This window comes from Salinispora goodfellowii, assembly GCF_059570675.1.
On the sequence record NZ_JCANTD010000002.1, the window covers coordinates 49,341 to 107,011 of the forward strand.

General features: G+C 70.4%; 48 protein-coding genes and 5 pseudogenes (1 of these 53 only partly in view). 23 read left to right on the top strand and 30 right to left on the bottom strand.

What is annotated here, in order from left to right; translation table 11 throughout:
* Both T398_RS02705 and T398_RS02710 read left to right on the top strand, forming a co-directional pair.
* Positions 1 to 462 (top strand): thioesterase II family protein (locus T398_RS02705; protein WP_496444190.1); only part of this gene is annotated, 462 nt, incomplete at its 5' end.
* A 148-nt stretch (positions 463 to 610) separates the two neighbouring features.
* On the top strand, positions 611 to 976 hold the full coding sequence (locus T398_RS02710; protein ID WP_496444192.1) for a hypothetical protein: 366 nt from the start codon (positions 611 to 613) through the stop codon (positions 974 to 976).
* A gap of 103 nt (positions 977 to 1,079) precedes the next feature.
* Here T398_RS02710 and T398_RS02715 read toward each other — a convergent pair whose 3' ends face one another.
* From T398_RS02715 to T398_RS02730, 4 genes and pseudogenes are all read right to left on the bottom strand, one after another.
* Positions 1,080 to 1,445, bottom strand: coding sequence for an integrase core domain-containing protein (locus T398_RS02715; protein ID WP_496444194.1), 366 nt, complete (start codon positions 1,443 to 1,445; stop codon positions 1,080 to 1,082).
* A complete protein-coding gene (locus T398_RS02720; RefSeq protein ID WP_496444196.1) occupies positions 1,429 to 2,508 on the bottom strand; it encodes an IS110 family RNA-guided transposase in 1,080 nt (359 codons plus the stop codon). Before T398_RS02720 ends, T398_RS02715 begins: the two co-directional genes overlap by 17 nt.
* Positions 2,509 to 2,765: 257 nt before the next feature.
* Positions 2,766 to 3,308 (bottom strand): annotated as a pseudogene (locus T398_RS02725) (transposase); the annotation flags it as partial.
* Between the two features lie 101 nt (positions 3,309 to 3,409).
* On the bottom strand, positions 3,410 to 3,742 hold the full coding sequence (locus tag T398_RS02730) for a hypothetical protein (protein WP_496444198.1): 333 nt from the start codon (positions 3,740 to 3,742) through the stop codon (positions 3,410 to 3,412).
* Positions 3,743 to 5,075: 1,333 nt separating this feature from the next.
* On the opposite strand from T398_RS02730, the gene T398_RS02735 reads away from it, so the two are divergent.
* Positions 5,076 to 5,441, top strand: coding sequence for a thioesterase domain-containing protein (locus T398_RS02735; protein ID WP_496444912.1), 366 nt, complete (start codon positions 5,076 to 5,078; stop codon positions 5,439 to 5,441).
* Here T398_RS02735 and T398_RS02740 read toward each other — a convergent pair.
* Positions 5,372 to 6,403: an agmatinase family protein gene (locus T398_RS02740; RefSeq protein ID WP_496444201.1), complete on the bottom strand. Its 1,032-nt coding sequence runs from the start codon at positions 6,401 to 6,403 to the stop codon at positions 5,372 to 5,374. The genes T398_RS02735 and T398_RS02740 overlap by 70 nt on opposite strands.
* A 1,572-nt stretch (positions 6,404 to 7,975) precedes the next feature.
* Here T398_RS02740 and T398_RS02745 point away from each other — a divergent pair.
* Together T398_RS02745 and T398_RS02750 are read left to right on the top strand one after the other, a co-directional pair.
* Positions 7,976 to 8,116: pseudogene (locus tag T398_RS02745) on the top strand (IS110 family transposase); the annotation flags it as partial.
* A 42-nt stretch (positions 8,117 to 8,158) separates the two neighbouring features.
* Positions 8,159 to 8,458 (top strand): annotated as a pseudogene (locus T398_RS02750) (transposase); the annotation flags it as partial.
* Between the two features lie 105 nt (positions 8,459 to 8,563).
* Here T398_RS02750 and T398_RS02755 read toward each other — a convergent pair.
* The 15 genes and pseudogenes from T398_RS02755 to T398_RS02825 form a co-directional block, all read right to left on the bottom strand.
* Positions 8,564 to 9,248 (bottom strand): annotated as a pseudogene (locus tag T398_RS02755) (tyrosine-type recombinase/integrase); the annotation flags it as partial.
* 199 nt (positions 9,249 to 9,447) lie between these two features.
* Complete coding sequence (locus T398_RS02760) at positions 9,448 to 10,065, bottom strand: PIG-L deacetylase family protein (protein ID WP_496444203.1); 618 nt, start codon at positions 10,063 to 10,065, stop codon at positions 9,448 to 9,450.
* Entirely contained in the window at positions 10,062 to 10,928 is an 867-nt protein-coding gene (locus tag T398_RS02765) for a 5'-3' exonuclease (protein ID WP_496444205.1), read from the bottom strand. Before T398_RS02765 ends, T398_RS02760 begins: the two co-directional genes overlap by 4 nt.
* A complete protein-coding gene (locus T398_RS02770) occupies positions 10,928 to 12,031 on the bottom strand; it encodes a glycosyltransferase family 4 protein (RefSeq protein WP_496444207.1) in 1,104 nt (367 codons plus the stop codon). Before T398_RS02770 ends, T398_RS02765 begins: the two co-directional genes overlap by 1 nt.
* Positions 12,028 to 12,591: a phosphoribosyltransferase gene (locus T398_RS02775; RefSeq protein WP_496444209.1), complete on the bottom strand. Its 564-nt coding sequence runs from the start codon at positions 12,589 to 12,591 to the stop codon at positions 12,028 to 12,030. Before T398_RS02775 ends, T398_RS02770 begins: the two co-directional genes overlap by 4 nt.
* Positions 12,588 to 13,523, bottom strand: coding sequence for a radical SAM protein (locus tag T398_RS02780; protein WP_496444211.1), 936 nt, complete (start codon positions 13,521 to 13,523; stop codon positions 12,588 to 12,590). Before T398_RS02780 ends, T398_RS02775 begins: the two co-directional genes overlap by 4 nt.
* Complete coding sequence (locus T398_RS02785; protein WP_496444213.1) at positions 13,520 to 14,590, bottom strand: glycosyltransferase; 1,071 nt, start codon at positions 14,588 to 14,590, stop codon at positions 13,520 to 13,522. The genes T398_RS02780 and T398_RS02785 overlap by 4 nt, the downstream gene beginning before the upstream one ends.
* Positions 14,575 to 15,057 carry a DUF6884 domain-containing protein gene (locus tag T398_RS02790; RefSeq protein ID WP_496444215.1) on the bottom strand — a complete coding sequence of 161 codons (483 nt, stop codon included), beginning with the start codon at positions 15,055 to 15,057 and terminating at the stop codon, positions 14,575 to 14,577. Before T398_RS02790 ends, T398_RS02785 begins: the two co-directional genes overlap by 16 nt.
* A complete protein-coding gene (locus T398_RS02795) occupies positions 15,054 to 15,608 on the bottom strand; it encodes a formylglycine-generating enzyme family protein (protein ID WP_496444217.1) in 555 nt (184 codons plus the stop codon). The genes T398_RS02790 and T398_RS02795 overlap by 4 nt, the downstream gene beginning before the upstream one ends.
* A 2-nt stretch (positions 15,609 to 15,610) precedes the next feature.
* Entirely contained in the window at positions 15,611 to 16,477 is an 867-nt protein-coding gene (locus T398_RS02800; RefSeq protein ID WP_496444219.1) for an RNA-directed DNA polymerase (Reverse transcriptase), read from the bottom strand.
* Positions 16,478 to 16,535: 58 nt separating this feature from the next.
* Positions 16,536 to 17,252: a 7-carboxy-7-deazaguanine synthase QueE gene (locus T398_RS02805; RefSeq protein WP_496444221.1), complete on the bottom strand. Its 717-nt coding sequence runs from the start codon at positions 17,250 to 17,252 to the stop codon at positions 16,536 to 16,538.
* The gene (locus T398_RS02810) at positions 17,249 to 17,974 is read right to left on the bottom strand and encodes a 6-pyruvoyl trahydropterin synthase family protein (RefSeq protein WP_496444223.1); all 726 of its coding nucleotides are present in this window, start codon (positions 17,972 to 17,974) and stop codon (positions 17,249 to 17,251) included. The genes T398_RS02805 and T398_RS02810 overlap by 4 nt, the downstream gene beginning before the upstream one ends.
* Positions 17,974 to 18,747, bottom strand: a complete 774-nt coding sequence (gene queC / locus T398_RS02815; RefSeq protein ID WP_496444225.1) for a 7-cyano-7-deazaguanine synthase QueC — start codon at positions 18,745 to 18,747, stop codon at positions 17,974 to 17,976. The genes T398_RS02810 and queC overlap by 1 nt, the downstream gene beginning before the upstream one ends.
* Positions 18,748 to 18,865: 118 nt before the next feature.
* Entirely contained in the window at positions 18,866 to 19,291 is a 426-nt protein-coding gene (locus T398_RS02820; protein ID WP_496444227.1) for a hypothetical protein, read from the bottom strand.
* 244 nt (positions 19,292 to 19,535) lie between these two features.
* The gene (locus T398_RS02825) at positions 19,536 to 19,673 is read right to left on the bottom strand and encodes a hypothetical protein (protein ID WP_496444229.1); all 138 of its coding nucleotides are present in this window, start codon (positions 19,671 to 19,673) and stop codon (positions 19,536 to 19,538) included.
* A gap of 479 nt (positions 19,674 to 20,152) precedes the next feature.
* On the opposite strand from T398_RS02825, the gene T398_RS02830 reads away from it, so the two are divergent.
* Positions 20,153 to 21,688, top strand: a complete 1,536-nt coding sequence (locus T398_RS02830) for an NsdA family TPR-like regulatory protein (RefSeq protein WP_496444231.1) — start codon at positions 20,153 to 20,155, stop codon at positions 21,686 to 21,688.
* Between the two features lie 624 nt (positions 21,689 to 22,312).
* On the opposite strand, the pseudogene T398_RS02835 reads toward T398_RS02830, so the two are convergent.
* Positions 22,313 to 22,684: pseudogene (locus T398_RS02835) on the bottom strand (transposase); the annotation flags it as partial.
* A 189-nt stretch (positions 22,685 to 22,873) separates the two neighbouring features.
* On the opposite strand from T398_RS02835, the gene T398_RS02840 reads away from it, so the two are divergent.
* The 14 genes from T398_RS02840 to T398_RS02905 all read left to right on the top strand — a co-directional run bounded on the left by T398_RS02840 (position 22,874) and on the right by T398_RS02905 (position 43,202).
* Complete coding sequence (locus T398_RS02840; RefSeq protein WP_496444233.1) at positions 22,874 to 23,896, top strand: hypothetical protein; 1,023 nt, start codon at positions 22,874 to 22,876, stop codon at positions 23,894 to 23,896.
* Between the two features lie 99 nt (positions 23,897 to 23,995).
* Entirely contained in the window at positions 23,996 to 24,814 is an 819-nt protein-coding gene (locus T398_RS02845; RefSeq protein ID WP_496444235.1) for a TIGR03084 family metal-binding protein, read from the top strand.
* 46 nt (positions 24,815 to 24,860) lie between these two features.
* Complete coding sequence (locus tag T398_RS02850; RefSeq protein WP_496444237.1) at positions 24,861 to 25,928, top strand: glucose-1-phosphate thymidylyltransferase; 1,068 nt, start codon at positions 24,861 to 24,863, stop codon at positions 25,926 to 25,928.
* Between the two features lie 273 nt (positions 25,929 to 26,201).
* Positions 26,202 to 26,837, top strand: a complete 636-nt coding sequence (locus T398_RS02855; protein ID WP_496444239.1) for a MerR family transcriptional regulator — start codon at positions 26,202 to 26,204, stop codon at positions 26,835 to 26,837.
* A 230-nt stretch (positions 26,838 to 27,067) separates the two neighbouring features.
* Positions 27,068 to 27,886 (top strand): helix-turn-helix domain-containing protein, encoded by an 819-nt coding sequence (locus tag T398_RS02860; RefSeq protein ID WP_496444241.1) that lies wholly within the window; start codon positions 27,068 to 27,070, stop codon positions 27,884 to 27,886.
* 378 nt (positions 27,887 to 28,264) lie between these two features.
* Positions 28,265 to 29,233 (top strand): DUF1702 family protein, encoded by a 969-nt coding sequence (locus T398_RS02865; protein WP_496444243.1) that lies wholly within the window; start codon positions 28,265 to 28,267, stop codon positions 29,231 to 29,233.
* A gap of 104 nt (positions 29,234 to 29,337) precedes the next feature.
* The gene (locus tag T398_RS02870; protein WP_496444245.1) at positions 29,338 to 30,312 is read left to right on the top strand and encodes a DUF1702 family protein; all 975 of its coding nucleotides are present in this window, start codon (positions 29,338 to 29,340) and stop codon (positions 30,310 to 30,312) included.
* A 92-nt stretch (positions 30,313 to 30,404) separates the two neighbouring features.
* Positions 30,405 to 36,179, top strand: a complete 5,775-nt coding sequence (locus tag T398_RS02875; RefSeq protein WP_496444247.1) for a type I polyketide synthase — start codon at positions 30,405 to 30,407, stop codon at positions 36,177 to 36,179.
* Between the two features lie 2 nt (positions 36,180 to 36,181).
* Positions 36,182 to 36,622: an acyl-CoA thioesterase gene (locus T398_RS02880; protein ID WP_496444249.1), complete on the top strand. Its 441-nt coding sequence runs from the start codon at positions 36,182 to 36,184 to the stop codon at positions 36,620 to 36,622.
* Positions 36,623 to 36,632: 10 nt separating this feature from the next.
* Positions 36,633 to 37,163: a flavin reductase family protein gene (locus tag T398_RS02885; RefSeq protein ID WP_496444251.1), complete on the top strand. Its 531-nt coding sequence runs from the start codon at positions 36,633 to 36,635 to the stop codon at positions 37,161 to 37,163.
* A gap of 23 nt (positions 37,164 to 37,186) precedes the next feature.
* Positions 37,187 to 38,542: a cytochrome P450 gene (locus T398_RS02890; protein ID WP_496444253.1), complete on the top strand. Its 1,356-nt coding sequence runs from the start codon at positions 37,187 to 37,189 to the stop codon at positions 38,540 to 38,542.
* A gap of 236 nt (positions 38,543 to 38,778) precedes the next feature.
* The gene (locus tag T398_RS02895) at positions 38,779 to 40,680 is read left to right on the top strand and encodes a CRTAC1 family protein (RefSeq protein WP_496444914.1); all 1,902 of its coding nucleotides are present in this window, start codon (positions 38,779 to 38,781) and stop codon (positions 40,678 to 40,680) included.
* Positions 40,677 to 41,684, top strand: coding sequence for an enediyne biosynthesis protein (locus T398_RS02900; RefSeq protein ID WP_496444255.1), 1,008 nt, complete (start codon positions 40,677 to 40,679; stop codon positions 41,682 to 41,684). The genes T398_RS02895 and T398_RS02900 overlap by 4 nt, the downstream gene beginning before the upstream one ends.
* Before the next feature lie 162 nt (positions 41,685 to 41,846).
* Positions 41,847 to 43,202 carry an alpha/beta fold hydrolase gene (locus T398_RS02905; protein WP_496444257.1) on the top strand — a complete coding sequence of 452 codons (1,356 nt, stop codon included), beginning with the start codon at positions 41,847 to 41,849 and terminating at the stop codon, positions 43,200 to 43,202.
* Positions 43,203 to 43,247: 45 nt separating this feature from the next.
* Here T398_RS02905 and T398_RS02910 read toward each other — a convergent pair whose 3' ends face one another.
* Genes T398_RS02910 through T398_RS02920 form a run of 3 tightly spaced genes read right to left on the bottom strand, consistent with a single transcriptional unit; the run spans position 43,248 to position 46,554 of the window.
* Positions 43,248 to 44,321 (bottom strand): carboxymuconolactone decarboxylase family protein, encoded by a 1,074-nt coding sequence (locus T398_RS02910; protein WP_496444259.1) that lies wholly within the window; start codon positions 44,319 to 44,321, stop codon positions 43,248 to 43,250.
* A 17-nt stretch (positions 44,322 to 44,338) separates the two neighbouring features.
* Positions 44,339 to 45,979 (bottom strand): GMC family oxidoreductase N-terminal domain-containing protein, encoded by a 1,641-nt coding sequence (locus T398_RS02915; protein ID WP_496444263.1) that lies wholly within the window; start codon positions 45,977 to 45,979, stop codon positions 44,339 to 44,341.
* A complete protein-coding gene (locus T398_RS02920; RefSeq protein WP_496444272.1) occupies positions 45,976 to 46,554 on the bottom strand; it encodes a DUF5987 family protein in 579 nt (192 codons plus the stop codon). The genes T398_RS02915 and T398_RS02920 overlap by 4 nt, the downstream gene beginning before the upstream one ends.
* 307 nt (positions 46,555 to 46,861) lie before the next feature.
* Here T398_RS02920 and T398_RS02925 point away from each other — a divergent pair, with 307 nt between their 5' ends.
* The 3 genes from T398_RS02925 to T398_RS02935 are packed head-to-tail and all read left to right on the top strand — an operon-like array spanning position 46,862 to position 51,635.
* Positions 46,862 to 48,412 (top strand): class I SAM-dependent methyltransferase, encoded by a 1,551-nt coding sequence (locus tag T398_RS02925; protein WP_496444274.1) that lies wholly within the window; start codon positions 46,862 to 46,864, stop codon positions 48,410 to 48,412.
* 16 nt (positions 48,413 to 48,428) lie between these two features.
* Positions 48,429 to 50,306, top strand: coding sequence for a KedN5 family methylcobalamin-dependent radical SAM C-methyltransferase (locus T398_RS02930; protein ID WP_496444276.1), 1,878 nt, complete (start codon positions 48,429 to 48,431; stop codon positions 50,304 to 50,306).
* A 30-nt stretch (positions 50,307 to 50,336) separates the two neighbouring features.
* Positions 50,337 to 51,635, top strand: coding sequence for an extracellular solute-binding protein (locus T398_RS02935; protein WP_496444278.1), 1,299 nt, complete (start codon positions 50,337 to 50,339; stop codon positions 51,633 to 51,635).
* A 186-nt stretch (positions 51,636 to 51,821) separates the two neighbouring features.
* Here T398_RS02935 and T398_RS02940 read toward each other — a convergent pair whose 3' ends face one another.
* The 6 genes from T398_RS02940 to T398_RS02965 form a co-directional block, all read right to left on the bottom strand.
* A complete protein-coding gene (locus tag T398_RS02940) occupies positions 51,822 to 53,369 on the bottom strand; it encodes an FAD-binding protein (protein WP_496444279.1) in 1,548 nt (515 codons plus the stop codon).
* Positions 53,370 to 53,396: 27 nt separating this feature from the next.
* The gene (locus T398_RS02945) at positions 53,397 to 54,101 is read right to left on the bottom strand and encodes a DUF2306 domain-containing protein (protein ID WP_496444281.1); all 705 of its coding nucleotides are present in this window, start codon (positions 54,099 to 54,101) and stop codon (positions 53,397 to 53,399) included.
* A gap of 64 nt (positions 54,102 to 54,165) precedes the next feature.
* The gene (locus T398_RS02950) at positions 54,166 to 54,591 is read right to left on the bottom strand and encodes an SgcJ/EcaC family oxidoreductase (RefSeq protein ID WP_496444284.1); all 426 of its coding nucleotides are present in this window, start codon (positions 54,589 to 54,591) and stop codon (positions 54,166 to 54,168) included.
* Between the two features lie 28 nt (positions 54,592 to 54,619).
* On the bottom strand, positions 54,620 to 55,801 hold the full coding sequence (locus T398_RS02955) for an acyl-CoA dehydrogenase family protein (RefSeq protein WP_496444286.1): 1,182 nt from the start codon (positions 55,799 to 55,801) through the stop codon (positions 54,620 to 54,622).
* 29 nt (positions 55,802 to 55,830) lie between these two features.
* The gene (locus T398_RS02960) at positions 55,831 to 56,733 is read right to left on the bottom strand and encodes a TIGR03560 family F420-dependent LLM class oxidoreductase (RefSeq protein ID WP_496444288.1); all 903 of its coding nucleotides are present in this window, start codon (positions 56,731 to 56,733) and stop codon (positions 55,831 to 55,833) included.
* 100 nt (positions 56,734 to 56,833) lie between these two features.
* Positions 56,834 to 57,671: the 3' portion of a cytochrome P450 family protein gene (locus T398_RS02965; protein ID WP_496444290.1), read on the bottom strand. It continues 407 nt past the right edge of the window; the window shows 838 of its 1,245 coding nt (coding positions 408–1,245); the start codon falls outside the window, past its right edge; it ends in the stop codon at positions 56,834 to 56,836.

Below are 57,671 nucleotides of genomic sequence, written 5' to 3' on the forward strand. Positions count from 1 at the left end.
TGGGAGGTGACGCGGCGGCTCGAGGCGGGCGCCGGCCCGGTGCCGGACCGGCTCGTGGTCTCCGGTCGGCCGGGTCCGGCCCGCACACCGACGGTTTGGCCGGCGGTCCGGACCGACACGGAGATCCGCGCCGCGGTCCGCCGGCACGGCGGTACGGCCGAGGCGGTGCTGGACGACCCCGACCTGTGGGACATGATGCTGGGGATACTTCGCGAGGACTACCGCCTCGTGGACACGTACGTGCCGGATCGGGCGGCGCGGGTCGGCGTACCCGTCTCGGCGATCGGCGGGGACCGCGACCTCGAGGTCGGCGCTGCCGATCTGCGGGCCTGGGGGGCCGCGACCACCGGGCCGTTCGACTGGCGGATGTATCCCGGTGGGCACTTCTACCTGCTCGCGGCCCGCCGAGCCGTGGTCGACCTTCTCGTGGAGAAGATGTCGGGCGTTCGGGAGAGCGCATGAGCGAGACAGCCTCCACCGACCGCCCCGCCCAACTCCCGGACGCGGAGGTGATCGCACGTACGTCGGCCGGGTCGTCACCGCCGGCACCGGATCCGGCTGTCTGTCCTGCCTCGACCTCCCCGACCAGCAGCAAATCCGTCGAGTCGCCATGACAGACGAGGAACGCGCTGCCGACGCCGCGATCTACGGCGTGCCCGCCGCCGCTCTCGACGACGCCGGTCCCTCCGTCGTCACCATCAACGGCGTCGTCGCCTCGCTCGCCACCACCGAAGCGATGGTCCATCTCACCGGGCTGCGAACGCCCAAGAAACAGCTCACCTACCGAGCCGACCACGGCGGCGTCCGCATCAACCTCGACCCACCGGCCCGGACGACATGCCCGTACTGCCTGCGCACGATGGAGCCTCTCCTGAGCTTGTTCTCGCACGGGCGTACGAGAACAAACTCAGCGCAGGCAAAAGCAAGCCACGCCATAAACGGGGCTTATCGGGAGAATCAAGACCGGATTTGGTAACGCCTCTGTGGTTGGGGGCAGGGCGTGGCCCAGCTATCCCAGGCGGAACACCGCATCAACGCGCCGTCCGGAGCCTGTCAAGTCAAGTGAGACGTTTTCGTGGTCAGGTGTTCTGTAGTTCGGTGGGTTGAGCTGCTGGTTTGTTGATCCACACGGTGGTCGGTAGGGCGGGTGGTCGGGGTCGGCGGGTGAACCGGTCGGGGTGGGCCCGCCAGGCGGCGTCGAGGGTGGCCTGCCGTTGGTCGTGGACGTCGCCTGCCGTGTCGTAGTGCACCGAGGCGGGGGTGTGTAGGCCGATGCCCGAGTGGCGGTGTTCGTGGTTGTAGTAGGTGAAGAACTCGGCGCAGAACTCGCGGGCGTGGTGCAGGGTGTCGAACTGGTTGGGGAACGCGGGGCAGTACTTCAAGGTCTTGAACTGCGCTTCGGAGTACGGGTTGATGCTCCTATAGATGTCAAGCGGCCAGCGCAAGGTCCTTTTCGATGGCATCGTTGCGCGGTGGGGGGCACAGGACCTGGTAGATCTCGCGGGCGATGTAGCGCTTGAGGCAGCGCATGATCTCGGCCTTGCTCTTGCCTTCGGTCAGACGGCGGGCCATGTACTTCTGGGTGGGCTCGTGCCAGCGCAGGCGCACGACGGCGATGCGGTGCAGGGTGGCGTTGGCTTGGCGGTCTCCACTGCGGTTGAGCCGATGACGGTTGGTCTTGCCGGACGAGGCGGGGATCGGGTTCGAGCCGCACAGCGCAGCGAAGGCGGCCTCGGAGCGTAGCCGCTGTGGGTTGTCGCCGGCGGTGACCAGGAACTGCGCGGCGCCGTCGGGTCCGACGCCGAAGACGTCGAGAAGTGCGGGGGCGGCACGCGTGGCCAGGCGTGCGATGTCGGCCTGCAGTGCACTGACCTCGGCCCGCAGGTCGAGGTTGCGTCGGGCCAGCAGCCGCAGCGTGTGCTGGGCGACTGCGGTCGGCGTGGTCAACTCACCCGGCTCGAACGCGGCGCAGCGGTCGAGCAGCTTGCCGACCGCGAGGCCGGCCAGCGACTCGCGTAGCTGCGCTGGTGCGGTCACCAGGATCGCCTTGATCTGGTTGAGGGCCTGCGTGCGGGTCTTGACCGCGGAGTCCTTGGCCATCTTGAGCATGCGGACCATCTCGGCGTCGCCGTCTGCGTGCTTGGGCGTACCCGCGGCGACTCCGGACAGCACCGCCCGAGCGGCCATCTCGGCGTCGATCGGGTCGCTCTTGCCGCGGCGGCGGCGGGTGGCCCGGTCGGGCCGGTTGACCTCGATGACGCGGTGGCCGCGTCGACGCAGCACGCGGGCGAGCTCAGCGCCGTAGGAACCGGTACCTTCCACGCCGAACGCGTCGACCGGGCCGAGTGAGATGGCCCAGCGTTCGAGCTGGTCGTAGCCAGATTGCGTGGTGGGGATGGGTAGCTCGTCGAGGCGAGCCCCGAGCTGGTCCAGGGCGACTGCGACGTGTGCGCTGGCGTGGGTGTCCACGCCGACCGTGATTCGCCGGCAGGTCTCGGGGCGCGGCATGCTGGTGATGGCTGTCTCCTCCGTCGCGATCGGTGGTGGTGGCCACCGTCGGACGGGCGGGTGGACAGGACTGCGACGGTGCCTCTAGGCCAGGCTCCTATCAGGTCACTACCCGCCTGGCCGACGGGCCAGACGCCACCCCGGACACGAGCCGACAGATCAACCCGAAGGCACCAAAGCCGGTCGTTGCGAAGGGTCAGACCCGGCCCGGGGAGGCGTAAGAAATCATCGCAGTCGTTGGATACGCGGGGGCGGGAGTAGGAGCGGGTGACGTCGAGGTCGGCGAGGAGCTCAGCGACGGGTTTGGAGGTCATCGACGAGCCGCGGTCGGCGTGCAGGATCTCGGGCCGGACACGGTTGCGGGTGATGGCGTCGTCGATGAGTTCGCGGGCCAGTAGCGAGTCCTCGCCGGTGGCGACGTGCCAGCCGACGACGTAGCGGGAGTACACGTCGATGATCACGTATAGGTGGTAGAACACGCCGCGCTGCGTGGTCTTGAGGCGGGTGATGTCCCACGACCACACCTGCGACGGCCCGGTCGCCACCAGTTGGGGGATGGTGCGGGCGGGGTGGGTGGCCTGCCGGCGACGTTCGGTGCTTTCACCGGCTTCTCGCAGGATCCGGTACATGGTGGACTGTGAGCACCAGTAGCGGCCCTGGTCGAGTTCGCGGGCCCAGACCTGCGCCACGGACATCTCCGCGTACTCGTCGCGGTGCAACAGGTCCAGCACCGCGCGGCGTTCACCGGTGGACAGGGTCGACGGTGGGGGTGTCTTCGGCCGCAGCGGATGCGACACCATGGGCGGCTGCCGCAGCCGGTAATGCGTGGCGCGGGACCGACCGGTCAACCGGCATGCCCCGGCGACCCCGACCAGCGGCACGAGGTTGTCGAACGCCGTGTTCAGCGCCTCCTGGCCGGCCGTGGCGTGTCGTGCGCGCTCTCGGACAGCGTTTCCAAGAGCGCGTGCGCTTTTCCCATAATCTCCAACGCGGTCTTCGTCCGCGCCAGGTCCGCTTCCAGACGCTCGTTGCGCCGCCGCAGCCGCTCGATCTCTGCCGCCTCGCCGCTGCGGCGCCGACTCTCGGACACCGAGCTCTTGCGGCTGCCCAGGGCGGTCAACGCCCCGGCGTCACGGGCGGCCCGCCACTCCAGGATGTGCGAGTGATACAGGCCCTCCCGACGCAGAATTGCCCCACCCTCACCAGCGGCCTTCGCCGCCTCGTACTCCGCCACGATGCGTAGTTTGTACTCCGCCGTGAACGTTCGCCGTGTCGGCCGTCCGCCCTGCTCACTAGGCGTGCTCGGTAGCGTCACGATGATCCTCTCCTATCTCCCGGCAAGCCTAACGCTTCCGGAACAGCTGCCTCATCTCAGCCTGACAGACAGGGGTCGCCGACCATCACGCTGCGATTTGCAGATCAACAGTGCGCCCCGGCAAGGCGCCAACCTACGATAGCCACCGCCGCCGGACGGCCCCGGGCACCGGCATGCCCCCCCGTTTACCCCCCCGAAAACCCCTGCAAAGCGGTGAATGTTGGTGACAGGCGTTGACAAGTGGTGGGCCAGGTTTGAGCAGCTCAGTGACCATTTTTGCTGATCAACGACAGGGTCAGTAATGTGACTTTCGGTAAGAGGGGGTCAGGGGTTCAAATCCCCTCAGCTCCACCACAAAAACGGCCCTGACCAGCAAGAACGCCGGTCGGGGCCTTAGTGTTTGTCTATGCGATTTTGAATCACCCCCCGGAACCCCCCCCACAAACGGCTGGGCGCGACCACGTTCGTCGGCGGGGTGGCTTCGCGACGGGCTACGGGTATGACCAGCCCCGTGGCGAAGCCAACTCGCAGCAGCCGTCACTGCCCTGTGGCTCCTCGACAAACTCAACATTCTCATCGACGACACCGAGTAGTCGCAACGGCGGTGCCGCGCGCCGGGGTGGGGTCGCGCGGCCGGGGTCCGGCTCCCGGGGCTGGCGCCCGGGAGCCACGGCGCGGTGTAGACGCTGTCGTCTGGCTCGCTCAGGTCGGTCCGCAGACGATCCACGCGGCCTTACTCCGATGTTGGTCCAACGTGGCGCTGCCCAGCACCTTCGAGCTCGATCTCGAGAAACGGCTCGATAACGACCGCATGGCTGTCGGGCGTGCTCACGCCTGAGGAGGCCGCAGCCGCAGGGTTCAGCGCTGACCCGGCGGTACGGACGGCGGCGATCGTCCGGCTCTTCACCGACCGCGACGCACGCACACACCAGGCCGTCCGGGTCGCCATCACCAGCCAGAGCACGCGCAAGAACACCAGTCCGAAGCTCCTGTTCGAGCTGGCGACATCGCTGGTGCTGCGGTCGGTGCCCGAGGAGGACTCCCGTCGGAGGGAACGAATCCGTAAGTACCTGGCGGAGGCGCTTAGCAACGAGCTGGCGCCCACTGCTGCCGCCCTCGGTCGCGTTCGACATCGTCCACTATCCCGGGCGGGAGACCCGGCTCGGCGAAGCGATGCCCGCCGACGTGGCGGAGATGAGCGCGACGATAGCTGCCGCGCTGATCGCGACCACGGACCCCCGGGGTGCCGCTCGTGTTGTTCGGGCACAGCATGGGCGCGTTCCTGGCCTGGGAGGTGACGCGGCGGCTCGAGGCGGGCGCCGGCCCGGTGCCGGACCGGCTCGTGGTCTCCGGTCGGCCGGGTCCGGCCCGCACACCGACGGTCCGGCCGGCGGTCCGTAATGCCAACCCGCGAATCGGCTACAGACCATCGATCAATCGGATCTCGAAATTTGTATCGACGGACGGATCCGCCGATTCGTTGAGGTGCGGCATAACTCTCTCCGATGTCGTCAAGCCGGCACGCGGGCCAGCAGGGATACGGTGCGGTCAGGCACCGTCCGGCGAGGTATTCCGGAACGTCGTGGGCGGTCCGCCGAGTGAACGGGGGTCGACGTAGTCCGGCGAGGTGAGACCGAGCCGGCGCATAGCCGTCCCGGTCAGCGCCTCCAGGACGCAGCGGCGGGCGAGCTGTGCGGTGATGCCCGGGCCCACGTCGTACGGAGGGCTTAACTCGACGACGTCCATGCCCACCATGCCCACCTCGGCCGCCATGCGGCGCACGGCCCACATCACCTCGGCACTGGTCAGGCCGCCGGGCTCGGGGGTGCCAGTGCCCGGAGCGTACGCCGGATCAGCGACGTCGATGTCGACGGAGATGTAGAGGTGATCCGCCTGGTCGAGTGCCTCGTCGATGGCGCGTTCAAGCACCGTGCCGAAGCCTTCCCGGCGGATCTCGGCCATGTAGTGACTGCGCATCTGCTGCTCACGCATCCAGGCGAGCACCGGCGCCTGCGGGAGGTAGCCGCGCAGGCCGACCTGAACGAAGTTGCGGCCGGGAACCGCGCCGCTCTCGATCAGCCGGCGCATCGGGGTGCCGTGGCCGTGCAGGGCGCCCCGCATGTCGGGAGCAGTATCGGCGTGCGCATCGAAGTGCACGATGCCGACCTTGCCGTACCCGTACGCGTCGGCGACCGCGGTGGCCGAGGGCCAGGTGATGCCGTGGTCCCCGCCGATGATGATCGGGATCGCACCGCCGGCGAGGATGTCCGAGACGAAGGCCCGGATGTTGTCGTAGGTGCCCTCTGGATGGCCGATCAGCACGTCCGCGTCCCCGTAGTCGCATACAGTGAGGATCTCCAGGGGGTCGACCCGGACGTCGAGATGGCTGAGCCTCGGTGAATCGGTGATGTAGTCGCCCTGGCGGAATGCCGTCGGGCCCAGGTGAGTGCCGGTGCGGCCGGTCGCCGTCCCGTCCCAGGGCGCGCCACCGATGGCGACGTCCACGTTGCCCGCCCGCAGGTCCTGCGGGGTTAGCGCGACCGGGAGTTTGAGAAACGTCTGAATACCACTCCAAGGCATTTCACGATCGGCGCGGTTGACGCTGATGAGACCCGGTTCCCGATTAGTGCCTGGCATTAAGCGTAATCCGCCCCGTCATCGGTAAATCACGAACTCGAATGATCAGTATCAATAAAACGAACCAAGGGGGTTGCACGTCCCGCTTTGACCAAAGGCTAAATTTGACGCAGGCGGTTGTCAACCAGTCCTTGTCGGTGATGGGCTGCCCGTTCAGCTCAAGGTTCCGCTTTGGTGGTCACGGTCGGTGATTAACAGCTGTTCGAGGGCGTCGAGGAAGTCGGCAAGCACTGCGAGGATAGGCGACAGTGGAGCTTTGCTGGTCGAAGATCGCGCTCTGCCTGGTTGTTCGTGCGCAGTGCGGCCAGACTGGCTGTGAACCGGAGGGCCTTTTCGCAATGGGCGGCGGGCTGTTCGACCGGCGTGCACGGCCTGTGACGGTTTCCGTGATGACTGGGCGGTTCTGCTCGCGGCCGTAGACGTGCGCCGGCGCAACAGTCCCAAATGTGAAGAACATCACTGTTTGGCCGCACTTCGGCCTACGGCATCGGCCCGCTCTACCACCGTCTTAGTCGCTGCATTGTGCCGGCCCACTGCTGGCCGGCCGGATAGCTGTCATGCAACCCACGAGGTCTCGGATCAAGTGTGCCCACACCGGGCGTGCCTGGCCTCGGTAGGGTGCACGTAGGCGCACTGAAGGCGCTACCCGTCTGGATCACCACCGACCCCGTCCCTGGGGACGGCCGCAAGCTCGCAGTGACGCTCCTGGGCGGACCGATCTGATCGGCGGCGAACCGCTCGATCGCCTTCGACCACTACGACCATGCCCGGCGCAAGCGCGTCCAGCCCGCGTAAGCTAATTAAGGGCAGCGGCCGGTTCACCAGACCGTCTTGTGCACCACACTGGCCTGTCCGGAGTCCAACGTCGACCACGACGGTCAGCGCCAACGACCGGGTCGGACGCTGCGATCGATTCGATCCGCTTGGTGCCGCTGGGATAGAGGCCACCTCGATCTCCCGCGCCGCCGAAACGGCGAATGACAGGTCAGTCTGCCTGCGGACTGCACTAACCTGCGCCAGCATCCCGCTCCCGTACGACGTAGGAGCCCCGGGTTATGCCCCCGTTTACCCCCCGAAAACCCCTCCCAGATGGTGACCATCAGTGACAAGCAACGATTGCCATCTGGCGATGTTCATGCAGCTCAGCGCCGGGAATCGACGACCAATGACAAACTCCAGACGATGACTATCGGTAGGAGGGGGTCAGGGGTTCAAATCCCCTCAGCTCCACCACAAAAGCGGCCCTGACCAGCAAGAACGCCGGTCAGAGCCTTAAGTTTGTCTATGCGATTATGAATCGCCCCCCGTTACCTTTTTGATCGTCCCCAGCCGGGGACCCTCGGTCGCTCGGCCCGGTATGACTGCCTGCCCCTGTCGTTTGGATGATCCGGGGGTGTTGTCGCCGGGTCGGGTGGCGTCGGTGGACCGCTGATAGGGACACGGCCACCCGTGTTGGGGTAGGTCTCTTCGTAACGTGGCTGCCGGCAGTCCGACGTCCTGACTACGGCCGAGGCCATGATCCGATACGTGGAGGCGGGTGCGGTGAACGACGGATACGGCGTCTACCTGGGCTTGGACGTCGGTAAGGGTGATCATCACGCGGTCGGGTTGAGCCCGGACGGCAGACGGCTGCACGACGCGGCGTTGCCGAATACCGAGGCCCGGCTGCGGCAGCTGTTCGACAAGCTGGCCCGCCACGGTCGGGTGCTAGTCTACGCCGGCCTCGCCCCCGTCACCCGACGCTCCGGCAGCAGCATCCGCGGCGAACACCCACCCCGAGGCGGCAACAAGAACCTCAAACGAGCGTTCTTCCTCGCCGCGTTCGCAGCCCTGGCCGACCCCGTCAGCCGCGCCTACTACGACCGTAAACGCGCCGAAGGCAAACGCCACAACGCCGCCCTCATCTGCCTCGCCCGACGCCGCTGCGACGTCCTATTCGCCATGCTCCGCGACAAGATCCCCTACCAACCACGGCCAACAAGCCCCATCCCCGCTTGACCAAACCCATAGGGACACCCCCCCACAAACGCCGGGCGCGGCCACGTTCGTCGGCGGGGCGGATCTGCCCGCGATGCGGGGCCGTCAGGCGTTCATTCGTGCTGCCTAGGCTGTCCGGGACTGCCCATGATCGCGGCGCTCGATGCCAGTTGTCGCCGAGCTGTTCGAGAATGTGGGAGCTGTCCGGGGCGAGGGCGGGTTCGACAACGTAGTGCTTCTTGGTGATCTCCTTGCTGCCGTGCCCGAGCTGGGCAGCAGCCTGGTCGGTGTCGGCCTCTTTGTCGATGAGGGTGGCGACCGTCTTGCGGAACGTGTGTGGGGTGACCCATTCGAGGCCGCTGTCGGCTCGCGCTTGCCGCCACTGCCGGCGCACGTTGTGCGGGGACATCCAGGTGCCGCGCCGGGATGCGAAAATCGCATCGAAGGGGTTGTCGGCGGCGTTGAGTTTGCGGGCCAGCAGCATCCCAACCGCGAATCGGGGCAGGATGACGGTCCGGAAGCCAGCGTCGCTCTTGGTCCACTCCTGTCGGAAGAAGCCCTTGCCCTTGAGGAAGACGATGGTGCCGCAGATCGTCACCGTCGGGTGTTCGGCGGCGAGGTCCACGTATTCCCACCGCACGGCCAGGATCTCACCGATGCGGGCACCGGTGGCGAGCATGAGGTCAACGATGTCGGCCAAGTCGCCGGTGTGCCGAGGCCCCGGCTTGCCAGGCGTGGGCTGTTGCCATTGACGGATCGCCGAGCGGACGCTTGACGCGGCAGCTCGGCCTCGGCGACGTGACCCTCGTAGGAGCGATCACGGTGAGCCTCGCGTGGCTAAGCTGGTACGCCGCGGCCCACGGCCTCATCATCGGACTCACTCTGCAAGGCGTCCTGGGCTTCTTGGCGAGGGCGCGTTCCCGGAGTCGGACTGCACTACCGATGGGACCTGCGCTCCTCGCTGGTTGGTTTGCCGCGATATTGGCCTCGTGATGGCTGCACCCCGGCTGTTACAGCGTTGGCTGGGCGGGCAGTCGGCCGAGGACCGGTACCGGGGCGAATGCCTCGGCGTAGGTGGTGCCGATGCGACTGCCGTGCAGCCGGCCGAGGGTGTGCGCCATCGGCCCGAAGTGGTCCATGATGGGTTGGGAGGCGTGGGCAGCGAGGGCCTGCATCTTGGTGTCCCACATCTCGGTGGCGTCAATGATGACGGGTAGGTGCAGGGGGTGGCCGTCGCGGGCGAGGTTGTTGTAGCTGTCGCAGCTGTATATGCGGCGCGGGTGTCCGGTGGCGATCACCGCCTCGGGAAGGGCGGCGTTGACGGTGCGGGCGATAGCTCGGTGGTCGGGGTGCATGTCGGTGCTCGGGTGGGTGATCAGCACTTCGGGGCGTAGTTCGAGCAGGAACGAGCTGAGGACGGATACGGTCAGGTCATCCACGAGGGTCAGCGTCGCGCCCAGGGTGGCTGCGCTGGTGGCGGCCTCGGTGTCTCGCGGGTCGCCGTGGCGTGGCAGGACGATGGTAAGGGTGGAACCGGCGGCGGCTGCGGCGGCAAGGGTGGCACCAGCCCAGAGTTCGGGGTCGTCGGGGTGGGCCATGACGGCGAGCATGGAGGTTGGTGCGGTCACCACAGCTGGAGGGTTTCGACGATGTCGCGCGGTGCGGGGATCGCCGGGCTGATCCGGCCGTTGGGGCGGACGGGCACGTCGAGGTCGGTGATGAGGCGGATCATGCTCCGCCATTTGAGGGCGTGTTCCCACTGTTCGGTGACCGCACGGCCGCGGCCGTGGTCGAGGCGCCCGGAGGAGGGCAGGTCTTCAAGGGTGAGCCCGCCAGCGAGGAGCTTAACGGCGGTGCCGGCGCCGATCCCGCGCACGCCGGGGATGTTGTCGGCAGGGTCGCCGGTGAGGGCGCGGTAGTCCGGCCACTGGTGGGGGTCGACACCGTGGCGGTCTCGTACCCCGGCGGGATCGACGAGTCTGGCGCCGGCCCGGAACCGGGTGTTGAGGATCCGCACCTGGGAGCTGACGAGTTGGTAGAAGTCCCGGTCCCGGGACATGACAATCACCTCGCGTCCCGCTGGGGTGGTGGTGGTCAGGGCGGCGATCACGTCGTCGGCCTCGGCGTGCGGCAGCTCGACCCACGTGATGCCGACAGCATCAAGGCCGCGCTTGACATGGGGCAGAAACAGCAGCGGAGCGAGCGCGGCGGGGTCGGTGGGCCGCTGGGCTTTGTAGCTGTCGTCGGTGGCGCGGCGGCCGGCGGAGCCGTGCTCGCCGTCGAACACCACGATGATCTCCGACGGTGCGGGGAGTTCGTCGCGGACGGCGACGCGGAGCAGGGCGAAGAACGCGAACAGGCCGGTGAGGTTGCGGGTTTTGTCGCGGGAGCGGACTTCGGCGGGGAAGCCGAACGTGGCGCCCCAGAGCAGGTTGTGGCCGTCGACGAGTAGGAGCGGGGCATTGCCGGGCTGGGACGGGGGGCCGCCCATCAGCTCACCACCTTCAGGAGTTGGTCAGCGACAAGGGCGGGCCGATAGTCCCGTGATCGGTAGTACGCGGCCCGTGAGGTCGCCTCGTACCGTACCGGGTCGTCGAGCAGGGCTCGCGCGGCACGCCACAGGCATGCGGGGCCATCGGCGATGGGAACGAGGTGTCCGCCGTCACCGATGAGGTGGGGCAGGTTGTCCACGGCGTGGGCGATGACGGGGGTGCCGACCGACATGGCTTCTAGTGCTACCAGGCCGAAGCTTTCGCGTCGGGACGGGACGATCACCAGGGAGGCGTCGGCGAGCCAGGCAGGCACCGCCCACCAAGGCAGGCCGCTGCGCAGGGTCAGGTTCGGGATGCGGTCGACGGTAGCGCGGCACTGCTGCCAGAGCTGGTGCTGTTCGCCGGTGGTGTCCTCGAACCCGGCCTCGCCTAGAGCGACTTCGATCGGCCGAGTCCAGGTGGTTGGGACATCGGCGAGCAGGCCGGTGATGCCCTTGACCGGGGACAGACGGGCCAGCACTCGGATCGGGCCGCTGCGGCGCAGTTCCGTCCGTCGCTGAGCTGGGGGTGGTGGGTGGTCGATGAGCAGGGTGTTTGGCACGACCTGCCACCGTCCGGTGGAGTACCCACGGGTGGTGGCCTCGTCGCAGACGGCGGCGGACGGGGTGATGACGGCGTGTGGCGCGCGGTCTAGGGCGGCGTGCAGGTCGGTGTCGTGGCCGACGACGTGGGCGGCCAGGATCCGACGTGCCGGGGCGCCGGTGGGGGCCAGGCGGCCGAGCCCCCACAGCGCGTCCACGTAGACGGCGATGTCGACGCGGTGGCGGTGGTAGTGGCGGCGGAGTTCGGCGCCCACGTGGGTGGCGTGCTCGTCGATGAGGCCGCGCAGGGTGGCGTCGTCGCAGGGGAAGGTGACGGGCAGGGTGGTCAGCGGTTCGACGTGCGCGCCGCCGTAGGCGGTTGCTTCGGCGACAGCCGCGGTGATGATGACGGCGCGGTGGCCGGCGTTGGTGAGGGCGGTGGCGGTCGCGGCGGTCGCGCGCTCCATGCCGGCGGCGGCGTCCGGGGTCCAGGAGACGAGGACGAACGCGACGCTTGTCATGGGGTACGGATCCCGGTCGGAGCGGGCAGGGCAACGGTGGGCCTGGGGGGTAGATCCTCCCAAGGGAAGATCACCCAATCGGAAACGTCCCACACCCATAGGTCAGGGTCGGCGGCGGCTCCGGTGTTGCGGCAGAGCACGGCGGTGACGATGCGGTGCGGCGGGGCGAGGAACGGGCGCAACGTGGGCGCTGCGGCGGCGAGGGTGGCTGCGCTGCCACAGATGTCGTCGACGAGCAGGACCGTGCCGGGCAGCCGTGTTCCGTTAAGAGTTTCGGTGAGGGCGGCGGTGTCGACCTGAACGTGGCCGGTGGCCTGTTCGTAGGGTTCGGAGGTGGGGTTGTGTCGGGCGGCGATCGCGTATTGCGGCAGGCGCAGGATGCCGGCGGTGAGGGTCGCCAGCGGCACGCCGCCGTGGGCGACGCCGACAACCGCGCCGAGGGGCCCGAAGCGGTGCTCGGCGGCAAGGGCAATCATTCGCGCGGCGCGGTGGAACGTCTGGTCGGTGAGCTGCCAGATGAGCTGGTGGTGGAAGATCCGCTGTATGGGGGGAGCGGTCATCGGGCACCGTCGCAGGTGAGTTCGGCGGCGGTGGTCAATGGTCCCAGCCTGGTGATGCCCTGGCCGTGGGGGTCGTTGCGCCAGACCCGCCCGTCAGCGCGGATGACCGTGAAGCCGCCGGCGTCAGCGGCGCGGCGGCGTAGCCGCAGCCGGAACCCGGGCGGGGTGGTAAGCGCGTCAACGCGCTGTTGCGCGGTGTCGTCGGTGAGCATCTGTGTGTCGGCTAGGACGGCGCCAGTGCCTATGGGCAGCATTTGCAGCACGGTGAGGCCGCCGGCTTCCAGCCCGGCGGCGAGGTCGATCATCGCGGGCAGGTGATGCTGGTTGGCGGACATCAACACGAACTGGAGTTGCACCGGCAGGCCGGCGGCGACGGCGGCGCGGATGCCGTAGCAGGCACGGCGGAAGCTGTCGGGGCCGCGGTGGGCATCGTGGGCGGTGGCGGTGGGGCCGTCCATGCTGACGCGGACCGCGTCGATGGCGCCCGTGAGCCGGTCGACCTGCCGGGCCAGGTGCCAGCCGTTGGTGGTGACGCTGACCGCCGTGGTGCCGCCAGCGGTGATGCGGCGGGCTAGGTCGGGCAGGTCACGTAGTAGAAGCGGCTCCCCGCCCGAGATGTCGACACCGAGGACGCCGGAGGCGGCGAGGGTGGCGGCGATCGTAGCCCGGTCGGCTGCGCCGCGTTCGGTGACGGTGGTGTCGTCGAGGCAGTGTGGGCAGGACAGGTTGCAGCGCACCAGCGGCGACCAGCACAGCGACACCGGTGTCGAGCGAGAGATGTCGGCGGAGCCGACGGTGGGCCACTGGTGCAGGTTGGTGTCGTCGAGGACCTGGCGGCCCGCCCCGGGTCGCCAGGGTGGACGGTGGTGGAAGCCGGTGGCGGGGTCATGAATGATGCCGGCGGCATCATCGGCGGCGAAGGTGCGGATCACTTGAGGCGTTTCCCTTCAGCGAGCAGTCGGCCGGTAGCGGGGTCGTTGCGCAGGGACCGCGCGGGTAGGGGCTGGTCGAGCAGGGTCCAGTAGCGGGTGACATTGGCGGCGGCGGTGGCGAACTTCGCCCGCCACATGGCGGCGGCGTTGGGCGGGTCGATGTGCCAGCCGGTTGCCGGGCGGACCGGGGCGACTTTGTAGCCGGCGGCGATGAGCCGTGCCCCGAGATAGGTGTCATCGCATCCCCACCCGGCGGCGAACGACGGCTCGAACCCGCCGACCTGCATGACAGCCTCGTACGGGACGGCGACCAGCGCGGTAACGACCATGCGGGGGAGGTCCCAGTCGTGGTAGCGGTGGCCGTAGCCCAACGTGCGGAACTCGTTGGTGTCGTCGAGCGGGCGCCCGATCAACGGGTCGTTGAGAACTAGGCCGGTGTAGAACAGTCGTTTGCCGGCCGGTGGTCGCCAGAGCACCCGATGGTCCTCGGTCAGGCTCGGTTCTGCGCCGGGCAGCACCGGCCGCCCGTCCGGGTCCGGCTGGTAGGGCACACCGTGGCGAAACCCGACGAGTACGAGCCGCGGGTGGTAGCGGGCGGCAAGGTCGGCCAGGACGTGCGGGGGCAGCACCATGTCGGCGTCGAGGTAGACGATCTGGTTGACGTGGGGTCTGGCGAGCAGGGTGCCGACGTTGCGGGCCGCCCCGGATCCTGCTTTTTCGGGGAGGCGTAGCACGATGTCGGTGGCGGGGTGGTCTGCAGCGATGGCGGCGCTGTTGTCGGTGGAGGCATCATCGATCACAGTGATCTGAACGTCGGCGGCGGTGCGTTGCGCGTCGAGCGCGTCGAGCACGCTTGGCAGGCTGTAGGCGGCGTTGCGGACGGGTACGACGACTGCGACGCGCCGGCCGGCGCCGACATCGGCGGGGGTGGGGTCGTGCCAGCCGATACCGCGCTCGTCGAGGCCGCTGTCGGTGAGGGCCTGGTGGATGAACGGGTCGTAGAGGTTGTCGCGGCGGGTGAGGAGTTGGCGCAGCGTCAGGGCGTCGGGGCTCACGGCCATCCCCATTCGTCGAGCGTGGCTTCGGCTTCCGGCCAGCGGTGGTGGGTCGGGATCCAGGTCAGCCCTGGGCGTAGCGAGATGTTGTCGAGCAGGTCGCCGAGCAGGTGTAGGTACAGCGGCTCGGCTACGACAAGCAGCCGGCGCGGCATTCCGGCCGTGGCGGCCTCGGCGAGCAGGGTGGCACCGACTACGGGGCGCAGGTCAACCGCCCGCGCGTGGTCGAGCGGGCGGTTGTAGGGCCGCAGTGCGGTGTCGGCGGTGAGTACGCCGTGCTCGGCTGACAGGATGCGGACCTGGGCGCGGTGCGCCGGGTGAGAGCCGAGGCGGGCGCGTAGCTGGGGCACGCAGCCGCCGAGGTAGAGATCGAGGGCCGGCGCAGGCTGGGCACGCTTACGGCGGGAGCAGCCCACGATGACGAGCCGGTCGGAGACCGGATCCGGGGTAGCCCACCGCAGGGGCGGCGTGGTGGTCATGCCGGTCTCACCACCCGCAGCCCGATCCCCGGCGACCGCAACACCTCCGGCGCGATGTTGAGGAACGTGCATCGAGCGTAGAGCGGTGCGGAGGCGTAGGAGCCGCCTCGGATGATCCGCCCGTGGCCCATCGTTGGTGTGGAGGTCCATTCCCAGACGCAGCCGGCCACATCGTTCACACCGTCTGGGGTGGCACCCGCCGGGTGTGTCCCGACTGGTCCGGGCCGGTGGTGACCGGCGGGTCCGAGTCGGGCGAGCGGCGGCTGCCAGTCGTCGTCACCCCACGGGTACCGACGCCGCTCGGGCCCAGCGGCCATCCACTCCCACTCGACGGAGGTGGGCAGTCGGCCGTCGAGGTCGGCGGCGATGCCGGCGGCATCATCCTGGTTGATGCCGGTGACCGGTAGGTCCGGGTTGATAGTGGGCTCGTCAAGCTGGCCGTAGGTGATCGGGGTGACCGTCCAGTGCAGTGTGCTCACCTCGCGCGGGGTTTCTCGGTCGCCGTAGCGGCACACCCCACCGAGTACGGTCGTCCAGGTCAGCGGCAGCATCGTCAACCTCCGATCAGGAACAGGTCTTCGGGGTTGGTGCTGCCCGGTTGCCGGATGCGGCTCTTGGTCGGGTTTGCGGTCAGGCCGACGGTGGCCAGCGCGCTGCGGATTCGCGCGAGCACGGCCGTAGCGCGGGTCTCGTCACGGGCGAAGGCAACGTAGTTGTCCGCGAAGCGAACCACAGGCAGGTCGGTGAGCTGCCGGTCCACTTGCGTCAGGCGGAGGTTGAACAGCATCGGCCACAGCCCGGTGCCGGGAATCAACGGCGTGGGGAAGCCGTCGATTGCGGTGCGAACGCGGGCGAGAAACGTGCCGTCGTGGACGTAGGTGGCCAGCCAGTTGACGACCTGTGTGGTGGTGCCACCGGCGGAAGCCGACCGCACGTCCACGTCGATGATCCAGTGGTGAGAGGTGAGGTAGGCGGCGGCGTGCCGTACGGCGGTGAGCCGGTTGCGGCTGGGGCGATATCCGGAGACCCACGGCTCGTACGCCATGTGTTCGAGAATTGGGTCGGCAGCGGCGCGGATGGCGCGGTGCACGATGCGGTCCTCAGCGGTTGGCACTCCAGCGACGAACTGCCGCCCAGTGAACGCGTCAATGGTCACCTCACGTAGCGGAGTGGGGCGCCAGGTGCCGTCACGCAGCTGGGCAGCGAGTTCGGCCAGCCGATCACGCAGCCCACGCCGGTACTGCGCCCAGGTCACGCCGTCGATGCCGGGAGCGGAGCAACGGCGCATACACGCGCGGGCAGCTCGGTGCAGGTGGGCCGGTTCGATGAGGTACGGCATGAGGGTGTGCGCGGCCCGCGCCGGTAGGGGTACAGTGGGCAGCACCTGGACGGCAGGAACGATCCCATCGACTGCAGTCATGTTGCCGCTACCCTGCACGCGCGGCTCGGGTTGGTCGGAACGACGGCCCCGTCCAGGCTTATCGACCACGCTGATCACCCCACAGCAGCACGTGAAGCCGGGTCGACAGGTTCCAGCCCCGGCTGATCACGTCGTCGGCTAGGTCGCGTGCTCGCCGCAGTACCTCATCGGGCGTGCGGCCTTCCGGCATCACCCAGATCGGCGTGAGGCTGTAGGTGCGTTCCAGTTCGGCGATCTCGTCAAGGTCTCCCTTGTCGACGACCACGAACTTGAACACGGCCTTCCTGCTGGCGACCATCGCAGCGATCGCGGCCGGGCGGAGCCGCACGTGCTCGGCGACGCCTGAGTTGGCAAGCTTCGGGCTGACGTTGAAAGCCGTAACCGACACCAGCAATCGGCGGCTCGGTGCCACGGTGCCGGAGGTTTCCACCTCGACCCGGATTCCGGACCGGTACAACGGCCCAGCCAGGTTGACGAGGGCGGCCTGTTGCAGCAGCGGCTCCCCGCCGGTGAGTACCACCATGTCGGCGCCACTGGCGCGTACCCACGCGAGGACGTCGGCCACCGAGGCCTGTCGGCGGTGCTCGTCGAGGTTGTAGCGAGTGGTGTCCCAGGTATAGGCGGTGTCGCACCACGAGCACGACAGGTGGCAGCCGGACAATCGGACGAACACGGTGCGTCGCCCGATCGACGGGCCCTCTCCCTGAACGGTGGGGCCGAACATCTCTGTCACCAGCAGGTCGCCCGCTGCACGGGCCTGTGCCATAGCGGTCATGTCGTCTCCTGGTACTCGGCCCAGGTTGACGCGGTTTCGGAAACCCGAGCGGCAGTGATCGTCGTACCGTCCGGAAGCGACAACTCCTTGCACGCCCACTCATAGAGGTGGCGGGCCAGGTTCTCGCTTGTCGGCGGTCCGGCGTGGGGCACGGAGTCGTTGAGGTAGCAGCCATTGAACGCCGTGCTGATGTAGCCGTTCAGCGCTGCCAGGCATGCGTCGGGGAGGCGAGAGGTGCCGTCGAATCCGAGCGCGGCCCGGTAACTGTGACCGTGAATGCGGGCGCACTTGTGCCCGATCGGCAGGCCGGGCAGCCGGTGTGCCGCCTCGAACGTGACCTCGCATTCGGCCAGCGGTCCCTGGCCGGGCTGCGGTGTGGGAGCCTGAATGCTCACCGCGTCAAGCGTCACTCGCCCGGTCGGGGCGACAAGGAATGTTTCCAACCATCGCCGCAGATAGCCGTTGAGCGCCTGATGGGTTGGCGGCTGGTCGAGCACATCGTTAAGCAGCCGGTGATCCAACACCTCGTTAAGGTGCCGGGCGAAAGGGTTGAGAGCGGCGAAGTCGATGACGAAGCCGGGCGGCTCCACCTGCTCGGCCGCTAGGACAACCCCGATGGTGTAGGTGTGACCGTGCAGGCCCGGCGGGCAGTGCCGCTCGTCTGCGGAGGCCGGAACGGCGTGCGCGGCATCGAAGGTGAATTGCTTGCCGATGCGATACATCACGTCACCCGGTCTCGGCCAGCGGCGTATCGGGTCGGGTCCGGCACCCCGGCATGATGAAACGCCTCGCGTCTCTCGGTGCAGGTGCCGCAGGTGCCGCAGTGTGTGCTCTGGCCGCGGTAGCAGGACCAGGTGTCGGCGAACGGCACCTGGAGCTGGGTGCCCAACGCGACAATCTGCGTCTTGGTCATCCGCACGAACGGCGCGCAGACGGTGATCGGCTCCGGTGTGAGTCCTTCCGTGGCGACGCGGGCCATGCTTCGGTAGGCGTCCACGAACTCAGGCCGGCAGTCCGGGTAGATTGGGTGGTCGCCTGCATGGGCGCCGAAAGCGACCGTGTCCGCACCGGTCGACACGGCCAAGCCCACCGCCAGATCCAGCAGGATCGCGTTGCGGTTGGGCACTACGGTGACCTGCATCGAATCATCGGCATAGTGGCCGTCAGGAACCTGCACTTGCGCGTTGGTCAACGCGGAGGCCAGCAGTCGGCCAACGTCGGACAGGTCGATGACATGAGACGGTGCCCCGAGCCGATCGGCGGTGATGCCGGCGAAGCTGAGTTCCACCCGGTGCCGCTGGCCGTAGTCCACTGCCAACACAGTCAGTCGGGAGCCAAGGTGCGCTAGCCAGTGGGCCAAGACACTGCTGTCCAGCCCTCCGGAGCAGACCACCACGGCATGCGCAGGTATGTGCGGTAGGTCTGGGCCGGAGACTGGCAAGTCGGCGGTGATGCCGGCGGCATCACCGCCGGTCGGATCTGGCGTCCTTGTCATATGTCCTCCATACGGTGATTGGAGCCGAGGGGCGGTCTCGTGGTGATGCCGCCGGCATCACCACGAGACCGCCGCCACGCCTCTACGGATGGCCGGCCGGGGGAACTGCTGAACTCCGCTACCGGGTAGGGCTGCTGGGCAGCCGATCCAGGTCGCTGTCGCAGTCGACACTGCGCACGACGGTGTCCGCTCGCAGGTAGCGGAGCACCTGATCGAGTAGGCCCTTCAGGTCGTTTGCCTGTTCGGGGATCGTCACTCGGTTGGCGGCCTCCCAGAATGCTCGGTTGTCCCGAGCCCCCTGGTCGGGTCTGTGCATCGTGAACCCGTCGCGGTGGTCGTAGTGGGGTGGCTCAGCCGGTGGCGGTGATGCCGCCGGCATCGCCGCATGCGGCAAGAGAAGGCCGTGGGCGACCAGCTCGCTGAATGCCTCCGCCCAGGGCCTACACCGTTCCCCGGTGCCGCACTTGGGGCAGCCGCCGTCCATCTGCTGGTGGGCGCTCAAGTCCTGCCACCATCGGTCGATGGTGGCGGCGGCCGGCTTCACCGCCGCTCTCGCGCCCGTTGCGGAGGCGCCCAAGGGGTCCCGCCCCGGTTTCCGAGGGCTGGTCATCGGAGAACAAGCCCGTTGCCTGGCCAGCCGGGTCATTAACGGCCGTGTGTCCAAAATGACCGTCGACTCATCAGCCAGCGGCGGCTGGAAGGCGCCAGCTCGCGCCCCGTAACGAGTTGCGGGACCGGTGGCGTCCAACGGTGCGCGGCGGCGGCGAAATAGCCAGTGAACCATAGGTCTACTCCCCTCTGAGATCGGGCAAAGACGGCCCGCCGCAGCCGGGACACCACCCGCTCACCTTCTTGCCGAGCACGAAGCCCACGATCACGGCTAAGGCCAGCAGCACGATGCCGCCAGCGACCTGTATGAACAGCACGATGGGCCCCCTCGGACGAAGGTTCAACCGGTCGGTGTACGTCGATGCGGTGGTACCGCCGTGGTGGTGCTGGACATCGGTGTTACGCGCCGCCTCGAAGCGGGCAGCAGTACTGGCGCCATCGCGGCGCCACCTCAACACAGTTCGCGCCCAACCAGCGGACGGAACGTCGTTATGCCCGGCCAGGGCGGTCCGCCGGTCTGCCTACGGATAGCAGCAGGGTCGGTGTTGCTCTTCCAGGATCATCTGCGCATTGCACCGGTGGCTACCCGGTGCTATCGGGAGTTTCGGGGCGTTGTTTCCCGTGTCGCGGGGAAGTTCCGTGGTCCGCGTTGGATGCGTATCGTTTGCGCGGTGGACGTCAATGCGTGTCGCTGATTGTGGGTGGTGGAATGGCAGAGGGACGGTCGATGAGCCTGCGTCGGCAGCAGGCACACCTGGCTGCCGAGTTGCGTTCGGCGGCCAAGACCTGGGTTGAGGTGGCCGAGGTCTTCCAGATGCGGTTCCGGCTCAATCCTCGTGTGGCGTTTCGGTCGGTGCGGGGATGGAGCCAGACGCAGGCAGCCGAGGAGTGGAACCGCCGCTGGCCCGACGAGCCCAAGACGTTCAAGTCTTTTTCGTACTGGGAGATCTGGCCGGGCAAGGGCGGATACTCACCGTCACACGATAACCTCGTGCGGCTTGCCGAGATCTACGAATGCAGCGTGGCCGATCTGCTGGCCGATCTGCCGAGCTTCCGTCACCTTGACTCGGCTGCCGGGACTTTGGCAGTGCCTCGGGGTACGACCAGTACTCTTGCGAGTGAAATCATGGTGCCGAGCGAGGCGGAGACCCTGCTTCGCGACCTGCTCGGCCGGCGCGCCGGTGCGGAGGCGACTGTTTCGCCACAAGCGGTCGCCACTGGCCTGTACCGCCTGCCCGAGGAGGTCGACTTCGGAGAATTGGCGCAGGTCATCGTTATGTGGATGCAACGGATACCGCATTACCCGGCCCGCAGGGACATGCTGGGCAAGCTGGCTGCCGCGCTCGTTGCCGCGACGGCAGCGCCGCTGACGGGCTTGGCGGAGTCAGCCAGCGCCACCCCGGCACAGGATCTCGGCAGGTTCGACCCGGCCACACTGGCGCACTGCGAGGCCATGATGCCCAACCTTCGTAAGCAGGGCGACGTGCTCGGCGCGAGCGCGACGCTGCCCAGCGCGTTGGCCTACCGACGCATCGCCGAGCAGCAAGCCAGGGCCGCCGCCAACGGCACGCAGCGTGACCGCGCGATGGCCACGTACGCCGAGCTGACCCAGCTGACCGGCTGGCTGTGTTTCAACATGGGCGATTACGGCTCGGCGCAACGGTTCTACGACGATGCGCGGGCCGCCGCGCACGAGGCGCGCGCCGTGGAGCTGGTGACCTACATCCTGTGCACGATGAGCCACCTGGCCACGTGGCAGGGCAAGCCTCGCGTCGGTATCGACCATGCTGTCGCCGCCGCTGCGTGGGCCGATCAAAGCGGCAGCCCGTACGCTCGCGCCTACGCGGCAGACGTGGCCGTGCGGGCACTGACTGCGGACGGCCAAGCGGATCGGTCGAGAGACGCCCTCGACCGGGAGTACGCCGCACTGCAAGCGGCGCTGACCGACCAAGGCCCGCGCCAGTCGTGGTGGTACTTCTACGACGAGTCGTTCTTCTGGAGTACCAGCGCACAGAACGCGTTGCGGTTCCATGGTGCCGACCAGGTGCTCGTGGCGGCCGACAAGGCTCTGAGGCTCAGCGACCAGGGCAACCTGCACGAACGGTCGTTCCGGCTGTTGTTTCGTGCGGAGGCGTTCGGCCGGCAGCAGAACCTCGGCCTGGCCTGCCAGACCATCACCGAGGTCGTGGAGCTGACGTCAGTGAACTCGACGCGCCGGATCGAGCAGCGGGTGCAGGAGCTGCGCCGCAGCCTCGACCCGTGGAAGCGGACACGGGCGGTGCGGGAGCTCGATCAGGCGATCCGCGCCTACCGGTCAACTCCGGTCGGCTAGCGGAAGCGGGCGCACGAACATGGCATACTCGCGGTAGTAGGCACCGGGCCGTCCGGGGATGGTGCCCACACGCTGCCAGCCCCACCCCGCGTAGAGTGCGTGGGTAGCGGTCGCGGCCGGGTTGGCCGTTAGCGTGGCACGTTCCTCGCGACGGCCGCCGAGGAACGTGTCGTGCAGGCCCCGCCCGATTCCCTTGCCCTGCCATGCTTTGCGTACCTCGATCTCGGCCAGGACCACGGTTCGCTCACCACCACGTTCGTCGGTGAACCCCGGCTCCGGAGCCGGGTCGAGCCCGGCGAACCAGTCGCGCTCCTGCCGCAGGCTGTAGCCGAAGACGAACCCAACCACGTCACCAACCCGAGCCGTGACCAACTCGAAGTTGCGGGCACCCAGCGCACCCGTGGCCCGGTCGCGGAAGGCGTCGGCCTTGACGTTGGTGTCCTCGCCGTAGGCGTCGCCGTAGGCGTCGGCGTAGACCTCGCACAACTGATCCATTAAGAGGGCGGCGGCACCTGCGTTGAGGCGCGAGTAAGTCACGTCGGTCACGCCATGCACCATACGTGCGTTCGGCCGACCGCCATTCCCCGTGGCGCAGGGAAGTACCCTCAGTAGGGCATTTTCGGTACGGTGGCGGAGCAGGGTGAAGCCTGCTCGTCCGTGCATGTGGCGGGCGATTTGTTTGGTTTTGGTGTTGACGCCTTCGGTGGGGCCGTTGCTGTAGGGGACTGTGAGGGCGGCGTTCACGGCGTCGCGGTCGCGCTCCATGCCTCGGGTGAAGGCGTGCAGGTGAGGTAGGTCGGCCGCGCGGACCTGGGCGATCCAGTGTGTGAGCCGGTCGGTGTTCGCGGGCTGAGGCGTCGGGAGTTCGGCGAAGCGTCCGACAGCGGCGGCGAGTTGGGTCATTTCTGGGCAGGCTGCGGTGAGCTGTGCCAGTAGATCTCGGTGCTCGGGTGGGAGGTTGGCGATGTTTGTGCAGCTCGGTGCCAAGAGGCGGCGACGAATGACAAGCCTCAGATCATGACGGCCGGTAAGGGACGCTGCGAAGCTCCGCTTCATCTGACGGAGCCGAGCGTGGAGACCGCACTCTAGGACTGGTCCACGTCGATCCGGTGATCTGAAAATGGCCACGCACCGCCCGCACGCCGGGAGATGCGGTGTCCACGACGGCACTGCGAGCCTGATCGCATGCGCCGAACGTCGACCGCCGACCCGGCCGGGCGCGTTCACCTCCTGGGCCGCTGGGCCGGCACCCTCGATCACCACACGGCAGCGCTGGCGGTGTGGCTCGCCGCCAGGCGCCGTTGCTGGTGGCGGCCGTTGCTGGCCGGGACGCCGGTGCTGGCGGTCACGCCGCAGCCGGACGGCCTGGTGCGCTTCGAACACCATCCGCGGCCACCGCTGGAGGCCCTCGGGCTGGAGCTGCGCTACGCCGACGACTGGGCCACGGCCCGCGGCGCCTATCGGCGGGAACTGGCCGAGAGCGGGGCGCTGGTGATCTGCGGCGACGCGTACAACGTGCCGTGGCAGCGCGGACACCGGCGGTGGCACGCGCCGTACTGGTTCACGGTGCTGCGGGACGGCGCTGATTGGGTGGTCGAGGATCCCCTCTCGACGGAGGCACCGGGGAGGCCGGCCGGCCCGCTGCGGGTTCGGGTTGAACCGGGCCAGCTCCTGCGCTGGTCCCGGGCGCCGCAGCTGTACACCGCCGTCCAGCACCTGCGCGAGCTGAGCGTCGTGGGTCACGGCCCGCCCGGCCTCGGCGTGCGCTACCGGTGGCTGGCCCGGGCGCGGGCGCCACATCCCGGCCGGCCGGAGCCCACCCGGCTGGTCGGTGCGGACGCCGTCAACGGGCTCGCCATCCGGTTCCGGACGGCGCCGCCGGACGACCCGATCCACCGGCAGGTCGACGACGTGCGCCACGTGCTGCGGCAGCGCGAGCTGGTGGTCGCCGCTGGCGGGGTGGACCCCGACCTGGTGCCGCCGCACGTGCGGGAGCATTGGCGGCTTGCGGTGGCCGGCTGGCGTCGGGTCGTGGCCGCGCTGGTGCGGGTCCGGTCGGGTGCGGGCGGCGGATCGCCGGTCGACTCGCGCGAACTGGCCGATGCGACGGGTGCGGTCGCCGGGTTCGAGACCGTCGCGTGGCGGCTCGCGGATGCCGGCGCGTCGCCGTGGCCGCCGGACGCGGCGGTGGCGCAACTCGGTTCGTGAGCTGTTCCGGCCAGCGGAGCGCACCGGGAGAGAAGACACCCGTCGCGCGTCCCCACCAAGCTCGTACTGCCCCGACGACCGCGCTTGAGGAGACAGACGATGACCCCACCACAGGATGTGATCACCGCACTCGTTGCCGAGGGTGACGACGTCGACCGGATGGTCGCGTCGCTCGATCCCGCCGGGTGGTCGGCGCCGACACCGGCCCCCCGCTGGACCGTCGCGCACCAGATCGCCCACCTGGCCGCCACCTTCCGGCTGGCCACGCTGGCCGCCGCCCGGCCGGAGGCGTTCACCCGGATCGCCTCCCAGCTCGGCCCCGACTTCGAGGCCAACGTCGAGCAGGCCCTAGCGGAGTACCTCGCCGAGCCGCCCGAGGTGCTGCTGACCCGGTGGCGGTCGGAGCGGTCAGCCGTGGCGGCCGCGCTGAGGGACCTGCCGCCGGACACGCTCGTGCCCTGGCTGGTCCGGCCCATCCCGGCGGCCGTGCTCGCCGCGGCCGGGCTGACCGAGCTCGTCGGGCACGGGCAGGACATCGCCGACGCGCTAGGGGTGGAGCGCCGGTTCACCGACCGGATCCGGCACGTCGTCGAGTTCGCGATGCGTACTTGGGACTTCGGTTACCTGGCGCGTGGGCTGCAACCGCCCGCCGTCACGTTCCGGTTCGAGCTGACCGCGCCCTCCGGAGAGCGCTGGGACTTCGGACCGCCCGGCAGCGCGGAGCGCATCACCGGCCCGGCTGCGGACTTCTGCCTGCTCGTCACCCGCCGCCGGCACCGCGCGGACCTGTCCCTGACCGCGACCGGCGACGAGGCCGACCGCTGGCTGGACCTCGCCCAGGCGTACCGGGGCTCGCCCGGCCCGGGCCGGCAGCCGGGCCAGTTCGCCGGCCGGGCCACTGTCCCGCCGGAGCGCTGAGCCGGGCCGGCGCGCCGGATCCGAGTCACCTGAGGAAGGGCGGATCGTGAAAGCACTCATTCTGGCGGGCGGAACCGGCATACGTTTACGGCCGTTCACCTATTCGATTCCGAAACAACTCGTCTCGGTCGCGAACCGGCCCGTCCTGGACTATGTGATCCAAAGTGTGCGCGACGCCGGAATCACCGACATCGGCCTGATCGTCGGAACTCGGGAGGACGCCTTCCGGGCCGCCGTCGGCGATGGCGAGCGGCTCGCGGTCCGTCTCACCTATCTGCGGCAGGACCGGCCGCTCGGCCTGGCGCACGCGGTGCGGCTGGCCCACCCGTTCCTCGGCACCAGCGACTTCCTTATGCATCTCGGTGACAACTACCTGTCCGGCGGCGTCGCGGCGGCGGTCCGGGAGTTCCGTGACCGCCGGCCCGTAGCCCAGCTGGTGCTGCACCGGGTGACGGATCCGCGGGCCTTCGGGGTCGCCGAGGTCCGGCCGGACGGGCGCGTCACGCGGGTCGAGGAGAAACCGGCTCGGCCGCGCAGCGACCTGGCGGTCACCGGTGCCTACCTTTTCACCGAGGCGGTGCACAAGGCGGTGGAGGCGATCGAGCCGAGCGCCCGCGCTGAACTGGAGATCACCGACGCCGTCCAGTGGCTCGTCGACAGCGGCGCCGACGTGCGCGGCCGCGAGCACCACGGCTTCTGGCGGGACGTCGGCGGGGTCGACGACCTCCTGGCGGTCAACCGCGAGGTACTGGGCGGCCTGCCACCCGCCGTACGGGGCGACGTCGACGCCGCCAGCGAGTTGCGCGGCCGGGTGGTCGTCGAGCGAGGTGCCCGGGTGATCCGGTCGCGCGTCGAAGGACCGGCGATCATCGGCGCCGGCACCGTGGTCGAGGACAGCCGGATCGACCCGGCCACGTCGATCGGGCGCGACTGCGTGATCCGTACCGCGCAGCTCGCCGACTCGGTGGTGTTCGACGGCGCGAGCATCGAGGCGATCGGTGCCCTGAGCGGGTCGGTGATCGGCCGGCACGCCACGATCCGGACCGCAGAGCCGGACCGGACCGGACATCGCCTGATCGTCGGTGACCACACTTACGTCGGGACCACCCGCTGACCGCCCCAGACGCCCGACTTTTCCAGAATGAGCGACCGACTGTCAACCAGTGACGGCGATCGATGTTGCGGATATGGTGAGTTCGTTCTAACGACTCGGCCCGCCCGGGGGGTACCGGCACCGCGCGATGCCCGACCGGGACCGTCGCGCGTGGCACGAATCGGGGTGACCGGCGACATCGCAGGGGCGGGGCGGCAGCGCGGTGGCCGGTCCCGGGTGCCGCCCGGGCGAGCCCGCTCGCTACCTCTGCGTAGCAGTACCTGGAGGGTGTCCGTGCGGATCTCTGATCTCAGCAAGGCAACCGGCATACCGATCGCGACCATCAAGTTCTATCTGCGCGAGGGGCTGCTGCCGCCGGGCATGCGGACGGGGCGCAACCAGGCGCGCTACGGCGAGACGCACCGTCGCCGGTTGGTGCTGATCCGGGCCCTGACCAGTGTCGGGCAGCTCGATCTGACGTCGGTGCGGGTCCTGCTGGCCGCCGTCGACGACGGCACGGCCGGGTTGTCCGGGCTGCACGACGTGTTGCACGCGGTGCTGTTTCCCGGTGATCCGTCGCCAGTGCAGTCCGACCATCTCGGCTCGTCCACGGCCGACATCGACCGGCTCGTGAATAGGCTGGGCTGGCGCGTCCGGCCCGACGCGCCGGCCCGTGCCCAGCTGGCGGTGGTGCTGGCGACGCTGCGCGACCTCGGCTGCGGCTGCGACATGGATTTCTTCGAGCCGTACGCGGAGGCGGCCGAACGCATCGCGCGGCAGGAACTCGAATTGGTGACCTCCTACGGGCCCGGTGACGGCGCGGCGATGATGGTACGCAGCATTCTGCTCGCGGTCGCCTTCTCCGCCATGCGTGTGCTGGCCGAGCAGCATGTGATCGCCGAGCGGCCGGACGGTGGCAATCGGAAGTAAAAAGCGCCGATATCCATTTTCCTACTTCGATGTTGCCGTGCGCAATGAGGCGACCGCAGGGCGTGTTGCAACTTCCATGAGGGTCGGTTAGCCTTCCTACTATCCGTTAATGGTCGATGAGGTCGGTGCAGTCAACTGTTAGTCGTCTCTGCGCTCGATCATTCGCAGAAATTTGTTTTAGCGCGCTCCGAGATGACGCTTCGCCGCGCCCTGCATTCGAGGAGGGAAACATGAAAGAGGAGCCTGTGGAGGGTGCGGATCCGGCCGAACGGGCGGTCCTGCGGGCGATTCAGGTGATGCGAGAGCGCATGGGAGAACAGCTTACCGTCGACGATCTGGCCCGTGCTGCCATGTTCAGCAAGTTCCACTTCACCCGGGTGTTCCAGCGGGTGACCGGAGTCTCGCCGGGCCGTTTCCTCTCGGCATTGCGCCTGCAGCAGGCGAAGATGTTGCTCGTCTCAACCGGAATGAGTGTCACGGACATCAGCACGTACGTCGGTTACAACAGCGTGGGCACTTTCAGCTCGCGATTCAGTCGGAGTGTAGGGATGTCGCCGACTACGTATCGCCAGCGATCGGGCTTCGCGCCGGTGCTGCCGGTGCGCGGCGGCCGGACCTGCGAGGCCACATTGTCCTGCCGGGTGCGGCTGGCCGAACCGGACGACAAAGCCGTGGTGTTCGTCGGCATCTTCCCCGACCGGATCCCTGAGGGACGGCCGGTGCGCTGCGCGGTCCTGAACGACCGGGAGCAGGTCCGCTGGGCCGCGATCCCGCCCGGGACGTGGTATCTCCTCGCGCAGTCCGCGTCGCCGGACGAGCAGCTCCTGCCGGACGGCCCGGACGACGCCGGCCGGCTGGTGGCGGTCGCGACCCACGGCCCGTTCTCGGTCCACCCGGGATGGTCGGCCAGTCTCGACCTGGTGCTGCGGCCCACCCGCCTGTTCGACCCGCCGGTCCTGCTGGCGCTCCTCGACGCCCGGGAGTACGCGATAGGTGAACTGACCTCGGCCCGGCAGGCCGGGGTGGCGCTGCTGCCCACGGTCGCTTGACGGCGGACCGGCCCGATGATCCCTGCCCGGCTGGCCTCGTCCGTCGTACAACGCCAGGTCCCTTACGTCGGCCATTTCGGGTCCCGGCCGTGGTACCCGGGATGGCCGACGCGCGGGCCTCGACGCCCGGACGGCTTCCCTGCTCCCCGCGCTCGCGTCCTACCAGGTCGGCGAGGCCGACGTCGCGGAGTTCCGCCGGCACCACCCGGGCGACGCGCGCCTCCTCGAGACACCCGCGTGGGCCGGTGCCGCCGCCGCCCGGCTGATCGGCGAGCGTCTGCCGCGCCCCGGCCGGTGGCCGCCGACGGCGCACGACCGAAGTGGCCCGGCCGCCCGGTGGCCGCCCACGATGGCCGCAACGAGTCCCGGGAGAAAGCCATGTCGACTATGTCCGGTTTACTGCGCAGGCTGGCGCTGACACCGTCGCTGCGCTCCGTCAGCTTTGCCGGCCGCGGGTTCCCGGACGCGCTGGACGACGCGGCACGCCGCCTGGAGGCGGTCCCGCAGTCGGTGGTGGTGGGGTTCGAGTGGGGCATAGAGGTGCGGGATCTGTGGGAGATCGAGCGCCGGTTGGAGCTGGTCGAGCCGGAGATGCGCGGGTTCGCGTACGAGGGTGCGGCGATGGCCTTCACGGTGCGCGACAGTATGGCCGGTGGGCGCGGGCACCGCACCCGCGACCTGCTGGCCGGGCCCGGCGTGCCGCACATCTTCCTCACCTACATCGGCATCGGGTTCGCGATGGCCCGGCTCCCGCGTCCGCTGTGGAAGTGGGTGCTGCCCGACCTGACCGGCACGCCTTACTACCCGACGATAAGCTGGTTTGCAGTCGACGGGTACGGGTTCGACCGCGCCTATTTCGACACGGATAGCTGGGTGACCGGGCAGCGGCGGCCGCCCGTGTACCCGTGGCGGGGCCGCCCGGACTACTTCCTTCGGGCTGTCGACCAGGGCGTCGGGCGGGCGCTGTGGTTCATTCACGGTGGCCGGCCCGTGGACGTCGCGGCGTCCGCCGGCGCCTTCGCCGCGCCACGTCAGCCCGACCTGTGGAGCGGAGTGGGCCTGGCCGCCGCGTTCGCCGGCGGGTGCTCCGCCGAGGCACTGCGGGAGATGACCCGCTCGGCCGCGGAGCATCGGCCGCACGTCGCCCAGGGGGCGGTGTTCGCGGCCAAGGCCCGCCACTTCTCCGGGTTCGTGCCGGAGTACACCGAGGTCGCGACCCGGGCCCTCGCCGGGATGTCGGTCGCGGCCGCTGCCGCCCTCGCCGACGACGTGGCGGACGGCGGATTCCCGCCGACCGGCGAACCGGATTACGAGATCTGGCGAAAGCGAATCCGTGACCGCCTGTAGGAAAATAGGTTCGACGGCCGGATCCGACCGCACAGGCCAAGAAGACAATCTCCTCCGAGCGGTACCACAATCAGCTCGAACCAGCACTCGGAAGGTGCCGAGCAATGTCTTTTATGGGAATTCTGCGGCGGCGTGTACTCACGCCGGACATCACCGAGACCACGTTCGAGAAACGCGGATTTCACACCTGCCGGCCAGAAGTGCGCCGACGGATGGAAATGGTGGGCCGGTATTTTCTGGCCGGCTATGCCGCAGCCGCCGAGGTCGCCCGGCCGATCGATGCGGAAACGACCCTAGAGAACGTGCCCGCCGGTTATCGGGGCTTCGCGTACGAGGGCGCCGCGATGGGCTTCGCCGTCCGCGACGCCCTGCCCGTCGGGGGACGCCGGCACGTGATCGAATTCCTGCACGGGCGTGCCGGCAGTCACGTCTACATGGTATATGTCGGTGTCGGCTGGGCGATGGCGCGCATTCCCCGTTTCCGGTGGCCGGCTCTGCACACCGCCGATCCGTTGCTGCGCTGGCTCGCCCTCGACGGGTACGGCTTTCACCAGGCGTACTTCCACACCGCGCGGTACGTGTACGGTCCGCGTCCGCCGGACGATGCCTGCCCGTGGCCGGCTGGGGAACACGCGTGGTACGCCCGGCGGGCCATCGACCAGGGCATCGGGCGGGCCACCTGGTTCGTCGCGGGTGGCGACCCCGAGCGCGTCGCCCGCCTGTTCGGTGACTTCCCGGCAGAGCGCTGCACTGACCTGTTCAGCGGCGTCGGCCTAGCCGCCACGTACGCGGGCGGAGTCGACCGCGCGAGCCTGGAGCGGTTGTGGGAGCTGGCCGGCCGTTACCGGCCACAACTGGCGCAGGGCGCGACGTTCGGGGCGCACGCGCGGGTCCGGGCCAACCTGGTGACGTCGTACAACGAGCAGGCGGCCGAGGTGTTCTGCGGCATGTCGGCGACCGAGGCGGCGAAGTTACCCGACGAGGCGCGGACCGGACTGCCGACCACCGGGCCGGTGCCGGCGTACGCCGTGTGGCGTGACCGGATCAGCGAAACGCTGGCCGCGCGCGGGCGCTGCTGACGTCGGGCCGCCCACCCGAGGTCCGAGGAGTGCCGGGGCAGCGCCGCCGGGCGCCGGTCGGGGTACGTGTGCACAGGAAAGGTTGAGGTGCGATGACGAGGATCGCAGTCATAGGTATGGCATGCCGGTATCCGGACGCGACATCGCCCCGGGAACTCTGGGAGAACGCGATCGCCGGGCGCCGTGCCTTCCGCCGGTTGCCGGACGTCCGGATGCGCCTGGATGACTACTGGGACGCCGACCCGGCGGTGCCGGACAAGTTCTACGCCCGCAACGCGGCGGTGATCGAAGGCTACGAGTTCGACCGGATCGCCTACAAGATAGCCGGTAGCACGTATCGGTCGACCGACCTCACCCACTGGCTGGCCCTGGACGTCGCGGCGCTCGCGCTGACCGACGCCGGCTTCCCGATGGGGGAGGGGCTGCCGCACGAGCGCACCGGTGTATTGGTCGGCAACACGCTGACCGGGGAGTTCTCCCGCGCCAACCAGCTGCGCCTGCGCTGGCCGTACGTCCGACGCATGGTCGCCGGCGCGCTCAAGGAACAGGACTGGGACGACGAGCAGGTCGGCTTGTTCCTGGACGGCTTCGAGGCGACCTTCAAGGGCCCCTTCCCCGCAGTCGACGAGGACACCTTGGCGGGAGGACTGTCGAACACCATCGCGGGCCGAATCTGCAATTACTTCGACCTCAAGGGTGGCGGCTACACGGTGGACGGCGCCTGCTCGTCGTCGCTACTGTCGGTGGTGACCGCCTGCAAGGCGCTGGTGGACGGCGATCTGGACGTCGCGGTGGCGGGCGGTGTCGACCTGTCCATCGACCCGTTCGAACTTGTCGGATTCGCCAAGACGGGTGCGCTGGCCAGCGGCGAGATGAAGGTCTACGACCGCGGCTCGAACGGCTTCTGGCCCGGCGAGGGCTGCGGCATGGTGGTGCTGATGCGCGAGCCCGAGGCGCTGCGGGCCGGGCACCGCGTGTACGCGCGCATCGCGGGCTGGGGCATCTCCTCCGACGGCAAGGGCGGGATGACGCGGCCCGAGGCGGGCGGATACCGACTGGCGCTGCGCCGGGCGTACGAACGGGCCGGCTTCGGCGTGGAGACGGTGGCCATGTTCGAGGGCCACGGCACCGGCACCAAGGTGGGCGACACCACCGAGCTGATGGCGCTGTCGGCCGCGCGCCGGGAGGCGGACCCGTCCGCGCCGCCGGCCGCGATCAGCTCCATCAAGGCGATGATCGGCCACACCAAGGCGGCCGCCGGCGTGGCCGGCCTGATCAAGGCGTCGATGGCGGTTTACGAGGAGGTGATCCCGCCGTCGCTCGGGTGCACCGACCCGCACGACCTCCTGCGCGAGGAATCCGCGCCGCTGCGGGTGCTGGCCAGGGCGGAGCCGTGGCCGGAGACCGAGGAGGTCCGCGCCGGCGTCACCGCGATGGGCTTCGGCGGCATCAACACCCACCTGACGCTGGAGCGTCCGCACGGGCGCCGCCGTCCCGGCTTCCACTCCCGGACCAGCGCACTGGCCGACTCCCGGCAGGACGCCGAGCTGCTGCTGGTTGACGCGGCGTCGCCGGGGGAGTTGCGGGCGCGGCTCGAACGGCTGGCCGGGTTCGTGGCCACCCTGGCCTACGCCGAGGTGACCGACCTGGCCGCGGCGCTGCACGGTGACCTGCGGGACCTGCCCTGGCGGGCGGCGCTGGTGGTGACCACTCCGGACGATGCCGAGCGCCTCGTCCGACGGCTGTGCGCCGCGCTCGAGGCCGGTGAGACCAGCCTGTTCGAGGCCGACGGCCGGTGCCTGCTGGGACAGGTCAGCGGTCCGGGCCGGATCGGGTTCCTGTTCCCCGGGCAGGGCGCCGGCCGGAAGACCGCCGGTGGTGCGCTGCGCCGTCGGTTCGCCGAGGCGGAGGAGGTCTACGCCGCGGCCGCTCTGCCGGAGACCGGCGACGCGGTGGCCACGCAGTTCGCCCAGCCGCGGATCGTGACCGGCTCGCTGGCCGGGCTGCGGGTTTTGTCCGCGCTCGGCATCGATGCGACCGTGGCGGTCGGGCACAGCCTCGGCGAGCTGACCGCCCTGCACTGGGCTGGCGCGCTGGACGCGGACGGCCTGCTGCGAATCTCGGCGATCCGGGGCCGGATCATGGCGGAGCAGAGCGACTCCGGCACGATGGCCGGCCTGGGCGCGGCGCCCGAGGTTGTGGAACGGTTCACCGCCGGGCTGCCGGTGGTCGTCGCCGGGCTCAACGGCCCGGAGCAGACCGTCGTCGCCGGTCCGGTCGAGGCGGTCGAGCAGGTGTGCCGCAACGCCCGCGCCGCCGGCGTGAGCGGCACCCGGTTGCGCGTCTCGCACGCCTTCCACTCGCCCCTGGTTGCCCGGGCGGCCGACGTGTTCGGCGACGCGGTCGCGGGCGAGACGTTCGGGACGGTTCGGCGGCACGTCGTCTCCACGGTCACCGGCGAGAGTCTGCCCGCCGACGCCGACGTGCCGGCGCTGCTGCGCCGCCAGATCACCACGCCGGTGCTGTTCGCGCCGGCCCTGCGCCGAGCGGTCAAGGACGTGGACCTGTTGATCGAGGTAGGCCCCGGACGAGTGCTGAGCGGGCTGGCGGAAGCGGTGACGGACGTGCCCGCGGTGGGGATGGACACCGACGACGAGTCCCTCACCGGCCTGCTGCGGGTAATCGGCGCCGCGTACGTAACGGGCGCCGCCTCGGTGGATCCGGCGCTGTTCTATGGCCGGCTGATCCGCCCGCTGAGGCCCGGGGCCGAGTTCTCCTTCCTGGAGAGCCCCTGCGAGCAGGCTCCGGTGCTGGCGGTCGCCGCCGCTGCGGTGGCCGAGGCCGGGCGGGTACCCGAGCCCGCCGGTGCGTCGGTGGCCGCCGCCGGCCGATCCACCGCCGGGCTGCTGCGTGAGCTGGCTGCCGAGCACGCCGAGCTGCCGGCGGACCTGGTGGACGAGCGCAGCAGGCTGCTCGACGACCTGCACCTGAGTTCGATCACTGTCGGGCGGCTCGTCAACCAGGTCGCGCAGGCGCTGGACATCCCGCCGATGCACTTACCGACCAACTTCGCCACCGCGACGGTGGGTGAGCTGGCCGAGGCGCTGGATCAGCTGCACGGCACGGCCCGGTCGGCCGACCGGTCGGCCGGCGTACCGGTCGCCGGTGCCGGCGACTGGGTCCGGCCGTGGATGGTCTCCCTCGAACCGGTGCCGCTGCCGCCGCCCGGCACGCGCGACGGAAACGGCGCGTGGCGGGTCCACACCGGTGAGCCGCACCCGCTGGCAGAGCCGTTGCGGCAGGCGCTGGAGGCCGGCGGCGTGGGCGGCGGCGTGCTGGTCTGCCTGCCGCCGGACTGCCCGGAGGACGGACTGGAACCGGCCCTGCGCGGGGCGCAGCGGGTATCGCCCGGTGAGCGCTTCGTCCTGGTCGGGCACGGCCGTGGTGCCGCGGGGCTGGCCAGGACGCTGCACCTGGAGTCACCGCAGGTGCCGACCACGGTCGTGCACTGTGCGCCGCCCGTCGAGGCCGGCGACGCGATCCCGCGGATCGTGGCCGAGGTCGCCGCGACGACCGCCTTCAGCGAGGTGCACCTCGGCCCGGACGGGGACCGCCGGGTGCCCACGCTGCACGCCCTGCCGATCCGCGCCGCCGCGCCGGAGGCCCCGCTGGGCTCCGCTGACGTGCTGCTGGTGACTGGCGGCGGCAAGGGCATCACGGCTGAGTGCGCGCTGGCGATCGCTACCGACACGGGCTGCCGGCTCGCCTTGATCGGGCGGTCCGACCCGGCCGGCGACCCGGAACTGCGGGCCAACCTGGACCGGATCGCCGGATCCGGCGTGACGGTCGAATACGCCCGGGCGGACGTGACCGACACGGCACAGGTGCGCCGCGCGGTCGACCACCTGCAGCGGACGCTGGGCAGGGTCACGGCGGTGCTCCACGGGGCCGGCCGCAACGAACCGGCCGCCCTCACCGGGCTGGACATGGACGCGTTCCGGCGCACCCTGGCACCCAAGATCGACGGTCTGCGCGCCGTCCTCGACGCGGTCGACACCGGCGGGCTGCGCCTGCTCGTGACGCTCGGGAGCATCATCGGCCGGTCCGGGCTGCGCGGCGAGGCACACTATGCGGTCGCCAACGACTGGCTGGCCGCCTTCACCGCCGTGTTCGGCCGGACGCACCCCCGGTGCCGCGCCGTCTGCCTGGAGTGGTCGGTCTGGTCCGGGGTCGGCATGGGTGAGCGCCTGTCCGTGGTGGAGGCCCTGGCCCGCGAGGGCATCACCCCGATCACGCCGGACCAGGGTCTACGGATCCTGCGACGGCTGCTCCATGACCCGGACTGCCCGCCTGCCGTGGTGATCAGCGGCCGCACCGAGGGCATCCACACCGTCCGGCACCACCGCCCCGAACTGCCCCTGCGGCGGTTCGTGGAACGCATCCTGGTCTGGTATCCCGGCGTGGAACTGGTCACCGAGGTCGACCTGGGCGCCGCCACCGACCTGTACCTGGCCGACCACCGCCTCGACGGCAATCTGCTCTTCCCGGCCGTGTTCGGCATGGAGGCGATGGCGCAGGTGGCCGGGGCGCTGACCGGTGACGTTCGGGTACCGGTGTTCGAGCGGGTCGAGTTCTCCCGCCCGATCGTGGTGCCGCCGGGCGGCACCACCCGGATCCGGGTCGCCGCGCTGGTCACCGACGTGGACACGGTGGACGTGGTGCTGCACAGCGAGGAGACCGGCTTCGCCGCCCAGCACTTCCGGGCCACCCTGCGATACGGCGACGAACCGGTGCCAGCCGGCCCGCCCGGGCAGACGGCGGACGGGACACCGCCGGTCCCGCTCGACCCGGCGACCGACCTGTACGGCTCGGTGCTCTTCCAGGGCGAACGGTTCCAGCGGCTGCGCCGCTACCACCGGGCGGCCGCCCGGGACGTGGACGCGGATTTGGCGGCGGACGACTCGGTCCGCTGGTTCGCCGGCCACCTGTCCGGCGCCCTGGTGCTCGGCGACCCCGGGGTCCGGGACGCGCTGATGCACGGCAACCAGGTGTGCGTGCCGCACGCCACCCTCCTGCCCGCGGGGATCGACCGGCTGCATCCGGCCGGCCCCGGCGCGGACGCCACGACGGAGCTGCGCTACAGCGCCACTGAGCGTGCCCGCGACGGCGACACGTACACGTACGACATCGCGCTGCGCACCGCGGACGGGCGCGTCGTTGAGCGCTGGGAGGGCCTGCGGTTGCGGGCGGTGCGCAAGACCGGCGGCCGCGGGCCGTGGGCGGCACCGCTGCTCGGGCCCTACCTGGAACGGGCCGTGGGCGACATCCTCGATGCCCGGGTCGCGGTCGCGGTAGAGCCGGACGACCCGGGCACGTTCGGGGACGGGGCGTCCGGCACGCGCACCGAACGGGCCGCCGCCCGAGTGTTCGGCCACCCGGTCGAGGTGCGGTACCGCCCGGACGGCCGCCCCGAGGTGGACGGGGATCTCGACATCTCGGTCGCGCACGGCGCCGGGGTGACCGGCTGCGTCGTGGCCCGCGGAGTGGTGGCCTGCGACGTGGAGCCTGTCGTGCCCCGGTCCGCGGAGACCTGGGAGGGCCTGCTGGGCGCGCACCGGCGGATCACCGGCCTGCTGACCGCCGACGCCGGCGACGACGCGGACACCGCAGCCACCCGGGTCTGGTCGGCGCAGGAGTGCCTGCGCAAGGCGGGCAGCTCGCCGGGCGCGCCGCTGATGTTGCTCTCCGCGGCACCCGACGGCTGGGCGGTGTTCGGCTCCGGGGATCTGCGCGTCGCGGTGCTGGTCAGCACCCTGCACGGCGTGGCGGAGCCGGTCACGTTCGCGATCCTGACGAGTGGGAGCTGATCATGGACGACTACTACGAGATCCGCCACACGGTCGGCTTCGAGGAGACCAACCTGGTGGGCAACGTCTACTACGTGAACTACCTGCGCTGGCAGGGCCGCTGCCGGGAGATGTTCCTCAAGGAGCGCGCCCCCGAGGTGCTCGACGACCTGCGCGGCGAGCTGAAGCTGTTCACGCTGCGCGTGTCCTGCGAGTTCTTCGCCGAGCTCGCCGCCTTCGAGGACATCTCGGTGCGGATGCGCTTGGCCGAACTGGCCCAGACCCAGATCCAGCTCACCTTCGACTACGTGCGGCTGGAGCCGGACAACGGCGAGACGCTGGTGGCCCGCGGGCTGCAGCGGGTCGCCTGCATGCGGGGACCGAACACCAGGACCGTGCCGGCCCGGGTGCCCGAGCCCCTGATCCGGGCCCTGCGGCCGTACGCCGGACTTTTCACGACCTAGCGGAGGGGCCATGCACGTGCAACCCGAACCGGTGGCATTCGATCCGCTCCAGCTGCGGCGCACCCTGGGCGCCTTCGCCACGGGCGTCACCGTGGTCACGGTCGGGGGACTGGAGCCGCACGGGATGACCGCCAACTCGTTCACCGCCGTCTCGCTCGAGCCGCCGCTGATCTTGGTCTGCGTCCAACGGGACGCGATAATGCACCGACAGCTGCTGAACACCAGCACGTTCGGCGTCTCGGTGCTCGCCGCCCACCATGAGGCGGTGGCCCGGCAGTTCGCGCGCCGCCGCCCGCCCGGGCGCGAGCAGTTCGCCGAGACGGCATGGTTCACCGGCGGGTCAAGCGCCGCGCCGTTGTTGGCCGACGCCGCCGCCCGGCTCGAGTGCGCGCTGTGGCACACGTACGACGGCGGGGACCACAGCATCTTCATCGGCCGGCTGCTGTCCTTCGAGCGCGTGCCCGACGCGGACGTCCTGCTTTTCCTCCACGGCCGGTTCGGCCGACTGCAGCGGGAGGCGGCCGTCGATCTGACCACCTGACACCCGCCGGGAGGGCGAACGTCATGACGACCACGAGCAGCAACCGCCAGCGGCCACCCGGTCCGCCCCGTGCCGCCGCCCTCAGCATGCTGCTGACGATGAGCCGCGACCGGCTGGGCATGATGACCGCCGCGGCGGGGGCATACGGGGACGCCGCGTGGCTGCCGGTGGGCCACAAGGCGCTGTACCTCTTCAACCACCCCGACTACGCCAAGCACGTGCTCACCGAGAACAGCGACAACTACACCAAGGGCATCGGCCTGGTGCACGCCCGCCGGGCGCTCGGCGACGGGCTGCTGACCAGTGAGGGCGAGCTGTGGCGCGAGCAGCGCCGGGTGATCCGGCCGTCGTTCCGGAGCGGGCGGGCGCCGGACCAGGCGTCCGTAATCGCCGAGGAGGTCGCCAGGCTGGTGGAGCGGCTGCGAGCCCGAGCCGGCGGCCCTCCGGTGAACGTGGTCACCGAGTTCACCGGACTGACCCTCGGCGTGCTGGGCCGGACGTTGCTGGACGTCGACCTGACCGCGCTGGCGACCGTGGGCGACGCGTTCGCGGCCGTTCAGGACCAGGCGATGTTCGAACTCGTCACGCTCAGCGCCGTGCCCACCTGGATCCCGCTGACGCGGCAGCGGCGGTTTCGGCGGGCCCGCGCGGAACTGGAGCGCATCGTCGACGAACTCGTCGCCCGTCGGGGCGACGTGTCCGGCCGCGACGACGTGCTGTCCCGCCTCATCCGGTCCACCGGCGCCGAACCGGACGCCCGGGTGCGCCGGCAGCGGCTCCGGGACGAACTGGTGACGCTGCTGCTGGCCGGGCACGAGACGACTGCCAGCACCCTGGGCTGGACGCTGTACCTGATCGACCGGCATCCGCCGGTACGTGAACGCCTGCGCGCCGAGGCCGTCGAGGTGCTCGGTGACCGCCTGCCGGCGTACCGGGACCTGCCGGACCTGCGGTTCACCACGATGGTGGTGCAGGAGGCGATGCGCCTGTATCCGCCGGTATGGCTGCTGCCGCGCCGGTCGAGGCGGGCCGACCGGGTCGGCCCGTACCTGGTCCCGGCCGGCTCCGATGTGGTGGTCTCGCCGTACACGATGCACCGGCATCCGGAGTTCTGGCCGGAGCCGGACCGGTTCGACCCGCTGCGGTTCGACCCTCGTAACGCCGCCGACCGCCCGCGGTACGCCTACCTGCCGTTCGGCGCCGGTCCGCGGGTCTGCGTGGGCAGCAACCTAGGCACGATGGAGGCGGTCATCGCGGTGGCCATGCTGTGCCGCGAGTTGCGGCTCGTCCGCGTGCCCACGCACGCCGCGGTACCCGAGCCGATGCTGTCGCTGCGCATCCGCGGCGGGCTGCCGATGTCTGTCCACCTCGCCGACTAGAGGGCACGAATGCCGGCCGCGGTACTCCGCGCGTGCGCGGATCGCCGCGCGCGGGGCCTGCCGCATCCGGTGAGAAGACATCGGGAGGGCACCGCACCCAGGCTGTCTTCGGTCCGCATCGTCGTCACCGTCCTAAGGGGGACCAGTTGCCGACACCATCTGCCGGGCTCGCGCGCAGGGCGCTGCCGGGTGTCTTCGCCATCCTGTTGGCCGGAACGCTGTTCCTCGTCGCCCGCATGCCCGAGGCACCGGCTGACGAGAAGGCGGCCCTGGCCGCAGGCCACCGCTTCACCGAGTTGCCGATCGCACTGCCGCCCGGCCTGCCCGAGCGCACCGTCCGCGAGGTGAATCCGGCCTACCGCGACATCCGCTCGTGGATCTCGTCCGTCGGCGCCGCGGTCGCGGCGAACGACATCGGGGGCACCGGTGTCGCGAACGACCTGTGCCTGGTGGACACCCGCAGCGATGCCGTCGTCGTCACCCCGGCACCGACCGCCGCAGACCGCTACCCGCCGTTCGTGCTCGACCCGGCGCCGCTGCCGATGGGACCGGCGATCGCGCCGATGGGCTGCGTGCCGGGCGACTTCAACCTGGACAGCCGGATGGACCTGCTCGTCTACTACTGGGGCCGCACCCCGGTGCTGTTCCTGCACCGGGCGGACGCGACCAGTCTGCGCCTCGCCTCGTTCCGGCCGACCGAGCTGGTGCCCCAGGCGCCGTCACCAGACGGCACCTACCACGGCCCGCTGTGGAACACGAACGCCGTCGCGGTCGCCGACTTCGACGGCGACGGTCATCCCGACATCTCGGTGCACAACTACTTCCCGGACTCGGCGGTCCTCGACCCGACCGCGCCCGCCAACACCCGCATGAACCACTCCCTGTCGAAGGCGAAGAACGCCGGCGGCGCCCACGTGCTGCGCTGGGTCTCGGCCTCCGGCGGCACCGAGCCGGAGGCCCGTTACCAGGAGGCGCGCGGGGCGATCGACCCGGACGCGGCCAGCGGCTGGACCCTGGGCGTCGGATCGGCCGACCTGGACGGCGATCTGCTGCCGGAGCTGTACCTGGCCAACGACTTCGGCAACGACCACCTGCTGCATAACGTGTCCACACCCGGGCGGATCAAGTTCCGCGAGGTAGCGGGCCGCCGCGGCGCCTTCACCCCGAAGTCGATGGTCCTCGGCCGTGACTCGTTCAAGGGGATGTCGATGGACTTCGGGGACATCGACGCCGACGGCAGCTTCGACATGTTCGTCAGCAATATCACCGTCTCCTGGGGCCTGCAGGAGAGCAACTTCCTGTGGCTGAACAACACCTCGACCACCGCGGAGGCCGCAGCCAAGCTCGATCGCGGCACCGCGCCGTTCGACGAGAGATCGGCCGATCACGACATCGCCTGGACCGGCTGGGGCTGGGACGCCAAGATGGCGGACTTCGACAACAGCGGCCACCTGTCGGTGGTGCAGACCAACGGGTTCATCAAGGGTGACACCAACCGGTGGAGCTGGCTGCAGGAACTGGCCGCCAGCAACGATCTGCTGCTGGAGAACCCGGCGATGTGGCCGAAGCAGGAACCGGGGGACGACATCGCCGGGTCTGACCGGCTGGCGTTCTGGGTCCGCAAGCCGGACGGCAAGTTCGTCAACGTCAATTCCGCCCTCGGGCTGGACGTGCCGACCCCTACGCGTGGGATCGCGGTCGCGGACACCGACGGCGACGGGGCCCAGGACTTCGCGGTCGCGCGCCAGTGGGGGCCGCCGGCGTTCTACCGCAACGAGATGCCCCGCAAGGACGCCTTCCTCGGCCTGCGGCTGTTCCGCCCGGTCGAGGGACAGGACGGCGCCGGGGCGCGAGCAGGTGACCGGGTGGTCGGCTCGCCGGCCTACGGCGCGGTCGTCCGGATCACCCGGGCCGACGGGCATGTGCAGGTCGCCCAGCTCGACGGTGGCAGCGGCCACAGCGGCAAGCGTTCCTTCGACGTCTTCTTCGGGCTGGGCGCGGCCGGTGACCGGCCAGTGCGGGTCGAGCTGTCCTGGCGCGACCTGACCGGCGCCCCGCACCGGCAGACGCTGGATCTGAACAGCGGCTGGCATGACCTCATGCTGACCACGCGAGCTGAGGAGGTGCCGGCGCGATGACAACTCAGCAGGAGATCCGGGCGGGCGATCCGGCGACGGGCACCAAGCCGCACCGGCCGGAGGCGCCGGCGCACCGTACCGATCAGGCGGCGGTCCCCCAGGTGGGCCGGCACGACCCGCGGTACAAGGCGCTGCGCAACTTCGCCATCTCGATGAGCATCTTCAACATCCTGGGCTACACGGTGCTCGGCTTCGAACAGCCGTGGACGTGGCCGCTGTTCGCCCTCGCGGTGGGTTACGCCACCGAGATCCTCATCGCGCTGGTCACCGCCTGGGCACACCGCCGACGGCCGGAGTTCGCCGGCAATGGCCTGTGGGGCCTCTACACGTTCCTGCTGCCGACGCACATCACCGCGCTCGCCGCGAACATGCTGCTGTACGCCAACAACCGGTTCTGGCCGATCGCGTTCGCGGTGGTCGTGGCGATCGGGCAGAAGGCGGTGCTGCGGGCCCCGATCAACGGCCGGATGCGGCACTTCATGAATCCGTCCAACCTCGGCATCACCGCGGCCCTGCTGGTGTTCCCATGGGTGAACATCGCGCCGCCGTACCACTTCACAGCGGAGGTCCCGGACGTCTTCCGCCTGATGGTCCCGTTCATCATCCTCACCGCCGGCACGGTCCTCAACGCCATGCTCACCAAGCGGCTGCTGCTGATCCTGGGCTGGCTCGGCGGCTTCGTGATCCAGGCGCTGGTGCGGCACTTCGTCTGGGACGTCGCGCTGTGGTCGGCGCTCGGCGTGATGACCGGCGTCGCGTTCGTCCTGTTCACCAACTACATGATCACCGACCCGGGGACGACACCGTCGAGCGGTCGGGCGCAGTTCATTTTCGGCGCGTCCGTCGCCGCGGTGTACGGCGTACTGCTGGCCTTCAACGTCGTCTACACCCTGTTCTTCGCGGTCTGCATCGTCTGCCTGGCCCGCGGCGGGATGTGGTGGGTGAAGGAGCTGCGCGAGCGTGGCCGCCGCCGGGCGGCGGCGCTCGTCCCGGCGACCGCCTGACCCTCGGCGCCCCGCACGGGGGCGGACCGGCCCACGGCCGGTCCGCCCTCGTGCGGTCTGCGGGGGCACAGCCACGGAAAACACCGGCATTCTCCGAGATGACCGCCGGTGGCGGCGCGGCGAATGCTGGAAGTCCGAACGCCGATTCCGAGGGTGGGCAAGATGCGTCCGTGTCGCGTGGACATCCCCCGGGCCGTCATCGACGACCTGCGCCGGTTGATCACCAGCGCCCCGGCACACCTGCGGGACCTCGCCGAGCACTGGCGGACCGGCTTTGACTGGCGGGCCGCGGAGCGGCGGATCAACGCGTATCCGCAGTACGTCACCCCGATCGACGGCGTGGAGATGCACTTCCTGCACGCGCGGTCGGCCGAGCCGGCGGCCGTGCCGCTGCTCCTCACGCACGGCCGCCCAGGCGCGTGCGCCGAGTTTCTCGGCGTGATTGAGGCGTTGACCGACCCGGTGCGGCACGGGGGTCAGCCGCACGACGCGTTCCACGTCGTGGTGCCGTCGCTGCCGGGAGGCGGCCTGTCCGCCGCGTCCGGCGAGAACACCGCAGCAGCGTGCGCCACGCTGATGGCCCGGCTGGGCCACCACCGGTACGTGGTGCACGGCGGGGACCTCGGCGCCGCGCTCGCGCTGCGGATCGGCGAGCGGGATTCGGACCACGTCGCCGCGGTGCACCTGTCCGCGCCGGCGGCGGCGCCTGTGGTGGACCCGTCGGTGGCGGCCAACTCCCCGGTGGGGCACCTGGCCCGGATCGCCGCAGCCGCCGTCGACCGCGACGACCTGCTCACCGTCGCCTCGCTCTCCTGGTTTACCCGTGGCACCGGACCGGACGCCGAGCCCGACCACCCGGCGCGGGAGGTGCTGCGGCGGGCGGTTCCGTGGTCGCTGACGATGCCGGTCGGCGTGCTGTGCGCCGCGGACCGGGCGGACCGCGCCGCGGCGGAGCGGGTGCTGCCCACGCTGAGTTACTGGCACGAGCACGACGGGGACGCGACCCTGCCGGCCCTGACGCGGCCGCAGCTGCTCGTCGAGGACCTGCGCCGCTTCGCCGGTGCGGTCCGCACGCCCGCCGGCGTCGACCCGGCCGCCCTCGGGCCGGCGGAGTTCGCCTCGCTGGTCCGGCGCGCCTCCACGGAGGAGTTGCTGGGCCTGATGCGAGGCGAGCGGCGCCGGGCCGTCCTGGAGCGGATCTTCCTGGACATGCCCGCTGTCTTCCGGCCCGACTTGGCCGGCCCCGACCGCAAGGTCGTGCACTGGCACGTCGGGGACCGTACGGACGGCAGGGAGGACGTCTTCGAGCTGGTGCTCGCCGACGGCGTCTGTCAGGTGTCCACCTCGCCCCGGCAGGCGCCGCGGCTGGTGCTGACGATCGGCGCGGTGGACTTCCTCCGAGTGGTGACCGGCGTCGCCAACCCGACGACGCTGTTCCTACGGGGACGGATGAAGGCGAAGGGTGACCTCGGGCTGGCCATGCGGTTCCCGAAGCTGTTCGAAGTGCCCCGGCCGTGACGGCGGGCGGCCCGCGCGTCCGGGCCGGCCGGTCCGGCGTACGCGTCAGCCGAGTGACGTTCCGGTCAGCTCGCGCCGCAGCCGGTCGCCGACGCCGCGGGCCGCCGCCATGCTGCCCCACGCGGTGACCTCGACGAGCGCCCGGTCGTCGTGGCCCCGGGCCAGGAAGTCGGTCACCAGCGTGTCGGTCACCAGGTGCGAGCCGGCCGCGGCGAGCAGAGCCAGCCGGGCGGCCGGGCGGTCGTCCTCGCCGAGCGGGTCCACGGCATCGGCCAGCCAGGCCCGGCCGCTCAGCCCCGGCCGGTCGCCGGCGGCGAGGCGCTCGCTTACCAACCGGCGTGCCTGCTCCGGGACGGATCGGGCTCCGGCCTCGTCCATCGCCGCGGCGGCCCGGGCGAAGACGTCCGCGAGGGCGGGCCGGCCGGAGGCCCACGACAGGTCGGCCGGCAGTGGCGCCGCGGGCAGCATTGCCGCGTGGTCCCCGGCCGGCTGCGGCACGGCGCGCGCTAGGCGACCGAGGAGGCGCGCCGCAGCCTGCCGGACCGGCCCGCGGACCGGTCCGGGCAGCGCGGGCAGCGGCGACTCGGATAGGAAGATGTTCACCATGCGGTTGATGTAGTGGAACGTCACGACGAGGGCGATCGCCTCGGGCACCTCGGCCGGGCCGAGGGGCGGGACGGACGGCGCGCTCGCGGACGCGGCGGCCGGTTCGCTGCCGGCCCGGGCGCGGGTCCACCGGACGAGCGCCCGCACGTGCGGGTCACCGGCGGCTCCCGCCTCCGGCCCGCGCAGCAGGCCGGCCAGGGTGGTGCCGTGTACGTCGACGCAGTACGGGCACCGGTTCGCTGCGGACACCTCCACGGCCATCGCCTCCTTGACCGCCCGGCCGAGCCGGCCCGGCACGAGCAGCGACTCGCGCAGCATCAGCCAGGTCGCGGCGAGAGCCGGCGGAGCGGCCGCATGGAGCGTCAGCGGGGGCGCGAGCATGCCGAAGTCCCGTTCCACGGCCCGGTAGACCGCGGCCACCAGGCCGGTTGCCGCACTCAGCGGAACTGGCGTGAGGTGCCGGACGTGCGTCGTGCCGACCGTACGGGTCGCCCGCGCGAACAGTGACACCATGCGACCTCTCTCCTGGGTCAGACGACGTTCGCGGTGGCCCGGCGCCCGGAGGTGGCGCCGTCCGGGGACGGAGTGCCGTATCGGACGGCCATGCCGCGCTCCTGTGCGGCGCGGACGATGCCCGGCACGGCGCGTTCGGCGAGCGCGGCGATGGTCAGGGCCGGATTGACGGTCAGCGCGCCAGGCACCGCCGAGCCGTCGGTGACGAAGATGCCGGGGTGGTCCCGCAACTCGTGCCGGTCGTCGAGCGCGGAGGTGGCGGGGTCGTCGCCGATCCGGCACGAGGACAGGGGGTGCACCGTGTACGCGCCGATCACCTCGTTGGTCCACGGCGCCACCCGGGCCAGCCCGTCGCGTTCCAGGATGTCCTTGACCTCCGCGTCGGCCAGCGACCAGCCGCGCAGCGTGTTCGCGGTGGGCCGGTACCGCAGCGGGCCGAAGCCGAGCATCTGCTGCGACAACCGGGTGGCGTTGCCGGTTTCCGGCGGCGGCCCGAACACGCCCTCGTTGTCGTCCTCGGACATGGTGAAGACGGTCAGCCACGACTGCCACTGCCGCAGCATCTCCTTCTTGGTCGCGCCGAACCAGCTCGCGTCCGTGCTGACCCCGGGCACCTGGGCCAGGATGGTGCCCAGCCCGGGCGGGAAGTACAGCTGCTCGAGGGAGAAGCGCTCGAACTCGGGCAGACTCCCGTCCAGCCGGTCCCATGAGGCGACGGCGGGCCCGCGGCCGATCTGGTACGCCCGGTACGCCGTGCCGTCGCCCCGGTCCAGCCCGAGCACGTCGCGGACGCGGTCCTCGTCGAAGACCGCGGTGTTCAGCCGCTCGCCGTTGCCGGAGAAGTACCGGCCGACCGCGTGCGGCATCGGTCCGAGGGCGGCCTCGGACCGGCGCAGGATCACCGGGGTCGCGCCGGTGCCGGCGGCCAGCACCACCAGCTTGGCGTCGATGGCGCCGCTCCCGTGCAGGACCCGGTAGTCCTCGCCGTCGACGACCCGGTAGTGCACCCGGTAGCCGCCGTCGTGGTTGCGGGTGAGCTCCTGCACCTCGTGCAGGGGCCGGATCTCGGCGCCGTGGGCGAGCGCGGCCGGCAGGTAGTTCAGTAGCAGCGACCGTTTGGCGTCGAAACGGCAGCCGGACATCATCCAGTTGCAGTTGGTGCACAGACCGGTGTCGACGGCGACCGGTGCCGGGTTGGCGGTGCGGCCCGCATGGGCGCAAGCCGAGGCCCACAGCCCGCCCGCGTACGGCACCTGGTCCCACGGCACGGTGGTGACCGGCAGCGCCTCGCACACCCGGTCGTACCAGGGGTCCAGGGTGTCGCGGGCGATGGACCTCGGCCACATGCGGCGGCCGATGCTGCCGCGGCGCTCGAAGACGAACCGCGGGGCGCGCGGCATGGTCGCGAAGTAGACCACGCTGCCGCCGCCGACGCAGTTGCCGCCCAGGATGCTCATGCCGTCGCCCACGACAAAGTCGAAGATCCGGGTGCTCGAGGTGCCGAGCAGGAAGTCGTGGTCGAACTCGGGCGCGGTCAGCCACGGCCCCCGTTCCAGCACCACCACGCGGGCGCCGCCCGCGGCCAGATGGTAGGCCGGGATCGCCCCGCCGAACCCGCTGCCGACGACGACGATGTCGGCCTGCTCCACATCAGTCATTCCGGATCGCCCGTCTGTGTGGTCCGCGGATGCGTGCCGGCCAGCTGACGGCCGTACGAGAAACGCGGAAATCGGTACAGCCCATCCGGGCCGGGCCGGCGGAAGCCGAGGAACGTCAGCCCCGGGTGCCCGGCGGCGAATGCGTCGGCCGTGTTCCGGTGCGCGGCGCTGTCGAAGGCCATGTAGCTGAACATGGCCAGCCCCACCCACAGCTGCCGCTCCGGGTGCTCCGGAGCGGTCAGCGTCCGGACCAGGACGGTCCGGTCCTCGAACGCCAGCGCGACGAACGCGGGCCGGCCGGGGTCCAGCCGCAGGCGGCGCGCCGCGGCGTACTGCTGCGCGTGGTCGTTCAGCGCGTCGACCAGCGCGTCCAGGGTTGGCGCCAACCCGCTGCCGGTCAGCTCCAGCAATTCGACGGCGCCGCAGACGGCGGCTCCCGGCCCGGGTGACGCGCCGGCGACCGCGACGTCCCCGGGGAAGCGTTTCTCGCCGGGGAGGATCGTGTCCGCGTACGCCTCGATCGTCATCGTCCGAATCCCGGACAGCGTTTCCCGCGCCGGAGAGTCGACTTCCATGTTGATACTTCCTCCTGCTCGCACGGTCACCCTAAGTTTTCGGGCCGCATCATGGTCCCGTACCGGGCGTGGCGCCGGACAACTTCAGCAATGCGTTGCCGAAATTGTCGTGCGGCGCAGGCGACAGCACTGTGGATACCGTTCGACCACGGCGATCGAGCCGAGCATTTTCGAAGAGGAATTCCCGCGACCGGCCGTGTGAGCATCGCAGCACGGATTCCCGGAAAAGGACGATCCGGACGGTCGCCGTGACGGTTCGGTGAGTCGGACTCCCTCGTTGACTGCATTCGAGAAAAGAGGCGAGATCGTGGTTGATTCCGCGGCCCATCCGGTCACCGCATCGATCGACTTATTCGCCGGCGCGCCGGCGGATCGGCTGGCGGATGCCTACCAGCGGCTCGTCGGCGAACTCTGGCGCGACGGTCGTGCGACCGAGCACACGTTACCGGCGGTGCCGCATCTCGTGGCGTGCTTGGACCGGGTAGACGAGGCGCGGCAGGGACGCCTGGCGATCCTGCTCGGGCTGCTGGCCGAAGTGGAGCGCCCGGCCGCGCACGGGCGGGTGCACGCCGCGGTCCGCGCCCCGCTCGACCGCTACCTCACCCTGTGGCGGCGGGCACCTCGCGGACAGGGGCTTTCGCTGGCCCTGCAGTACCTCCTCGCCCACTTCCCAGAGGACCGCCACCGGGTCCTCGCGGTCGCCGACGGCCTCAGTCTCGACGCCGACCACCGGTCCCGGCTGGACCGCGCTCTGCTCCGGTTCGACGCCGACGGCCTGGAGCCGCAGATCGGCCGTGCGTTCCCGTACCCGACGGCCTGGGAGATGGACGAGCGCGAGCGCGCCCACGACCGGGCGCAGGTCGCGTCGCTGTCCGCCGAGCAGAAAGCGGCACAGTGGCACAAGGACACCAGCACCGTGCTGGGCTTCATCGGCGCCCAGGCGTATTGGGCGGTGCTGCACGACGCGCCGATACCGCCGATCGAGCCCGACTCGCTCCCGCCGCGCTACCCCGACCCGCCGGAGGCCGACCCGGAGATCTTCCGCCGGCACGAGGCGGCGTTCCGCTGTCCGAAGTGCGGCGAGAGCCTGCGGTTCACCGCCGCCGCCCGCTGCACTGGCTGCGCCGGGGAGTATCGGATCACCCGGGGGATGCTCGACTGCACCGCGTCCGCCGGCGGCGCGGGCGGTGCGGACTTCCTCTCGCAGCTGGTGAAGATCCCCACGATGGCCCACTTCATCGAGTCGAAGGCGCGGCCCAACTTCAAGCGGCTGTGCGGCTTCACCTGGGACGGACCGGTGACGGCGGCCGTCGAGGAGAAGCTCATCGCCGAGCTGGTGCGCCCGGTGGACGGGCCGGTGCTCGACGTCGCCGCCGGACCGGGCGGGTTCACCCTGGCGCTCGCCAAGGCGGTCGGGCATCAGCGGGTGATCGCGCTGGACCTGATGCCGCAGATGCTCGCCTCGCTGCGGCACCGGTTGCCGCAGGTGCCGGCGGTCGTGGCGAACGCGCGGACGCTGCCGTTCGGCGACGGCACCCTGGGTGCGGCGATGTGCTGGAACGGCCCGCACGCGTTCCTGTACGAGGACACCGCCCCGATCTTCGCCGAGATCAGCCGGTGCCTGCGGCCCGGAGGCACCTTCACCACCTACAGCTTCCGTGACTCCGGGGACCCGATCTACCGGTACTTCGTCGGATCGCACCACTTCCCTCAGTCCGAGCACGGGCTGCGGATGTACGACCTGGACGAGTTCAAGGGCTGGCTGGCGGACGCCGGGCTGGTCGTGCGCGAGGAGTCGGCCGCCGGACTGGCCTTCTTCATCACCGCGGAGAAGCAGGCGCTCGGGACGCGTGGCTAGGAGTAGGAGAGATCCCGTGTTGAAGGTCCGATTGATGCAACAGGGCGCTTGGGACATGCCGGTCGACTCCATGCCGCTCGCCGTCGGCTATCTCAAGGCGGTGATCGACGCCGATGTCGACTTTCGCGGGGAGGTCGAGGGGACGATCTCCAACTTCCGTGGCGGCGCGCAGCTGCAGGACATGGCCAAGGAACTGCTGAACGGCGAGATCCCCGATGTGGTGGCGTTCTCGGTGCTCGGCTGGAACTACCGGAACTTCGGCGCGCTGGCCGAGACGTTCAAGCAGGTCAATCCGCGCGGGTTGGTGGTGTTCGGCGGCAACCACGTCGCCTACCAGTCCGAGCGGGTCTTCCGTGACTTTCCCTGGGTCGACGTGGTGGTCAACGGCGAGGGCGAGCACACCTTCCACGAACTGCTGACCCACGTGCTCGAGCACGACACGTTCGACCCGGTGCACGTCCGGGGATTGTCCTACCGCCGCCCGGACGGCGGGCATGTCACCACGCCTGTCCGGGACCGGATCGAGAACCTGGACGTGGTGCCCTCCCCGTTCCTCACCGGCGCCATCCCGATGGCCGACGCGGCCGGGAACTTCCGGTACGACGTGGCGCTGATGGAGACGAACCGCGGCTGCCCGTACAAGTGCTCGTTCTGTTACTGGGGTGGTGCGGTCGGCCAGAAGATGCGGTCGTTCTCCAGGGAGCGGCTCGCTGCCGAGCTGGACATGTTCGGCTACCACCGGGCCCCGTCCCTGGTGCTCTGCGACTCAAACTTCGGACTGCTCGAGACGGACGAGGAGTTCGTCGAGCTGGTGATCAAGACGAAGGAGAAGTACGGGTACCCGCAGGCGCTGATCACCAGCTGGGCGAAGAACAAGTCGCCGCGCTTCTACAACATCGTCCGGCAGCTCAAGCGGCACGGCCTGCACGGCATGTTCACCCTGGCGCTGCAGACCCTGAACGACGCGGCGCTGACCGACATGCTCCGCAAGAACATGAAGGTCAACCAGTGGGAGAGCATGGTCGACTGGCTCCATGAGGAGGGCCTGGAGTGCTACGGCGAGCTGATCTGGGGAGCGCCGGGCGAGACCGTGGAGTCGTTCCTGCAGGGCTATGACCGGCTTGCCGAGAAGGTCTCCCGGATCGCTGTGTATCCGATGCTGCTGCTGCCCAACACCGCGTACGCGGAGAAACGGGAACTGCACGGGTTCATCACCATCCGCGGCCAGGACGACGACTTCGAGTATGTGCTGGCCAACCGCACCTCCACGCTGGCCGAGAACATGGAGATGCAGCGTTTCGTCTTCTGGGCCCGGGTACTCGGCGAGCAGCAGTTCCTGCGGCACGCCTGGCGGCCCCTGCTGGACGTGATCGGGATGACGCAGTCGCAGGTCATCCAGGGCGCCAAGGCCTGGTTCGAGCGATCCGACGATCCGGCCGCCGCCGCGTTCCTGGCCAAGCCGCCGGTGATCGCGGAGTCGCCGGCAATCGCCGAGGCGCTGCGCGACCTGCACCGCCGGCCGGAACTGCGCGAGCTGATCCGGCAGTGGTGGCGCGCGAGGATCGTGCCCGCGTTCCCGGAGCCCTGGCGGGACTTCGCGGAGGCGCTGCACGAGTACGAGAGCTGGTCGCGGCAGGTCTACGTCGAGCCGGGCGAGGAACTGCCCCCCGGCTGGCACATCGTCGAACGTGCCGGCGGAACCTGGTACGAGAGCGACCCGGTGTCCTTCCCGTACGACATGCCGACGGCGCTGCACGACTGGTCCGCGACGTTGGAGTCGGGGCCCCAACTGGAGCCGACGACGCTGGTCTTCTCCGCCCGCCCCGGCTACTACGAGAACCTCGACAACTACGAGACCGCCTCGATGCACCTGGCGACCCCGCGTCGGGTCTGACCCCACGCTGACCCGAGGAGAGGGCTACGCATGACCGACAAGATCGTCGTGGACGCCTGGCTGGCGGACCTGGCGTTCCCGCACTACATGGACGAACTGTTCCGGCTCGGCCGGGAGTTCGGACAGGCGCACCCCGAGTACGAGATCAGGATCCGGGGCCTGGGTTTCCGGGACGGGGCCGCCGCGGTGGCCCAGGCGGCGGCGGAGGGCTCGCCGGCGGCGATCGCCGAGTACTACTACACCGAGACGCCGGACGCGCTGGACGCGCTGGACGCCGCCGGCCGTCCGCTGTTCACCTCGGTGGAGAGAGCGGTGGCGGGCCGCACCCACGTGCTGGGCGAGCCGGTCGTCGTGGACGACCTCCTGCCCGCGCTCCGCGCGCAGTACAGCCGGCACGGTGAGCTGTTCTCGCTGCCTACGGTGGCGACCACGTTCCAGCTGTTAACCAACGTGACCATGCTCCGGGCGGCGGGCGTGCCGGACATCCCGGAGACCTGGCAGGACCTGCGGGCGGCGTGCGAACGGCTGGCCGCGTCGCCGGGCGGGCCGCGGTACCCGATCACGTGGCCGAACAACGGGATACCGTTCCAGCACGCGATCGCGATGCAGGGCGGCGAGCTGGCCGACCACGGCAACGGACGGCTCGGCCGGGCCCGGACCGTCGACTTCACCACGAAGGAGATGCTGGCCTGGGTTACGTGGTGGCGCGACCTGCACCGGGACGATCTGTACCACTACACCGGCGAGTTGGGCGACTGGTTGGGCACCTTTGAGCTCTTCGCCGAGCAGCAGGTGGCGTTCCGGCTGAGTTCGACCAACGACATCGGTACGGCTGCGGAGGCCGCCGCCGAGGCCGGGTTCGAGTTCGCGGTCTCCCGCTTTCCCTACAACGCCGACGTCCCCTATCAGGGCAACGTGGTCGCGGGGACCTCGCTGTGGCTGGCGGACGGCCTGGACGAGGCCACCCGGGACGGCGCGCTGGCGTTCATGCAGTTTCTCGGCAACCCGCGCAACGCCGCGCGATACCACAAGGCGCACAGTTTCATCCCGGTCACCCGGTCCGCCTTCGCCCTATTGGAGCAGGAGGGCTGGTTCGCCAAGCACCCCTACCACCGGTCGCCCAACGACCAGCTCGACCTGGCCGCCAACGTGGACGCCGCCCCGGGCGCGCTGATCGGGGACTTCTTCGAGATCCAGGTGGTGCTCACCCGGGCCATGCACGACGTGCTGGTGGCGGGAGCCGATCCGCTGGAGCGCTTCGCCCGGGCGACCACGGAGGCGCAGGAGATGCTGGCCCGCTACCTCGCCGAGCACCCGCCCTCGCGGTAGCGCACCGGGCGGGGGTGTCCCGCTGGGCTCGGCCGAGCCGCGCGCATCGGCTCCCGCGACAGCCACTGCCTCGGCCGCCGGCCCGGCGACCTCACCCCCGGATCGTGCCGACGACAGGGGTAGCAAGCCATACCGGGCCGAGCGACCGAGCGGTCCCCGGCCGGGGACGATCCAGAAGGTGACGTGTCAGGCGGGGAGTTCGATCGACAGCGCGTGGTGGAACTCGTCGCGGGGGTCGTAGCGCTGCTTGACGCGCTGCAGGCGCGGATAGTTGTCCTTGTAGTACAACGTGGACCAGGGAACCCCGGAGGTGTTCCACGCGGGGTCGGCCAGGTCGCGGTCGGGATAGTTGATGTACGCGCCGTCGTTGTCCTCGTCGGGCACCGGCACGCCGCCGGTCTCGGCGTAGACGTCGTGGTAGAGCGCGCGCAGGTCGGCGATGCGGGCGTCGTCGTCCCGCTCGTCGGACCACGCCGAGAGATAGGCCGCCTTGAGGATGGAGTCGCGCTGCGCGATCGCGGTGCTGTCCGGCGCCACGGCGTTCACCTGCCCGCCGTACCCGATGAGGATGAGGTTCAGCGACTGCTCGCCGTCGGTGGCCAGGTGGCGGTACGCCGTCCTGCTCTGCTGTTCGGTGTAGGCCCGGCGCAGGTAGGCCGACTTCAGCTTGAACCGGCGGGTGGCGAGGTCGCCGGGTTCGCCACGGTTGGGGAAGGTAAAGAAGTACAGCCAGGGCACGACCTCGTCGGTGTTGCGGGTGACCGGCTCGATGCCCACGTTGCGGGACACCTCGTCGAAGAAGTCGTTCGTCAGCTGCTCGGCGCCGGGAACGTCGTCGTCGATCATCGACCCGACGACGATCATGCCGCCGGACCGGTGGGTGGCGGCGAAGAACCCGGTGAGCTTCGCGCCGGCGCAGCCGGGCTCGCTGTTGCGCTCGAACCAGCCGCAGACGTCGCGCAGCAGCCGGACGAACGCGTCCTCGGTCATCGTGTCCCAGGACCAGCCGATCAGGCCGTTGCGCCACCGGACCGGAGCGCGGGGGAGCAACTCGCGAGGGTCGGTGGAGGTGGCGCCGGGAGTGCGCACCCAGCACCGGGTCACCACGCCGAAGTTGCCGCCACCCCCGCCGGTGTGCGCCCACCACAGGTCGTGGTGCGGGTCGCCGGGGTCGTCGGTGGCCACGACCGCCCGCGCCCGCCCGTCGGCGTCCACGACGACGACCTCGACCGCGCACAGGTAGTCGACGATGGCACCGAGCCGGCGGGTCAGCGGGCCGAAGCCCCCGCCGGTCAGGTGGCCGCCGATGCCGACCTCCGTGCCCTCGCCGGCCGGGAGGGTGACTCCCCAGCGCTTGTAGAGCCGGCGGTAGACGTCGCCGATCGTCGCCCCGGGTTGCAGCGCGAACGCGCGCCGCTCGGGGTCGAAGGACACCTCGTTCATCTCGGACAGGTCGATCAGGACGCCGCCGTCGGTCGCGGCGGAGCCCTCGAAGCCGTGGCCGCCGCTGCGGACGGTGACCCGCTTGCCCGCCACCACCGCGTCGCCGACCGCGTCGACGACCTCCCGGGTGTCAGCCGGCACGTACACCCGGTCCACGCCGGCCACGAACCGCTGGTTGTAACCGCGCAGCACGCTGTCGAAGCGCGGATCGGCGGCGGTGATGACGCTGCCCGCGTACGACGGTGCCCGCGCCGCCGCCGGCCCGGGGGGCCGGGTCTCGGTATCGGTCACGCTGCTACCTCCTCTTTCGATCTGCGCTCATCGCGGCAGGGACTCCGGCCGCTTGTCGGTGTGGTAGAGCCACAACTGCACGAGAATCAGGTTGACCACCCAGCCGACCCACCGCGCCGCCTCAAGCAGGTAGCCCACGTCGACGGGCTCCGGCAGCCGGAGCCCCACCGACACGATCACCGTGCCCCACACGTTGTTCATGGTGAGTGCGAAGGCGTAGAGCATGTACCGGCGGTGCACCGCGTACCGGCCCTGGCGCACCCGGATGAAGCCGACCGTGACCACCATCAGCCAGAGGATGGTTGCCATCGACACCCCGATCTGTCCGATCGGCGGCGCGAACGGGACGATGGACAGGCCCAGCACCCCGGAGATCAGCGCGGCGACCACGTAGACCCGCCCGGTGATCCGGTGCACCCGCGGGTGCGTGCGCCGCACCCAGGGCCACACCTGGATGATCACGGCGAACACCGCGACGGTGCCGAACGCCATGTGTCCGAGCAGGCTCGGCCAGTACAGCGCGTAGCCGTCGTGCGGCGGGATCGGGGCGGTCGACTCGTTCAGGTCCTGGAACGGCAGGACGGTGTAGATCCACCAGCCCAGCGTGACCAGGAACAGCGGGACGATCCAGGGGCGGCGCCACCAGACCGGTCGCGTCCGGTTCGCCGCGGCCGGGCCCCGCTCGTCGGTCCGTACGATTCCGGCGGCTTCCTTCTTGATGTCGTACGTCATGTCTTCGACCTCCTGCTCGGACAGGCGATGCCGGAGTCCGAGCGGTCCCCCGGCCGTCGTCGTCTCAGTTCGCGTTTACTGGGGTGTTCTGGTAGGCGGCGAGCCGCCACTGCCCGTCGCGGCGCACCACGACCCAGGAGGCCCGGATGGCGGCGGCCGGCGACACCTCGCTCTGGCCAGCCTCGAGCACCCCGCCGTGGGTGAGCAGGATGGCGGCGTCGGTGCCGAGCATCCGGATGCCGAGCGGCTTGCCGGTCACCTGGGTGCCCTTGTACCGGCCCTGGTAGGCCTCGCGGAGGAACGCGCGGATCTCTTCCCGGCCGTTGCGGTGGACACCGGCCAGAATCATGGTGCCGTCCTCGGTGAACAGGTCGGCGAAGCCGTCGGCGTCGTGGTAGGCCCAGGCTGCGATCACCTTCTGAGTGAGAGCGGCGATGCCGGCCTGGTCGGCGTCGGAGGGTTGGGTCGCCGGGGGAGTGGTTGCGGTCATGGCTCTGGTCTCTCTCCTCGTTCGGGGGTCAGATGTACTGGGTATTGGGGTCCAAGCCGCACAGCACGCGTCCGTACAGCTCGGTGTTGGTGTTCGGGTGCATCAGGGCGTGCAGACTGATCGCCTGCACGTCACGCGCGATCCGCTGGATCGGCACGTCGGTGTAGATCGAAGAGCCACCGCTCGCGTCGGCGAGGATGTCCACCGCCTCGCGAGCCAGCTTCACCACCGCGCCCATGTCGGCCCGTGCCCGGATTCGTTCCTCGATCTTCCACGGCGCGCCCTCGGTGCCCTTGGTGTCCACCTGGGTGGCCAGGCGCCGCGCGTGGAACTCGGCCGCGTCCAGCTTCAGCGTCGCGTCGGCGACCTGTAGGTGGGTCAGCGGAGCCGCGCGCTGGCTCTCGTAGTCGGTATAGGTGATCTTGCGGTCGCCCAGCCGTTGCAGGAACGTGTCCAGGGCCGCGCGGCCGAGGCCGAGCGCCGTGCCGACCGACGAGGCCGCGGCAACCGGGAGCAGCGGAAGCCGGTAGATCCGCGAGTCGGCGCTGCGCTGCGACGCCGGCTCGCCCTTAAGCACGGCGCCCAGGGGCAGCACCCGCTGCTGCGGGACGAACAGATCCTTGGCGACAGTGCTGACGCTGCCGGTGCCGCGCAGGCCGCTGGTCTGCCAGTCGTCAACGACCAGCAGGTCGGACATCGGGACCAGGGCCATGACCGGGTACGGTTCGCCCGCGGGCGGCACCAGGACGGCGAGAATCTCCTGCCAGTGGCTGTGGTGCGCCCCGCTGATGAACCGCCACTTGCCGTTCACCACGATCCCGCCGTCGGCGGGGGCGGCCATCGCGGACGGGCTCAGGGTGCCGCACACCCGCACGTCCGGGGTGGCGAACACCTCGTCCTGCACCTCGTCGGGGAACTGGCACGCCATCCAGCCGGGGATCGCGTACACCGAGGCCACCCACGCGGCCGAGCCGTCGCCCCGGCCCAGTTCGGTGGTCACGTCGAGCAGGGTGCGGGTGTCGGCCTCGTAGCCGCCGTACCGCTTGGGCCGGCGCAGCTTGAACACGCCGGCGTCGGCCAGCCCGTCGATCACCTCGTCGTGCAGCCGCCGGTTCTCCTCCGCCCAGGAGGCGTGCCTGCGCAGCAACGGCACCAGTTCGGCCGCCTTGCGGACCAACTGTTCGCGCGATGGGGTTCCGATTTTGGACACAGCTCTCCTCCTGTACGGGACGGGTTTGCTCAGGACTCGACCGGCGCCGGTCCGGCGCCGGCGACCACGGGGAGGACCTTCTCCCCGATGATCTCGATCTGCCGCAGCGGGTCGTCCGAGGACAGCAGGATGCCGACGACGGTGTGCACGCCCTCATCCGCGAGCTGGTGCAGCTGGGTGATCAGGTCCTCGACCCCGGCGGCGCCGGGGCCGACGTCCAGGGGCAGGGCGCAGGTCTTCTCGATCGCGTCGTAGTCGCGACCGGCGTCCGCGCAGAGCCGGCGCAGCAGGTCGAGCTTGCTGGGCAGATCCGGGCCGGGGGAGAGGTTGCAGGCGTCGGCGTACCGCGCGACCAGGCTCAGCGTCCTGGGCCCGCCCCCGCCGAGCATGATCGGCGGATGTGGCCGGCTCAGGCTCTGCGGCAGATTCAGCGGCCGCTCCACCCGGTAGTGCCGCCCCTGGAACGGACGCTCGTCGCCCTGCTCGCCGTGCCAGTAGCCGCGCAGGATCCGCAGTGTCTCCGCCAGCATCTCGAACCGGGCGGCCACCGGGGGGAACGGGATCCCGGAGCCGGTCGCCTCGTCCTCGTACCAGCCGACGCCGAGGCCGAGGGTGGCCCGGCCGCCGGACAGGACGTCCAGGGTGGTCACCGTCTTGGCTAGCAGCGCCGGCGGGCGGAAGTGGACCCCGGCCACGAACGACGCGACCCGGCACCGACGGGTGTGCGCGGCGATCGTCGCGAGCGTGGTGAAACACTCCAGTTGCGGCGCCTGCGGACCGCCGGCATGCGGCCCCTGCCAGAGATGGTCGCCGACACCGACCAGGGCGAATCCGGCGTCATCGGCGGTCCGGCCGATCCGCGCCACCGTCTCGCCCGTCGCGGCCGGTCCGCCGTTCCAGGCGAATGCTCCCAGTGCCACTCCGACGTGCACGTCACCCTCCTTGCCGAATACGTGAGCCGTCCCCGGACCCGAGAGTCGCACCCGCCCGTGGCCGGCCACTTCCTTGAGATTGCGTCGATCGTCGGGCGCCTCAGACGGCGGTCGCGGCTGCGGGGGCGGGGACCAGCCGGACCGGCAGGCCGCGGTGGCCGTTCATGATGAACGTGGGCAGCGGCTGCAGTTCCTCCGCCGGCACCGCCAGGCGCAGGTCCGGAAACCGCTCGAACAGCCGGGACAGGCCGATGGTTGCGACCAGCCGGGCGATCCCCGCGCCGAGGCAGTAGTGCGGGCCATGGCCGAAGGAGACGTGCTCCTTGTGCTCCCGGGTGACGTCGAACTCGCCGGCGGTGTCGCCGTGCAGCGCCGGGTCGCGGCCCGCGGCGGCGTAGTTGATCAAAATGGGATCGCCCTGCGGGATGGTCACGCCGTCCAGCTCGATGTCGGTCACCGCGTACCGCAGCGGCAGACTGGCCAGCGGGCACTGCACGCGCAGCACCTCGTCGATCACGTCGTCCCAGCCGGCCCGGCCGGACCGCACAAGCTCCAGCTGGCCGGGGTGGGTGACGAGCGCGGTCACCGCGTTGTCCAGGAAGTTGATGGTGGTCTCCGAGCCGGCGCCCAGGATCGCGAAGATCGTGTCGGTCAGCTCCGAGTCGGTCAGCTGGCCGCCGTTTTCGTCGTCGCGCGCGGCGATCAGGTCGCTGGCGATGTCCTTGCCGGGTTCCCGGCGCTTGGCGGCGATGAGCTCGTCCATCGCGGTGCGCCAGCCAGTGAGGATGGCCTGCGCCTGCTCCGGGCTGACCGTGGTGTCCACCATCAGGTCCATCGCCTTGGCGGTCTGCGCCCGCTGCTGCTCGGTCATCCCGATCAGCTCGGCGATCAGCAGGGCCGGCAGCGGATAGCAGAACTTCTCCCGCAGGTCGACCACC

Coding starts and splice junctions, on each gene's coding strand:
- T398_RS02710 (WP_496444192.1), top strand. CDS start 611: ATGACAGACGAGGAACGCGCTGCCGACGCCGCGATCTACGGCGTGCCC.
- T398_RS02720 (WP_496444196.1), bottom strand. CDS start 2,508: ATGCCGCGCCCCGAGACCTGCCGGCGAATCACGGTCGGCGTGGACACC.
- T398_RS02740 (WP_496444201.1), bottom strand. CDS start 6,403: ATGCCTTGGAGTGGTATTCAGACGTTTCTCAAACTCCCGGTCGCGCTA.
- T398_RS02765 (WP_496444205.1), bottom strand. CDS start 10,928: ATGGGCGGCCCCCCGTCCCAGCCCGGCAATGCCCCGCTCCTACTCGTC.
- T398_RS02770 (WP_496444207.1), bottom strand. CDS start 12,031: ATGACAAGCGTCGCGTTCGTCCTCGTCTCCTGGACCCCGGACGCCGCC.
- T398_RS02775 (WP_496444209.1), bottom strand. CDS start 12,591: ATGACCGCTCCCCCCATACAGCGGATCTTCCACCACCAGCTCATCTGG.
- T398_RS02785 (WP_496444213.1), bottom strand. CDS start 14,590: ATGGGGATGGCCGTGAGCCCCGACGCCCTGACGCTGCGCCAACTCCTC.
- T398_RS02790 (WP_496444215.1), bottom strand. CDS start 15,057: ATGACCACCACGCCGCCCCTGCGGTGGGCTACCCCGGATCCGGTCTCC.
- T398_RS02795 (WP_496444217.1), bottom strand. CDS start 15,608: ATGCTGCCGCTGACCTGGACGACCGTACTCGGTGGGGTGTGCCGCTAC.
- T398_RS02800 (WP_496444219.1), bottom strand. CDS start 16,477: ATGACTGCAGTCGATGGGATCGTTCCTGCCGTCCAGGTGCTGCCCACT.
- T398_RS02805 (WP_496444221.1), bottom strand. CDS start 17,252: ATGACCGCTATGGCACAGGCCCGTGCAGCGGGCGACCTGCTGGTGACA.
- T398_RS02810 (WP_496444223.1), bottom strand. CDS start 17,974: ATGTATCGCATCGGCAAGCAATTCACCTTCGATGCCGCGCACGCCGTT.
- queC (WP_496444225.1), bottom strand. CDS start 18,747: ATGACAAGGACGCCAGATCCGACCGGCGGTGATGCCGCCGGCATCACC.
- T398_RS02840 (WP_496444233.1), top strand. CDS start 22,874: ATGCGCCGAACGTCGACCGCCGACCCGGCCGGGCGCGTTCACCTCCTG.
- T398_RS02845 (WP_496444235.1), top strand. CDS start 23,996: ATGACCCCACCACAGGATGTGATCACCGCACTCGTTGCCGAGGGTGAC.
- T398_RS02860 (WP_496444241.1), top strand. CDS start 27,068: ATGAAAGAGGAGCCTGTGGAGGGTGCGGATCCGGCCGAACGGGCGGTC.
- T398_RS02865 (WP_496444243.1), top strand. CDS start 28,265: ATGTCGACTATGTCCGGTTTACTGCGCAGGCTGGCGCTGACACCGTCG.
- T398_RS02870 (WP_496444245.1), top strand. CDS start 29,338: ATGTCTTTTATGGGAATTCTGCGGCGGCGTGTACTCACGCCGGACATC.
- T398_RS02875 (WP_496444247.1), top strand. CDS start 30,405: ATGACGAGGATCGCAGTCATAGGTATGGCATGCCGGTATCCGGACGCG.
- T398_RS02880 (WP_496444249.1), top strand. CDS start 36,182: ATGGACGACTACTACGAGATCCGCCACACGGTCGGCTTCGAGGAGACC.
- T398_RS02885 (WP_496444251.1), top strand. CDS start 36,633: ATGCACGTGCAACCCGAACCGGTGGCATTCGATCCGCTCCAGCTGCGG.
- T398_RS02890 (WP_496444253.1), top strand. CDS start 37,187: ATGACGACCACGAGCAGCAACCGCCAGCGGCCACCCGGTCCGCCCCGT.
- T398_RS02895 (WP_496444914.1), top strand. CDS start 38,779: ATGCCCGAGGCACCGGCTGACGAGAAGGCGGCCCTGGCCGCAGGCCAC.
- T398_RS02900 (WP_496444255.1), top strand. CDS start 40,677: ATGACAACTCAGCAGGAGATCCGGGCGGGCGATCCGGCGACGGGCACC.
- T398_RS02905 (WP_496444257.1), top strand. CDS start 41,847: ATGCGTCCGTGTCGCGTGGACATCCCCCGGGCCGTCATCGACGACCTG.
- T398_RS02910 (WP_496444259.1), bottom strand. CDS start 44,321: ATGGTGTCACTGTTCGCGCGGGCGACCCGTACGGTCGGCACGACGCAC.
- T398_RS02915 (WP_496444263.1), bottom strand. CDS start 45,979: ATGACTGATGTGGAGCAGGCCGACATCGTCGTCGTCGGCAGCGGGTTC.
- T398_RS02920 (WP_496444272.1), bottom strand. CDS start 46,554: ATGGAAGTCGACTCTCCGGCGCGGGAAACGCTGTCCGGGATTCGGACG.
- T398_RS02935 (WP_496444278.1), top strand. CDS start 50,337: ATGACCGACAAGATCGTCGTGGACGCCTGGCTGGCGGACCTGGCGTTC.
- T398_RS02945 (WP_496444281.1), bottom strand. CDS start 54,101: ATGACGTACGACATCAAGAAGGAAGCCGCCGGAATCGTACGGACCGAC.
- T398_RS02950 (WP_496444284.1), bottom strand. CDS start 54,591: ATGACCGCAACCACTCCCCCGGCGACCCAACCCTCCGACGCCGACCAG.